Source organism: Kribbella sp. NPDC104740 (assembly GCF_055583505.1).
In genome coordinates this window covers 208,773-265,643 of sequence record NZ_JBVJNV010000001.1, presented here as the reverse complement: position 1 = coordinate 265,643, position 56,871 = coordinate 208,773, and the positions used below count along the sequence as shown (strand labels likewise).

The window sequence follows — 56,871 nt, the reverse complement described above, 5'->3', positions numbered from 1 at the left end:
CGACGTACCGAGACGTCCAGCTGTCACCGGACTTCTCCGAGCTGCGTCGCCGGTTCCGGCGTTTCGTGTTCCCGATGACCGGCCTGTTCCTGGCCTGGTACTTCCTCTACGTCCTGCTCGCCGACTACGCGCACGGCTTCATGTCCCAGAAGGTCGGCGGGAACATCACCGTCGGGCTGCTGTTCGGGCTGGGCCAGTTCGTCTCCACGTTCGCGATCACGCTGCTCTACGTCCGCTGGGCCGACAAGAAGTTCGACCCCGACGCCAAGCACCTGCGCGACCAGATCGAGGGAGACCACTCGTGACCGCACCGTTGATGTTGCCGATGGCAACCGTTGGCGACCCGAAGGTGAACATCGCGATCTTCGCGCTGTTCGTGGTGGCCACCCTGGCGATCGTGATCAAGGCCTCGCGCAACAACAAGAGCGCGGCCGACTTCTACGCCGGCGGCCGCTCCTTCACCGGCCCGCAGAACGGCGTCGCGATCGCGGGCGACTACCTGTCCGCCGCGTCGTTCCTCGGGATCGCCGGAGCGATCGCGCTGAACGGGTACGACGGCTTCCTGTACTCGATCGGCTTCCTGGTCGCCTGGCTGGTCGCGCTGCTGCTCGTCGCCGAGCTGCTCCGCAACACCGGGCGCTTCACCATGGCCGACGTACTGTCGTTCCGCCTCAAGCAGCGCCCGGTCCGGATGGCCGCGGCGATCTCGACCCTCGGCGTCTGCTTCTTCTACCTGCTCGCCCAGATGGCCGGCGCGGGCGGCCTGGTCGCACTGCTGCTCGGCATCGACGGCAAGGCCGGCCAGAACATCGTCATCGCCGTCGTCGGCGCGATCATGATCACCTACGTGCTCGTCGGTGGCATGAAGGGCACCACCTGGGTGCAGATCGTCAAGGCCGTGCTGCTGGTGATCGGCGCCGGGATCATGACACTGTGGGTGCTCGCGAAGTACACCTTCAACCTGTCCGGCCTGCTGGGCGCCGCAGTCGAGAACAGCCCGGCCGCCGGGGAGAAGCTGCTCAACCCCGGCCTGCAGTACGGCGCAACGGGGATCAGCAAGCTCGACTTCATCTCGCTCGGCCTGGCCCTGGTGCTCGGCACCGCGGGCCTGCCGCACGTGCTGATGCGCTTCTACACGGTGCCGAACTCGCGCGAGGCGCGCCGCAGCGTCAGCTGGGCGATCTGGATCATCGGCATCTTCTACCTGTTCACCCTGGTCCTCGGGTACGGCGCTGCCGCGCTGGTCGGACCGGACGCGATCCGGGCCGCTCCCGGCAAGGCGAACTCGGCCGCGCCGCTGCTGGCGTACGAACTGGGCGGGGAGATCCTGCTGGGCGTGATCTCGGCGGTCGCGTTCGCGACGATCCTCGCCGTGGTCGCGGGGCTGACGATCACCGCCAGCGCGTCGTTCGCGCACGACATCTACGGCCAGGTGATCAAGAAGGGCCAGGTCAGCGGTGACGGCGAGGTCCGGATCGCCCGGATCACCGTGCTGGTGATCGGTGCGGTCGCGATCGTCGGCGGTATCTTCGCCAACGGCCAGAACATCGCGTTCCTGGTCGCGCTGGCCTTCGCCATCGCCGCCTCGGCGAACCTGCCGACGATCCTGTACTCGCTGTTCTGGCGGCGCTTCAACACCCGCGGCGCCCTGTGGAGCATCTACGGCGGTCTCGGCTCGGCGATCATTCTGATCGTCTTCAGCCCGGTCGTCTCCGGCAAGGTCGACGCCAAGACCGGCGCCAGCCTGTCGATGATCACCGACCCGGGCATCGACTTCCACTGGTTCCCGCTGGACAACCCCGGCATCGTGTCGATCCCGCTGGCCTTCGTGCTCGGCATCATCGGCACCCTGACCAGCAAGGAAGCCACCGACGTCGACCGCTTCGCCGAGATGGAGGTCCGCTCCCTCACCGGCGCCGGCGCCGAGAAAGCCGTCCACCACTGACCGCGGGGGCGCCGGTCCCATCACGGGTGACAGCCCGGCGCCCCCCCACCCCAACCCTGTCAGGCAGGTCCTGCTGACCCGTCGCGAACCTGCCTGACAGCCCCACCCGCCCCGAGGGGCCCAGCACCCAGCTGGGCCCCTCGTTGTATGTCCAGGCGATGGTGCCCGCGCGACCAGCTTGTTGCTGGAGGCAATCACCGGCACACCCGTCCGCTCGTCAGCACGTTGTCCGAAGGCCTCGGGTCGGTGCCGACGGTGGTCTTTCCGCGGGTGAACGCGGGGCATGCTCGGCATCCCGCCTGGGAAGGGCATCTCGCCGCGTTGCGGCGGGCCGGCGTACGGCTGGTGTACGGCGAGGACGTCTGGCCGCTGGTCGAGCCGCGGGCGGAGTCGCGGTCGTTGCCTTGGGCAGCGATTCGGGAAGCGGTTGGTTAGTGGAACCAGCCGGGGAGGTCTGACAGGGGTGTGGGCCGGCTGCTGGGGGTGAGTTTGGGGAGGGCGTCTTCGAGGGCGGCCAGGCGGGTGGGGCCCAGGGCTGTTTTCCATTCCGTGTGGAGGGTTTCGAAGATCTGGGCGGAGCGCGTGAGGGCGTTGTGGCCGTGGGGGGTGAGGGTGAGGAGGACGGCTCGGGCGTCCGTTGGGGACGGGGTTCGGGTGACGTAGTTCAGGTCGGCGAGTTTGGTGGCGGTTTTGGTGGCGGCTTGTTTGGAGACGCCCAGGCGGCGGCCGAGGTCGGAGACCGTGCAGCCGTCGCTGCCTACTGCCTGGAGGGCGAAGCCGTACGCCGGGCGCAGGTTCGGGTGGCCTTCGGCGGCGAGGCGGTGGTGGAGCTCGTCGATGATGCGGCGGAAGGCTGCGGCGAGTTGGAGGGGGAGTACGTAGCCGGGGCGGTCCATGGAAAAGCATTGTTCCAGATCGACAACCCGGTGTACTGTTTTGGACAACCAGGTTGACGAAAATGGAGGAGTGGGGATGCGAGTTACCGAGACGCCGAACGCCGTGATGACGACGTACGCGTCGCCGACGCTCGGGAGTGAGCGGCTGAGTGTCTGGCGGGTGGAGATGAAGGCGACTGCGCAGGGGCCGGTGCACGTCGTCGACAGTGAGCAGGTGTGGACCGGGCTGAGCGGCCGGGCTTCGATCAGCATTGGTGGGGTGGAGCGGGAGTTGGTGGAGGGTACGGCGGTCGTCGTACCGGAGGGGGTTGAGCGTCAGGTGACGGCGACGGGGGATTTCACGGCGATCGTCAGCGGGTACGGGCACGCCAAGGTCAGCGTCCCTGGAGAGGACGCCGACCGCGGTACTCCGCCGTGGATGAGCTGACCAACCTCAGCTGAAGTCGATCGTCGGCCACAGCTCCAGGAACGCCTCGCGCGACCGCGCCCCGCGGTACTCCTCCGCGGCGTGCAGCCGGCCGAGGGTGAACGGGTTCCCGCCGTCCAGGTGCTGCTGTACGGCGAGCTGACGCAGGAGGTCTCGCGCGACGACGCTGTCCTGGTGGTCGCCGAGGACCTCCTGCACCTGCTCGGCGCGAGTCGCCAGGTCGGTCGCGGCCTGACCGAGCACCGGCACCGCAGACTCAGCGGCGTACCGGAGTCGCTTGGAGGCCTTGCGGGTCTCGTGCAGCTCGTGGTCCTGCTCGGCGAGCGTCTCGGCCTTCTCGGCGCGCTTGACGCACTTGCTCATCCGCTTCAGGTCGCTCTTCAGCAGGCTCGGCGCCTGCTTCTTCGCCTTCGTCTTCGCGTCGAGCAACGGCGGTGCGGCGACCAACCGGTCGAGGGTGTCGAGCAGCCGGAAGTACCGCTCGCTCTCCAGCGCCTCCAGCGCCTGCACGCGCGCCTGCTTGTAGACGCCGCGCAGGTGGTCGTCGATGTACCCCGCGACGCGGCCCATCACCAGCTCCTGCGGCTGCTCCGAGACGGCGACCAGGAAGTGCTCGCGCAGCACCTCCGCGTCCCGCGCGCCACCGAGCTCACCGGCGAACCACTTCAGCTCGTCCCGGATCGCGTCGCCGACCTCGCGGTCCACCACCGGCCGGTACGTCGCCAGCGCCGAGCGCAGCCGGCGGGTCGCCACCCGCATCTTGTGCACCGAGTCCGGCAGGTCGCGCCGGACCTCCGGGTCGCGCAGGTGAATCGCCTCGACCTGAGCCGAGGCGTACGCGCGGAACAGCTCCGCGGTCGTCGGCTTGGACGGCAGCTCCCAGGTCTCCTGCTCCGGCACCCGGTCGCCCAGCGCACGAGCAAGCTTGCTCGGCCCGGACGCCGGTTTGGCGCCTGCCTCGCGCAGTACGGGCTCAGCAGCCTCGAGCAGCTCGGGCGGCCCGTTGACGAGCTCGACCTCCCACTCGCGCCAGCTCAACGTCGAGACCCCGCTCGCTGCCTCGGAAGCGTCCGTCGCTGCAGCGCCATCGGGGGTCGCGACGGCCGCGCCGTCGGCGGCCGCGGGAGCGGCGGCGTCGGCGTTCGCGGGAGCAGCTTCGGCGGCGTTCGCGGGAGCGGCGTCGGCGTTCGCGGGAGCAGCGTCGGCGTTCGCGGGAGCAGCGTCGGCGTTCGCGGGAGCAGCGTCGGCGTTCGCGGGAGCAGCGTCGGCGTTCGCGGGAGCAGCGGCGGCCGAAGGCGCGTGAATGGTCGCGGTCACGTGGTCGTCGGCGACCTCGGCGAGGACCTCACCCTCGGCGTCGACCAGGCGGTGCACGATGCGGCGCGTCGCCAGCGTCACCACCGGGAGCAGCTCGTGGTCGCGGACGTGCACGCGCACGGCCCGGACGACCTGGATCGGGACCTTGCGGACGGCGCGGCCGAGCGGGTGCTGGATCTCCATCCGGCCGCGGGCGGCCGGGAGCTTGATGTGCCAGCCGTCGTCCTCACCGCCGGTACGACGGCGCAACGTCACCTTGTTGCGCGCCAGATGCAGCTCGGCGGTGTCGAAGTAGACCGCCTCGAGCGCCAGCTCGACCGGTTGCTCGACCCGGTCCACCCCGGGCAGCTCGTGCAACGCCGGCAGGATGGCGTGCTCGTCGACGTCGTACTTGGTCTCGATCTCGAGCTGCTCGGTCGGCGTCATCCCCAAGTTTTACCAGTCCGCGCAAGCCCTGGCAGCGGCTGCTCGGAGATCGTCCAGCAGGCGGTCAAGATCCCGATCCGGTACGCCGGAACGCCGGAACGCGACCGATGCCGGCGAGTCGGCGAAGCCGCCGGGACCAGCCTGCCGGCGGCGGTTCAGCTCCAGCCCGGCGAGCACCGCCGCGACCACGACGAGCAGCGCGATCATCGCACCCCGACCCCCTTGAAGAACGTGTAGTGGAACGTCCCGCCGGGCTCGGCGGTGCATTCCAGGTCGCGGATCCCGCGCGCCCACGCGTCCGGCGTACTCAGCCCGGCGGCGATCGAGCGGTCGCGGACCGAGCCGACCATCGCGATGAACGTGCGGCGGGTGAAACCGTCGACCAGGTGCGGCAGCGTCTGGTCGACGTACACGGTCCGCGGCTCGGTGCGGACGTCCAGGAACCCCGCGTTGGCGAGCAGCGGCTGCACGCGGCGGCCGATCAGCGCGTCGCCGCCGGCGTCGGCCTGGCTGCGGTTGAGGCACTCGATGACGGCCTGCGCGGCCGCGCTGCGCGGGTGGTAGACGGCGGTGCCGTGGTCGCCTTCGACGACCGTGATCGTGCCGCCGGGGCGGAGCTGGCCGCGCAGGGTCCGCAGGGCGTCGACCGGGTCCGGCAGGTGTTCGAGGACGAAGCAGACGAACAGGTGGTCGTACTCGCCCGCCGGGAGGTCGTGCAGGTCGCCGTGGTGCCAGCGCACTTCGGCGTACGGCGCTGTGGTGGCGACGCGCTGTTTGGCCTGGGCGAGCGAGGCTTCGGAGATGTCGATCGCGGTCAGGTCGATGCCGGGGCTGCGGGTGAGCAGCTGGACGGTCTGCGCGCCGACGCCGCAGCCGACCTCGAGGACGCGGCTGCCGGGCGCGTACTGCGTACCGCCGTGCAGGAGGTCGGCGAGCGTGCCCGCCTGGTCGCCGAGGCGGCGGGTCTCGGAGTCGGTGTAGCCGTGGACGTAGTCGGTTCCCATGAGTCCACGGTGCGGCGACAATGGTCCGGTGAGTAGATCCAATCCGGGCGAGATTGGCAGGTCCATAACTGCGGCGGGGTCCGACTTCCTGCAGCTCAGTACGGCGGAGGTGCCCGCGGGCCGGCTGTCGACGTGGCTGGCTGATCAGTTGCGCGGCGCGATCGCGGACGGGCTGCTGCCGGTCGGTACGCGGCTGCCGCCGACGCGAGTGCTGGCGGGTGAGCTGCAGGTGTCGCGGGGGGTGGTGACGGAGGCGTATCAGCGGCTGACCGAGGACGGGCACACCAAAGCTCGCGGCAGAGCAGGTACGACGGTCGTCGCAGCGCCGATCAGCACGCTGCCGCCGGCCACCACTGCCGGAACGGCGGTGGAAACGGGCGGGATGCAGGGCGAGCCCGGGGTCGACGTCTTCGACGTGTTGCGCGCAGCGCCTGCGCAGATCGATCTGACGCCCGGGGTGCCTGATCTGACGGCGTTTCCCCGCGCGGCGTGGTTGAAGGCCGAGCGCGCAGTCCTCGACCGGCTCTCCGCCTCCTCCTTCGGCTACGGCGACCCCGCCGGAACTCCCGAGCTCCGACTAGCAGTAGCGCGCTGGCTGGCGCGCTACCGCGGCGTGCAGGTCGACCCGAGCGAGGTCATCATCGTCGCCGGAGTAGCCCAAGCGCTCAGCCTGATCACCCAGCTCCTCCTCGCCGACGGCATCGACACCCTCGCCGTCGAGGACCCCGGGTCGCTCGGCTCCCGCCAGCACCTGGAGAGCCTCGGGCTGCGCACTCCCCCGATCCCCGTCGACGCGGACGGCGTACGGGTCGACGAGCTCCACCGCAGCGGCGCCCGCGCCGTACTGCTGACTCCGGCCCACCAGTTCCCGACCGGCGTCGTGCTGGACGGCGAGCGGCGGCGCGAGCTGATCCAGTGGGCGACCGAGACCGGCGGGCTGATCGTCGAGGACGACTACGACGCCGAGCACCGCTACGACCGTCCGCCCGTCCCCGCGCTGCGCGCGATGCTCGCCGACCACGTGATCTACGCCGGCAGCGTCTCCAAACTCCTCGCCCCCGCGCTGCGGATCGGCTGGATGGTCCCGCCCCCGGCGTACCGCGACCGCCTGATCGCCGCCAAACGCCTGGCCGACCTCGGCAACGCGGCGCTCCCCCAGCTCGTGCTCGCGCACCTGATGGAGTCCGGCGACCTCGAACGCCAGCTCCGCTACGCCCGCCGCCGGCACCGGCGCCGCCGGGACACCATGATCGATGCCATCAGCAACCACTTGCCGACCGCGACGGTCCACGGCGCCGCCGCCGGGCTGCACCTCACGATCACCTTCCCAGAGGGAGCCCTGGACGACGTGGAGCTGGCCACGAGAGCACTCGCCGAGGGCGTCAAGACCCACCCGCTGAGCTGGCACACCCAAACCCCGCACCCGCCCGGGTTGGTCCTCGGCTACGCGGCGCGCACTCCGACGGCGCTGACAGAAGCGGTGGAGATGCTGGGCAGCCTCGTCGCCGGCAGCTGACTCCCCTCCGCCTGTCAGGTGACTTGGGCGACTGGCCGCCGAGGGCGCGGGAGGACGAGCGGCGTACCGGTCAGCGGATCCGGGATGATCTCGCACGACAACCCGAAGACCTCCTCGACGGTCTCCGAGGTGATCACCTCGGCCGGCGTGCCCGTCGCGACGATCCGGCCGGACTTCAGCGCGATCAGGTGGTCGGCGTAGCGGCTGGCCAGGTTGAGGTCGTGCAGGACGAGGACGATCGTCTTGTGGTGCTGGTGGTTCAGGTCCTGGACGAGGTCGAGGATCTCCAGCTGGTGGGCGAGGTCGAGGAACGTCGTCGGCTCGTCGAGGAGCATCGTGTGGGCGTCCTGCGCGAGCGCCAGGGCGATCCAGACCCGTTGCCGCTGGCCACCGGACAGTTGGTCGAGGCAACGGTTCGCCAGGTCGGCGGTGCCGGTCGCGGCGAGGGCCTCGGTGACGACCTGCTCGTCCTCCGGGGTCCACTGGCGGAACCAGCGCTGGTGCGGGTGCCGCCCGCGGCCGACCAGGTCGGCGACGGTGATGCCTTCGGGGGCGACCGGCTGCTGCGGGAGCAGGCCGAGCTTCGTGGCGAGCTCGCCGCCGGGAACACGGCGTACGTCGACGTCGTCGAGGTAGACCGCACCCCCGCGCGGCACCAGCAACCGGGCGAGCCCGCGCAGCAGCGTCGACTTGCCGCAGGCGTTGGCACCGACGATCACGGTGATCTTCCCGGGCGGGATCTCGACCGAGAGGTCGTGCACGACCGGCGTCCCGTCGTACGCGAGGGTGAGGTTCTCCGAACGCAGCATGGTCATCCTCCTCGGCCGACGCGGTTGGCTCGGGCCATCAGCAGCAACAGGTACGGTGCGCCCAGGAACGCCGTGACGACGCCGACGGGCAGTGGGACGGGGGCGAACAGCTGGCGCGCGACGAGGTCGGCCGCGACGACCAGCAACGCGCCGATCGCACCGGAAGCGAGCAGGCCGGCGGCGCGTTCGGCGAGCAGGCGGCGGGTGATCTGCGGCGCGACCAGCGCGACGAAACCGATCGGTCCGGCGGCCGCGGTCGCCAGGGCGGCGAGGGCGACGCCGATCGCGATCAGCAGGCCGCGGGAGAGTTCGACCCGGCCGGCGAGCGTCCGGGCGAGGTCGTCGCCGAGCTCCAGGAGCCGGAGCTGCCGGGAGGCGATCACCGCGGCGGGGAGCAGGACGAGCAGCGTGAGCCCGATCAGCCACACCTCCGCCCAGGACCGCCCGGCGAGGCTGCCGGACAGCCACATCAGCGCGCTCTTCGCGGTGTAGATGTCGGCCAGCGTCAGCAGGTACGCCGTGAGCGAGCCGATGATCGCGGTGACGCCGATCCCGACGAGGACCAGCCGGTAGCCGGCGACGCCGCGCTTGAAGGCGAACAGGTAGATGGTGATTGCTGTCAGCAACGAACCGCCGAGGGCGCCGGCCGGGAGCCAGAACGGGCTGGCACCGATGATCGTGATCACCACGACGGCCGCGAGCGCGGCGCCGGCGTTGATGCCGATCAGGTCGGGGCTGACCAGCGGGTTGCGGGCCAGGCGCTGGAAGATCGCGCCGGAGACCGCGAAGGCGAAGCCGACGCCCAGGCCGACGAGGACGCGCGGCAGGCGGTTGTCGACGACGATGTCGGTGAGGATGAGGGAGCCGTTGCCCGCGAGGGTGTTCAGGACCTGGGCGAGCGGGATCTCGTAGTCGCCGATCGTCAACGAATAGGCGCCGACGGCAACGGCCACGCAGAGCGCGCTGAGCGTGACAAGCACGGCGCCCACGTCGATCCGGCCCGAGAAGGCGCCGACCCGCACGGGGTAGGACGCCGCGCGCTTCACAGCTCCGCCAAGCGCTGGCGGCGTACCAGAGCGATGAAGAGCGGCGCTCCGACCAGCGCGGTGATGATGCCGACCTGCAGCTCGTCCGGGCGGACGACGACCCGACCGAGCACGTCGGCGAGCAGCAGCAGCGTCGGGGCGAGGACCAGCGAGTACGGCAGGATCCAGCGATAATCAGCGCCGACGAGAGCCCGCGCGACATGCGGTACGGCGAGCCCGACGAACCCGATCGGACCGGCCATCGCGGTCGCCGTACCGGCCAGGAGCATGATCGCCAGACCCGCGAGGATGCGGACCACAGCGACCCGCGTGCCGAGCGTTGTCGCCAGCTCCTCGCCCAGCGCGAGCTGGTTGAGCGACCGGCCCAGAACCAGCGACAAGACGATGCCGACGGCAATGAATGGGAGCGCCTGCCCGACGATCGGGCCGGTCGCCATCGTGAGCGAACCGACCACCCAGAAGCGGAACTCGTTCAGCGTCGAGAGATCGAGCAACGTCGCCGCCGACGTGACGGACCCGAGCATCGCGGACAACGCGGCACCGGCCAGCGCGAGCTTCACCGGCGTCGCCCCACCGCGACCGAGCGTGCCGACGACGTACACCACGACGGTCGCCACCAGCGCGCCACCCATCGCGAACCACACGTACCCGGTCAGGCTCGTCACGCCGAAGACCCCGATCGCCCCGACGACCGCGACCGCGGCGCCTGCGTTCACGCCGAGGATCCCGGGGTCGGCGAGAGCGTTGCGCGTGACGCCCTGCATCAAGGCGCCGGCCATCCCGAGTGCGGCTCCCGCCATCAGGCCGGTCGCCGTACGGGGCAGCCGGAGGTACCGGATGACCCGATCGGTGTCCGAGCCGGTGAAGTCGGCGGCCGCGAGATACACGTCCCGCGGACCGAACCATTGGGTTCCGGCGAGCAGCGAGAGCAGCACAGCGGCCAGCAGTACGACGAAGGCGATCACGAGCCCCCCGGCCCGGGACACCCCGCTCCCCAACACCCCCCGCCCGGAGGCGGGTGGGGGCAGGGGTGGGGAGAGCGTGCGGCCGGCCTCGACCCGGGTGGTCACTTCACCAGGTCGGGATGGATGATCTTCGCGATCAGCTCGGTCGAGTTCGCGCCGCGGACGCCGGCCGAGTGGTGAGCGAACAACCACGGGATCACCCGCTTGTTCTTCACCGCCTTGAGGTTCGCGAACGCCGGGTTCTTCATCAGCTTGTCGACGTCCGGCTGCCCCTGCGCCTCGGTCAGCGTCGCGTCGCAGCAGGCGCTGATCAGCACGTAGTCCGGGTCGGCCTTGATGAACTCCTCGACGCTGATCTTCACGTTCCGCTTCGAGGTCAGCGCGGCGAACGCGTTCACGCCACCGGCCTGCTTGATCAGCACCGTGCCGAAGTCCGGCCCGCCGGAGACCGTCATCCCGCCGCCCTCGAGTCCGGGCCGCACGATCGCGACCGTCGGCCGGTCGGCGTCCTTCACCGCGGTCTCGACCGCCGCGATCCGCTTCTGCTGGTCGGCGATCACCTGCTCGGCCTTGTCGCTCGCGCCGAACAGCTTCCCGAGGTCGCGCAAATCGGCGTACACGTTGGTCATCGAGACCGTCGACGGGTCGATCGCCTCGTCGCCCTTGCCGTCGGCGGTCGGGCAGAGCGGGCTGAAGATCCAGGTCTGCACGCCGAGGTCGGACAGCGACTTGCGGCTGCCGAAGCTGCCGTCGCTGCCGGCGGCGTTGAAGATGTCGTTGAAGCCGGACAGCACGAAGTCCGGGTTCAGGCTGAGCACCTCCTCGCGGCTCGGCATGTTTTTGTAGTACTTGCGGTCGCGCTGCGCTTCGGCGTACTCCGGCAGTGGCTCGGAGTCCAGGAACGCGGTCCCGACCAGCCGGTCGGAGACACCCAGCGCGTGGGCCAGCTCGATGGCCGGCTGGTACGCCGCGAAGATCCGCTGCGGCGGGGTGTCGACGGTGACGTCGAGCCCGCAGTTCTTGACGGTCGTCGCGCTCGCGCTCGGACCTTCGCTCGCGCCGGCGCTTCCGCAGCCGGCGACCAGGGACAGGAAAACGGCAGCAAGCACTGCCTTGGGTACGACGGCCATGGCGACCGTTCCTCCAACACCTCGTGGACGGGACGCGTCGTGGCCGGTCTCCTGGCTGACGGGACGACCGCATCCGCCGCGCTGACCTTCCCAGCCCCTCCGGGCCAGTGGTCTCACACCAGGTGAACGCGCGACGGACAATCCCGATCACAGTGGCGAGGGCCGCGCCGGTACTCCACCGGCTTCCCGAACACCACGACGGCCACACGGTAACCCACGCTGCGACCCGGTCGCAGCTTCAGGTCCACCGTCAGCGCGTGTAGAGCGGCGAGATCGCCAGCGCGAACGCCACCATGTCGTCCGTCTTCACCTTGTTGCCGGGGACCGGCACCAGGTCCGCGATCTTGTCCGTGCCGACCCGGATGGTGCCCCGCCCGGTCGCGGTGTCGACGTACCCCTCGTCCCCGAGCGGCACCGACTGCGAGGTCGGTGCCTTGCGCACCGACGCCATCGCGGCCACCGCGTCCGGGACCCGGCGAGCGGTCGCGTAGACGGCGGCGCTCGGGTTGATCCAGCCGCAGACGATGTCGCCCGCCGCCGTCGTGCTGTCCCGGCGCGCCATCGCGGTGGCCCCCAGCACCTTCCCGGCCGCCTTCGTCCCCCGCTCGCACTCCTCGCGGGCGATCAGCAGCGCAGTCTCCGGCAACCCGGCCGCCTGCCGAGCCGCCTCCTGCGCCAGTACGACGTACTTGGTCGGCGTCGCCGCCGGTCCCTCGACCTTGAACAGCCGGTTCCCGAGCAGGAACACCGCGAGCTTGCTCGTCCCGAACCCACCCTGGCCGACCGCGATCGGCCGCGCCGGTTCGCCCTTGGTCGCCGCGTACGCCGCCTGCGCCGCGGTCAGGTCCGACTTCGTCGCCGTCAGCACCGACACCCCCAGCCGAAGCGCCGGACCGCTCGGGGCCGCGCTCAACGCGAGCTGACAGATGTCGTAGCTCGGCAGCCCGATCTCCGCCGGCACCGCCTTCGGCTCGATCGTCACCACCGGCACAGCCAGCGTGGCCTGCACCAGCGCCTGGTCCATCCGCACGCACAACGTGTCCGCGACCTTCGCCGTGGGCGGCACGCCCGGCGTCTCCGACGGGGTCTCGCTCGGTGTCTCGGTCGGCGTCGTACTGACCGAGACCAGCGGCGGCACGTCCGGCGCGGTCTCGTTGGACCCACCACCGCAGGCACTCAGCACGAGCAGGCCCACAACGGCGGCGAACGAAGTCACTGGGCGGGTACGCATGGTGACCCCGACTCTAGCCGAGCCCACCCTTTCGATCAGGGCGATATCGAGGTCGCTGGCTCGCGGTTGCTCCCGCGCCCGGGCGCGCGCCGACGCCAACCCGCGCCCTCCCGAGCCGCGCGCCTGACCCGCTAGCTCGCAGCCCCGCGCAACTCTCGTTCGCGAACAGCGTGCTCGTCCGTGCGGGCGTCGTACCGCCAGAAGTCCTTCAGCCACACGGCGGTGCCGATCACGCCGGCGACGCAGAGGAGGCCGCCGCTGACGATCGATGTGCGCACCGACGTCAGGTCGGCCACCAGGCCGGAGCGGGACTGGCCGCCGAGCGGGCCGAGGGAGTACGAGAGCATCTCGATGCCGGCCAGGCGGCCGCGCATCTCGTCGGGGATGGTCTGGTTCCAGATCACCGCGCGGAACAGGCCGGAGATCATGTCGGCGCCGCCCGCGACGGCGAAGAACGCGATCGCGAACCAGATGTTCGGCGCCAGCCCGGCGATGCCGACCGACGCGCCCCAGGTGATGGTCGCGAGCACGACCGCGCGGCCGTGGTGGTGGACGCGGCGGGCCCAGCCGCTGGTCAGCGTCGCGAGCATCGCGCCGACCGCCTCGGCGCTGTAGAGGAGACCGAGCAGTTTCGGCTCCTTCAGGACCTCGGTCGCGAAGGCCGGGAAGAGCACGATCGGCATCGCGAGGAACATCCCGACCATGTCGACGGCGTACGTCCCGAGCAGGTCGCGGCGGCGTACGGCGTACTTGATGCCGTCGCCGATCGCGCGCAGGCTCGGTGGCGTGCTGTGCTCGCTCGGCTTGTACGAGCCGAGCATCGCGAACAGCCCGGTCGCCACCACGAGCCCGGCCAGCTCCACCGCGAACGCCCAGGTCACACCGGCCGTGCCGACCAGTACGCCGCCGAGCGCGGGCCCGGCGAGCTGGCCGACCTGGAGGGTCAGCGAGTTGAGCGTGACCGCGGCCGGCATGTCCTCGTGCCGGACGACGCGCGGGAACAGCGCCTCGCGCGACGGGCGCTGCAGCGACGACGCGATCGCGTTCAGCGCGCCGGCGACGTAGATCACCCAGACCTGCGGGCTGGCCAGCAGCGTGTTCGCGAGCAGGACGGCGCAGATCACCACCTGCGCGATCCCGGTCAGGATCAGCATCTTGCGTCGGTCGACGTGGTCGGCCAGCGCGCCGCCGTACAGGCCGAAGATCACCAGCGGGGCGATCGTCACCAGGCCCATCGCACCGACCGCGAAGTTCGAGCCGGTCAGCTGGTAGAGCTGGAACGGCAGCGCGACGTACCCGACCATGCCGCCCAGGAAGAAGACCGAGCCCGAGATCACCAGGATCCGGAAGTCGCGGGACGCCCGCCACGGGGTCAGATCGACTCTCAGGCGGGCCAGGCGCTCGCGGAAACTAGGTGCCACTGGCACATAGTGGCACCCGGTCGCGCGCCTCGACGAACCCTTTACGGCCCTACCGTCGGCTCTGGACGCGGTCTGGACCGGAACCGATCCGCCGTGTCCGGCGTCAACCACGACGGCGCGGGGACGGCCCGGCGCCCGGAGCACACGACGGAGAACCAGATGATCTCGACCACGACGGTCCGCACCCGGGCCATCGCCCTCGTCGCCGCGGCCGCACTCGGTACGGCGCTGCTCGCGCCGGTCGCCGCGGACGCGAGCGTGACGACCGCCACCGCACCGGCGGCAGTGCAGAGCGGGGTGCCGTACACGCTGAAGCCCGGGGAGATCCTGCGACCGGGGCAGTACCGCCGCTCGTGGAACAACAAGTACCTGTTCATCATGCAGAAGGACGGCAACGCGGTCCTCTACCAGGGCAAGACCGCCCTGTGGTCCAGCGGCACCAACGTCAAGGGCGCCTCGATCTCGCTGCAGCGCGACGGCAACCTGGTCGTCTTCCTGAGCACCCGGGCGCTGTGGACGAGCAGCACGTACGGCAAGAAGCCGTCCGGCCTGCAGGTCCAGGACGACGGCAACCTGGTGATGTACGACACCGCCAAGCACGCCTACTGGTCGCGCTGGACGGTCATCGAGACCCTGAACCCCGGCCGCACCCTGAAGACCGGCCAGCTGCTCTACTCGCGCAACGGCATGTACCGCCTGCAGATGCAGTCCGACGGCAACCTGGTCCTGGTCAAGGCCGGCAAGACCCCGCTGTGGTCCAGCAAGACCAACAAGAAGGGCGCCTTCGCCATCATGCAGACCGACGGCAACCTGGTCGTCTACGTCGGCAAGACCGCCCTGTGGTCCAGCCGCACGAACAAGAAGGGCTCCATCCTCCAGATGCAGGGCGACGGCAACCTGGTCATCTACTCGGGCAAGACCCCGGTCTGGTCGACGGGCACCGGCGGCCGTTAGTCCTCGAGCAGCGGTAGGAGCGCGCTGAGGTCGGTGCGCTCCCCGCTGGCTCTGAGGCGGCCGCTGTCGCGCGCTTCGGGCCACTCGATGCGGCCGAGGGCGAGGTCGATCCAGAGGTCCGGCGGCATCTCTACGACGGCGCCCGGAGTACCGCGGGTGTGGCGGGGGCCCTCGATGCACTGCACTGCGCCGTACGGCGGGACGCGGACCTCGACCGCGTGGCCGGGGGCCTTGGCCACCAGGAGTTTCAGCAACTGTTTGACCAGAAGTTTCAGGTCGGACCGGTCCGCTTCACCGGCGAGGTAGCGGCGTACCGCGGCATCGAGCTCCACGACGGGCCAGCGTAGCCGCGGTTTCACTCGCGCCCCCTTCGTGGTCGATAATCGAGGGCGACGACAAAGGGATGCGGAGGTCCGGATGCTCACGCCCAGGCACCAGGCGCTGCTGGCGACGCTGGCCGGGATGACCGTCGGTGTCGCCGTGTTCGGCACCGTGCTGGCAGTCAACAGTGCGACGGGGGACGACGCCGCGCAGACCGTCGTCACCAGTCCCACGCCGACGCCGTCGCCGAGTGCGGGTGACGGGCTCCGGCCGGACTCGTTGCAGTTCGTCGCCGAGACGTTCGGCAGCGAGCGGTCGCCGGTGAGCGCCGAGGTTCCCGCGGGCTGGAAGAGCACCCAGAGCGGCACGAGGCCCCGGTACGTCGACCCGACCGGCGTCTGGCAGGTCCGGTTCGACGCGCGTGGCAGCAAGCAGACGCCGACGGCGTTGCTCTCCGCTCGGCAGGGCAGCATCGACGAGCCGGACTACAAGGTGCTGAGCACCGAGAACGCGACGCTCGTCTACACGTACACGGACAAGGCGCGTGGTCCGCGGATGGGGTTGTCGCGCTGGATCTCCGCGGGTGACAGCGGGCGGTCGGCGATGGAGATCACCGTCGGCGGACGCCCGCAGGACGAGGCCGGGCTGCGGGCCGTGCTGGAGCGTGCGACCGAGACCCTGCAGCTGCCGGAAGGCGGCGACGACCGCCCGAGCTAGCCGCGGGCGGCGGGCCTTCCCGACTCAGCGCGGGGCCGGCGGCTCGCCCGGCTCAGCGCCGTATGGTCAGCACTTCAGGTCCGCCGCAGGCGGTGAGCCCTGCAGGAGGTAGCTCTCCACCGCTGTGTCCACGCACTGGTTGCCGGCCTTGTACCCCGTGTGGCCGTCGCCGTCGCGCGTGATCAGCACGCCGCTGTCCAGCTCCCCGGCCAGGCCGACCGCCCACGCGTACGGCGTCGCCGGGTCGCGGGTGGTCCCGATCACGACGATCGGCTTCGCGCCGGTCGCCTTGATCGCGTGCGGTTTGCCGGTCGGCTTCACCGCCCAGTTCGCGCAGGCCAGCGAACCCCACAGCAGGTACGCCCCGAACCGCGGCGACTCGGCCAGGTACTTCGCCTGCAGCGTCTTCGCCTCCGCGACCGACTTGATGTCCTGCCGGTCCAGGCAGTTCACCGCGTAGATCGCCTCGTTGGCGTTGGTCGTGTAGCCGCGCGGCGTCCGGTCGGTGTTCTCGTCGACGATCGCCAGCAGCCGCGCGCCCTTGCCCTCGAGCCCGTCCGCGACGGCCTCCTCGAGCCGCGGCCACGCCTCCTGCGAGTACAGCGGGTAGATCACGCCGAGCACCGCCAGCGCCTGCGTCACCTCGCGGTCGCCGCCGGTCGGGATCGGCTTGGCGTCGGTCTCGGTGAGCAGCTTGTCGACCGCGGCCAGCACCTCCGCCTTCGTCGTACCGAGCTCGCAGTTGCGGCCGGCGCAGTCGGCGGCGAACGCGTCGAGCGCGGTGTCGAAGCCCTTGGCCTGGGCGATGTTGTTCTCCTCGGCCGTCTTGGCCGGGTCGACCGCCCCGTCCAGGACCAGCCGGCCGACGTTCTTCGGGAACAGCTCGGCGTACGTCGCCCCGAGGAAGGTCCCGTACGAGTAGCCGATGTAGTTCAGCTCGACGTCGCCGACCAGCCCGCGCAGCACGTCCATGTCGCGGGCCGCGTCCTCGGTCGAGACGTGCGGCAGCAGCTTGCCGGATCGCTCCTCGCAGGCGTCGGCGAACCCCTTCGACACCGTGTTCAGCTCGGTGATCTCGGCCTCGTCGTCCGGGCTGCCGTCGGTCGCGATGAACTTGTCCTGCTCCTCGGTGTCCAGGCAGCGCACCGGTGTCGAGTCACCGACACCGCGCGGGTCCCAGCCGACCACGTCGAACTTGCGCAGCAGCGCCGGGCCGAGCACGAACGACGCCGCGGCCGCGAACTGGACGCCGGAGGCGCCGGGGCCGCCCGGGTTGATGAACAGGGTGCCGATCTTGCCGGTCCGGTCGCGCGCCGGGATCTTGCGGGCGCGCAGCTCGATGGTGTCGCCGGCCGGTTTGGTGTAGTCGAGCGGGACGGTGATCGTCGCGCACTGGCTGCCGGAGCCGCAGCGCTGCCAGGACGGCGTCTGCTGGTAGAACTTCTCCAGCCCTGCGGGGATCGGCCCGGCCGGCCCGTTGGTCGGGTTCCCGCTCGTCGTCCCACCGTTGTCGGCGTCCTGCGCGCGGGTCGCGACCCCGCATCCTCCGACCAGCGCCAGCACCAGCAGCCCTGCAACCACCCTGCACGTCTTCACTACGAGCCGTCTCCCGAGTTGTCGTCCGGTTCAGCGCTGGTGGACCCGGTGTCCGTCGACGAGTCGCTCAAACGCCGCCGACGCCGGGGCTTGCGGCGACGAGCGGGCTCGGCGGCCGGCTGGCCGTCGGCCTGCGCCGGTACGCCGCCCGCGCGTGGCTCCGCCGCCGGAGGTTGCTGCCGAGCGGCCGGCTCGTCGGTGGCTCGCCGCCGGGCGGCCGGCTGGTCCGCGGCCGGCTCCCGGCGTACCGGGGTGGGTAGGTCAGCGGGCGCGTCCGGCGTGGTCGTGCTGCTCGCCTCGTACTGCTGCCGCGGCGAGCACACGTCCGCCCGGCTGCACGCGCAGCGACGACCGGAGGCAGCGAGCCGTACGACGACCGTGTCGCTCGGGACGTTGTGGCCGACCACGACGCCGTCGCCGGCGGGCGTCTCCACCGGCGTACCGACGCTTGGCGCCTTGGCGTTGAACTCCTGGTAGAGCGGGTGCTCGTACTTCAGGCAGCACATCAGCCGGCCGCACGCGCCGGAGATCTTGAGCGGGTTGAGCGGCAGGTCCTGGTCCTTGGCCATCCGGACGCTGACCGGCTCGAAGTCCTTCAGGAACGTCGCGCAGCACAGGTCGCGGCCGCACGGCCCGATCCCGCCCTGCAGGCGGGCCTCGTCGCGAGCGCCGACCTGACGCAGCTCGATCCTTGCCCTTAGTCCACGGGCGAGGTCGCGGACGAGCTCGCGGAAGTCGACGCGGTGCGGCGCGGAGAAGTACACGATCACCAACTGGTCGACGTCCGGCCGCCGGTCGACGAAGTCGATCCCGACCACCTTCATCGGCAGCCCGTGCTCGCGGATCAGCCGCTTCGCGGTCAGCCGGGCGTCGGCGCGGCGGTCACGGTTCTGCTCGTCCCGCTGCAGGTCGGCGTCGGTCGCGACGCCCTCGCACAGCGGCAGCCCACCGATCTCCTCGGTCACGTACTGCGGCGCCCACACACACTCGGCCACCTCGGGCCCGTCGTCGGTCGGGACCAGCACCTTCTCCCCGACCCGCGGCCGGTGCGGACCGGGGTCCAGGTAGTACAGCCGTCCGTACCGCTCGAACGACACCGCCATCACCATGCCCACGCGGCCAGAGTAGGGCATGAGGCCCAGTTCCCCGCCGTAGCGAGCGGTGCTCGGCGCGGTAGCTCGGTGCACGGGAGACGAGCGTGGCGATGCGAAGCATCGTGAGCTTGGCTCCCGTGCAGCGAGGTGCCGTGCCGAGTGCCGCGCAGTAGGCGGGGAGCTGGGCCTCATGCCCTCGGGCATTCACGGTTGAGGGCCGTTCAGATCAGGCGGCGCGGCCTCCGGCTGCGGCGGCGATGCGGGCGAGCAGCGGTGGGATGTCGTCGATGCCGGTGTGGACCTCGAGGAACACCAGGCGGTCCGGCGCCGCGTCCGCCTCGGCCAGCGCTTCGTCCAGCTCGGCGGCCGTGCGGGCGGTGAGGAGCAGCGCCTGGTCGGCGGTCATCGCGGCGGCGACCGTGTGCCAGTTCCAGGGCGCGATGTCGTTGTACGCCGCCCGTGGGCCGTTGATCGCGCGCTCGATCGTGTAGCCCTGGTTGTTGACCAGGACGACGATCGGGCTGACGCCGTACCGGACCATGCTGCCGAGCTCCTGGACGGTCATCTGCGCGGCGCCGTCGCCGGTGAGCAGGATGCCGCGGCGGCGGTCGTCGGCGAGCTGGGCGCCGAGCAGCGCGGGGAGCGCGTACCCGATCGAGCCCCAGAGCGGCTGGCCGATGAACCCGGCGCCGGCCGGCAGCGGCTGGCCGGACATCCCGAAGAACGCCGTTCCCTGGTCGGCGACGACGAAGTGGTCGCCGCGCAGGAACGTGGTCAGGTGGCTCCACAGCTCGTCCTGCGAGAGCAAATCATCAGCGGAGCCCGTCGTCGACAGCGTTGGCGCGTCCGCAGCGACCGGCGCTTCGAACACGAACGGAGGCAGATCGACGAACAACTTCGCCAGCCCCGCCAGCGCTGCCTTCAGCGGTACGCCGGCGTACAGCGCGCTCCCCACCTTCGCGGCCTCGGGCTGCAGATCGATCACCCGCGTCGGGTCGATCTGCTGGCTGAAGAACCCGCTCGTCGTGTCGGTGAACCGCACCCCGGCCTGGATCAGCACGTCCGCCGACTCGACGGCTTCCCGGGTCCCCGGCCGGCTGAACGCCCCGAAGTACGTGCCCGCGAACCGCGGGTCGGACTCGTCGACGAGGCCCTTGCCCATCGCCAGGTCGGCGTACGGGAGGTTGCTCTCGGCAAGCAACAGGTCGAGCTCGTGCTGCGCGCCGTACCGGTCTACCAGGTGGTCGGCGAGCACGACCGCCGTCCGGGCCCTCCCCAGCACGACCTGCGCATGCCGGAGGAACCCCTGCAGCGCGTCCTCGTCCACCTCCGGCTCGGCAACGACCAGCGCACCCTCAGCCGAGTCGATCGGAGCAGTCGCCACATCGGCCGGGATCCGCAAATACACCGGACGCCGCTCCCGCAGCGCCGCCAGCAGCACCCGGTCGATCTCACCGGCGGCGTTCTCCGGCGTCAGCGTCGCCAGCGCGCAGCTCACACTCTCCGCCGCCCGAGCGAACCGCTCGTAGTCCCCGTCCGCGGCCGTGTGGTGCACCCAAGCCCCGGTCCGCTCGAACGCGGACTTCGGGCTCCCAGTGATGTGTACGACGGGCAGCAGCTCGGCGTAGCTCCCGGCCAGCCCGTTGAGCGCGCTGAGCTCGCCCACCCCCGAGGTCGTGAGCAGCGCGCCGATCCCCCGCATCCGCGCGTACCCGTCGGCCGCGTACGCCGCCCCGAGCTCGTTCGCCGTCCCGACCCACTCGATCGCCGGGTGCGCGACGACCTCGTCGAGCAGCTGCAGGTTGTAGTCCCCCGGTACGCCGAACAGATGCCGCACCCCGAGCTCGGCCAGCCGGTCCAGCAGGTAGCCGGTCACCGTCGTCGTCGCCACAACCCACACTCCCCGTGAATCATTCGTTTGACTCATTCAAGAGTAGCTCTTGAATCGTCAACTACCCACGGAAGGTCGAGGCGGTGGCGAAGACTCGCCACCGGCGGTCACTCAGCGCTTGCTGTCCTTCACGGTCCGGTCGAGCTGATCCCCGTCCGGCCCGTACGCCGTGCAGTAGATGTTCCGGTCGCCGCTGTTCCAGCCGGCCCGCTCGGGGTACCAGCTGACCGGGTCCAGCTCCGAGTCGGAGACATCGATCCCGACGTACCCGCGGAACTTCTCGTTGCAGGCCTTCTCGCCGAGCTCGCCGACCTTCTCGTCACCGGGCCAGTCCTGGGCCGGCAGCGTCACCACGGCGTACAGCTCGCCGTCGTGGTCGACGCTGCAGGCCGCGCGGGTGACCTCATCCTCGTCGGAGGTGTCGTCGAAGCACTCGCCAACCACGAGCGCGTCGATGTAGACGCCAGGGGCGCTGGTCGAGCTGACCGGCGTCCCGCCGCTGGAGTACTCGTCGTCGGGCAGCGAGGCGCCGATCGCGATCAGCGCGATCACGATCGCGGCGGCCACCGTCACGACGGTGCCCGCGATCAGGCCGACCACCGCCTGCGCGGTGCCTTCCTCGTTGCGCTTCTTGATCTGGACCAGCGCGGCGATCCCGAGCCCGATCGCGACCGGCGCGGCGATCGTGAAGATGATGCTGCCCAGCCCGGTGGCGAGCGCGGCCGTGGCCAGGCTGTTGGTCCGGCGCACCTGCCCGGGGTAGCCGTAGCCGTACGGCACCGGCGGCTGCCCGTACGCCGGCGGGTACTGCGGCGCCGGGTACTGCTGGTACTGCTGCTGGAAGTGCGGCGGCTGAGGCGCCGAGTACGGCGGCACGAACGGCGCCGGCCCAGGCTGCTGCGGCGGATTCTGGGGCTGACCGTACGACGGGAAGCTCCGCGGCCGGTCCTGCGGCCGGTTCGGGTCGTGCGGGTACGGCGGTTGTGTCATGGTCTTCTCCCCCAGGCCTAGCGCTGCGCGCCCCGCATGGATCCCACCAGGCGCTCCCCGCCCACCATGCACAGCACGTTGCCATCAGCAACAGCTTGATCTTCCAGCACCACGTAGTACATGTCCAGGTCCGAGCGCTCGTACGGCGTCCCGACGAACTCCTGGAAGGCGGTCGCGCAGTGCTGGGTCGCCGAGGTCTCCTTCTGCTCGGTCGACAGGCCGGTCATCGCCGCGGTCACCTTCGCGTAGGCCTCGCCGGAGTGCGAGGCGCCGCAGTCGGCGATCGTCACCATCCGCAGCGTCTCGGCCGACAGGTCGGCGTGGAAGCACTGCATCACCCGGACCTCGGCGATCGGGACCGACCGGCCGATTCCGGCCTGGCGTTCGCCGTACAGGCCGAGCGCGGCGGCGACGCCGATCGCGATCACCCAGCAGCCCGAGATGGCCAGCGCCGCCTGGGCCAGCCGCCGGCCGCGGGTCCCGGCCCGGCGGGTCCGGCGCAGCGCCAGGATCGCGAGCGGGACCCCCACCGGGATCAGCCCGGGCAGGCTGAAGGCCAGCGCCGCGACGGCGAAGCGGTCCAGCCGTCGTTGCGTCGGCGTCGGCACACCGTCCAGCCACGACTCAGCCGACGGCAGCGACCGCGCAGGCTCGACAGGCCGAGGCGGTTGGGTCATCCAGTTCCTTTAGCGAGGGCCAACGGCTGAATTCCCCAGCCAGCCAGCACATCGCCCGCACCCCTACCTTCGTTACACCGAGTCCGCAACCCAGACCCGTGTCTCACGCCTCGAACACGGTGCTCGAAAGTCAGCCTTCGAACAGGCTGATGGTCATCGCTTCCAAGGCCAGCAGCGGGGCCACGTTCGTTTCGATGGCCTCGCGGCAGGCGGCCAGGGCACCGATCCGGCGGACCGTCTGCTCGGGCGTGGTCCGGTCGGCGAACTGGACGATCGACTTGTGCAGCTCGGCGTTGATCAGGTCGCTGCCGGCCCGGGTCTGGACCACCAGGACGTCGCGGTAGAGCGCCATCAGGTCGACCAGTGAGCGGTCGAGCACGTCGCGTTCCCAGCGCTTCGCCCGGGCCTTCTGCTGCTCCTCGAGATCCTTGACCGCGGCCGCGGCCTCGCGCGGCTTGGCGCCCTTGGTGCCGACGCCGAGCGCCTGCTCGAGCTCGGCGCGCTCCTTCTCGTCGACGGCCGCGGCGCTCGCCTTGGCCTCCTCCTTGGCGGCCTCGGCCAGCTGCTGGGCGGCCTTCAGGCAGGCCCCGAGGTCCCGCAGCGCGAACGGCACCTCGAGCACCTTCGTACGCCGCTCGCGCACCGACTCGTCCCGCGCCAGCGCCCGGGCCCGCCCGATGTGGCCCTGAGCGGCCCGCGCCGCGAACCCGGCAAGCTCGGCGTCCACCCCGAGCTTGCGGCTCAGCATCTCCGCGACGGCCGCGACCGGCGGCGTCCGCAGCACCAGCAGCCGGCAGCGCGACCGGATCGTCGGTACGACGTCCTCGACGGTCGGCGCGCACAGCACCCAGACCGTCCGCGGCGCCGGCTCCTCGATGCTCTTCAGCAGCGCGTCGGCCGCCTGCTCGGTGAGCCGGTCGGCGTCCTCGACGACCATCACCTGCCAGCGGCCCTGGGTCGGGCTCATCGCGGCCCGGCGGATCAGCTCGCGGATCTCTCCGACGCGGATCGAGAGCAGCTCGGTGCGGATCAGCGAGACGTCGGGGTGCGCGCCGCTGAGCGCCGTACGGCACTCGTTGCACTCGCCGCAGCCGTCGTTCGGGCACTGGAGTGCGGCGGCGAAGGCGCGGCCCGCGTTGGACCGGCCGGAGCCGGGCGGGCCGGTGATCAGCCAGGCGTGAGTCATCCCCGCCGTCGCGGAGCCGCTCTCACCGCGCAGGCGTGCCGCAGCTCCCGCGACCGCGCGCTGCAGCACGTCCACCGCAGGCTCCTGACCGACCAGGTCGTCCCACACCGTCATCTGTCAGCTCTCCTGATCGGCGGCCGGTACTTGCTCGGGCGCGGGGGTCGCTCCGACGTTCGGGAGCAGGGGCAGCAGCCTGGCCTGGATCTGCTGGGCGATCTGCTCGCGCTCCTGAGTGGCGTCGAGGACCAGGTAGTGCTGCGGCTCGGCGGCGGCCAGCTCCAGGAACGCCGACCGGACGCGCTCGTGGAAGTCCGCGGACTGGGCCTCGATCCGGTCGCGTTCCTCGAAGCGGCTCAGGCCGCTGCGCGGGGGCAGGTCGAGCAGGATGGTCAGGTTCGGCCGGAGGTCGTCGGTGGCCCAGCGGTTCACCCGCTCGACGTCCGACAGGTCCAGGTCGCGCCCGGAGCCCTGGTAGGCCAGCGCGGAGTCGACGTACCGGTCGGTGATCACGACCGAGCCCGCCTTGAGGGCCGGTTTGATCACCGAGTCGACGTGCTCGGCCTTGTCGGCGGCGTAGATCAGCGCCTCGGCCCGGTGCGAGATGTCACCGGTCGCCGGGTCGAGCACGATCTGCCGCAGCGTCTTGCCGAGATCCGTCGCACCCGGCTCGCGGGTCAGCAGCACATGCTGCCCGCGCTCCTCCAGCCACTTGACCAGCAGCGCGGACTGCGTCGACTTGCCCGCGCCCTCGCCGCCCTCGAGCGCCACGAACAGCCCGGTGGTCGGGTAGACGCCCGGCGTCTTCCCGAAGCTCTTCCGGACATCGCGCCAGAACGGTACGCCGGGCCGGTCGTCCATCTGCTTCCACGCGACCAGCCCGATCACGCCCGCGAGCACCGCCGCGATCAGCATCGTCAGCGCGGCGCCGTTGTAGCTCAGCGACCGGTCGCCGACGCTCCACGTCTGCCGCCCGATCGCCCCCGCGACGAACGGCGCCACCGCGAGCGTCAGCGCGAGCACGGTCCGGACCGCCGACTGCACGAACGCGAACGTCCGGCCGCGGACGTTGTCCGGGACCTCCAGGCCGAGCAGCGTGTACCCCGAGACCCAGGAGGCGCCGGCGCAGAAGCCGAGCACGATCGCGATCATGGTGGCGATCTCGAGCTGCTGGATCAGCGCCAGCCCGGCCAGCCCGATCCCGGACCCGACCAGCCCGGCCGCGAACAGCCGGCGCCGGGACAGCCCGGAGAAGATCCGCGGCGCGAAGCCCATCCCGAGCGCGAGACCGCCGAAGACGGCGCCGAACAGCACGCCGTACCCGGGGTCACCGGCGTCCAGGTCCTCGACGTACGTGCGGCCGAGGCCGATCACCACCGCACCGGCCGCGAAGGCGCCGGAGATGCCGACGACCAGGCCGCGGACCACCGGCGTACCGGTGACGTACGACCAGCCCTCGACCATCGTCCGCCACAGCGTCGGGTGCTCCTCGTGGTCGTGCCGCCCGGCCCGGCCGATCTCGGCGACCGAGATGATCGCGAACCCGGAGACCGCGAAGGTCAGCGCGTTCACGTAGACGGCCAGGTCGATCGCGACATCGCCCAGCCCCCGGCCGACCAGCGTGATCGCGGTGAAGATCACCGCGGCCGGCAGGGCCGTCCCGTACGTCGTGACCAGGCTCAGCTGGTTGGCCGCCTCGAGCCGGTGCCGGGGCACCAGGTTCGGCACGCTGGCATCCTTGGACGGACCCCAGATCAGGCTGACGATCTCGATCAGCACCGTCGCCACCAGCACCCAGGTCAGGGTGCCGACGATCGGGATGCTGACGAAGAACGCCGCCCGGATCATGTCGCCGAGGATCATCGTCCAGCGCCGGTCGAGCCGGTCGGCGACCCACCCGGCCACCGGACCCATCACCAGCGCGGGCAGCACCCGCAGGAACAGCACCCCACCGATCGCGAAGTTGGCCGCCTGGTAGTCGTCACCGGCGAAGTTCTTGGCCATCGCGGTCAGCGCGAGCAGCCCGATCCAGTCGCCCAGGCTGGACAGCCCGAAGGCGATCCAGAGCCGCCGGAACGCCCGGATCCGCAACACCGCCCGGACGTCGTGGGCCGGTGCAGGATCGGTCAGCGGGTCGTATACCTCCGGCACGACACAGAGCCTAGTCGGCCGCACCGACGAGATGTTCCCTGAGGGGAGCCTGCGGGACTACCGAGTGTAGAACACTGTGTTCTACACTCGGTTCATGGACAGCATCCCCGTGCGCGAGCTCAATCAGCACACCAGCGCCGTACTGGCCCGGGTCGCCAACGGTGAGTCCGTGGAGATCACGGTCAGCGGCCGGCCCGCGGCCCGCCTGGTCCCGATCGACCACGCCACCACCACCCGGGGCGAGCTGATCCGCCGTGGCCGGTTGATCCCGTCCACCATCTCGGCGCCGGTGGTCATGCCGCTCGGTGAGCCGGATCTGTCGACCGACTCCACCGACATCGTCTCGGACCTCCGCGAGGAGCGTCTGTGATCTACCTGGACTCCGCCGCGATCGTGAAACTGATCCGCCCGGAGGCGGAAAGTGCAGCCCTCGTCGCGTGGCTGACGGCCCAGTCCGACACTCAACTGGTCGCGTCGTCGCTGGTGCTGACCGAGGTCCCCCGGGCCCTCCGCCGCTCCGACCCCGGCCGGCTCGCCGCCGTTCCCACGGTGCTGGCCCGGCTCGACCGGGTGCCGATGGACGACACCGTGCTCGCCACCGCGGCCGCCTACGCGGACCCGATGCTGCGGACCCTCGACGCGATCCACCTCGCGAGCGCCCAGACCCTGGTCCTGGAGGGCCTGGCGCTGACAGCACTGGTCACGTACGACAAGCGCCTGCTGGCGGCGGCTGCTGAGGCCGGCCTGGAGACAGCCGCTCCTGGCGCCTCCTAACCGGAGTGATCACCGACACAGGTGTGGTTGCCGGGGCAGGGAGCTGAGGCAGACTGAGGCGTCCCGTTCAGTAGCTGGCCGCCCGGTTCGCCTGGCGGCCGACCGATGTGGAGGCTTCGTGACCACCGCCGTACCCCTGCCCGTTCAGCGCCCGCTCGTGCTCGCCGACGTCCTGGGCCGGTCCCGGGCCCGTGACGTGGCGCTGGTCGTCACCGCGGCGCTGTTCACCGCCGCGCTGGCGCAGATCGCGATCCCGGTCCCGGGGTCGCCGGTGCCGATCACCGGGCAGACGCTGGCCGTCGTGCTGACCGCCGCCGCGCTCGGCCCGCACCGCGGGCTGGCCGGTCAGGCGCTCTACCTGGTCCTCGGCGCGGTCGGCCTGCCGTTCTACAGCGAGGCGTCCGGCGGCTTCGAGGTGATCAGCGGCGCGACCGGCGGGTACATCGTCGGCTTCCTGCCGGCGGCGTACCTGATCGGCCTGGCCGCCAAGCACCAGCTCGACCGGGCGCTGTGGAAGGCGCTCCCGCTGTTCGTCGCCGGTCAGGCCATCATCTTCGCCGTCGGCGTCCCGTGGCTGGCCGTCACCGCGCACCTCGACGCGGGTCAGGCGATCGCCGCCGGCTTCACCCCGTTCATCGTGGGCGGCCTGATCAAGGCCGCCGTCGCCGGCGCGATCCTGCCCGGCCTGTGGAAGCTGACCAAGCAGAGCTAGGCGGAGACGGCGATCGGTTCCCGTTCGTCCTCGAAGAGACCTTCCGGTGGGTCGATCACCGGAAGGTCCGGCACCGGGAACTCGGTGTGCTCGCGCCGGCACGGCCCGAACGGGCCGTCCGGGTCGAGCAGCACCCGCATGTGCGGGTCGGCGTGGTCGCGCCACCAGACCGACATCCCGGTGTCGCCGTCCTGGCGCAGGTACTCCCAGGACCGCCACAGGGCGTCGAGGCGGCACATCGCCTCGAAGTGGCGGTACCACTCCGGGCACCAGACGTTGGCGTGGCCCAGCTTGCGAACGTAGGCCTTCACCAGGAACTCGGAGACGAAGGCCGCGAGGTGCGGAAAGTACGGGCGGTACGGCTCGGACATCGATCGCTCCAGGGGTTCCGCTCCCGCCGTCTCGCGACGGCGGGAGCGCTGCGGAAGAGTCAGCGGCCCTTTTCGAGCTTGTCGATCTTCTTGCTCAGCGAGCCGAGCTGCTTCGCGGAGTCCCGCATCTGCTTGTCCGACGCGGACATCCCCATCTGCCGCATCTCGGACTGCCACTCCTTGACGTTGTTGTACTGGTTCTTCAGGTCCTCGAGCTTGTCCGCCATGTTCGTCTTTCCCTTTCCCAGCAACGGTTCGTGCCGGTCGGCACGCTCACTCGGACGTGGGCACGACCGTTGCTGGTTCCAGGGCTCCGAACTATTCAGCCTCAGTCGAATAGCTGAACTTCAGCGACAGCGAAGCCGGTGCCGTCAGCAACTTGTACTTGTCCGCGAGCGCCGGGCCGCAGGAGTTCGAGCCGATGCCGGCCTGGGCCAGGTCCAGCGTCACGTACGTCGTACCGCCGGGCTTCACGTCGATCGTGTGCTTGGCGTCGGCCAGGTCCTGGGTCGTCCAGTCGCGGACGGTCAGGCCGAACAGCGTCGGCGCCGCCTCGACCCGAAGGGTGCCCTCGGCACCGTTCAGGACGGCCCAGCGGGTGTCGATCCGGTGCCCGTTCTCCTGCGGGCGCACGTACGGCGTCTGCAGCTCGGCCACGGTCGCCGAGTACCGGCCGACGGCGGCCGCGGAGCGGGTGTCGACGTACGCCTCGTTCGGGCCGGCGCCGAACCATTCGACGGACGCGACCGTCGGCAGCTCGAAGGTGATGCCGAGCCGCGGCAGTGTCGCCGGGAACTGGCCCTCGGGCGTGATGCTGAGATCCAGGTGCAGCCCGTCCTCGAGCTTGCTCCAGACCCAGGTCGAGACCAGGCCCCACTGCAGTGCGGGCGGCGCGGTCCGGGTGACGACCTTCCAGCCGGTCTGGTGCGTAGTCGCCGAGACGACCCGGTGCTGCACGCGGTGCAGGCCCTGCTCGCGCCACGCCTCGGCGACGCCGGGGATCGTGTCGTTGTCGGTCGGCGCCCGCCAGACGTCGAGCCGCGCGTTCGTCAGGCCGCCGACTGTGATCCCGTGCACCCCGGCGACCCCGTCGGCCGGCGCCGTGCAGGTTCCGCCGACGCCCTCGGTCCGCGCCGCGGCGTCCGAGCCGGTGGAGGCTGCCGGGCGCGCCGACGCGGCCGGCTCGTCGAGCCGGACCTGTCCCCAGGCGACCCGGTGCCCGGCCTCGGCCCACGCCGTACCGTCGGTCAGCGACGCGCTGACCGTCACCCAGGTCTCGGCCTGGTCACCCGCAGTCGGCAGCTCCACCGTCACCGTCTCGCCGGGCGCGATCGCCGGTACGGTCAGCGAGCCTTCGGCGACCTGCGTGCCCTCGACCTCGACGACGTACCGGAACGTCAGGTGGCTGGTGTCCAGCACCTCGTACCGGTTGGTGATCGCCACATTCTTGCCATCGGCAACGATTCGGAGCGGCTCGATCACCTTGACGTACTCGAGCATGCCCGGCGACGGCGTCCGGTCCGGGAACAGCAGCCCGTCGCAGACGAAGTTGCCGTCGTGGATGGTCTCGCCGAAGTCGCCGCCGTAGGCGTAGAACTCCTGCCCGTCCTCGGTCTTGCGCAGCCCGTGGTCGATGAACTCCCAGATGAAACCGCCCTGGCAGCGCGGGTACTTCTCGAACAGCTCCCGGTAGTCGAGCAGCCCGCCCGGCCCGTTGCCCATCGCGTGCCCGTACTCGCAGAGGATGAACGGCAGCTCCCGGTACGACGAGGTGTCCTCGCCGATCTTCGCGACGTCCTCGGGCGAGGTGTACATCTGCGAGTAGATGTCGACGAACTCGGCGTGCGTGTCGCGCTCGTAGTGCACCGGCCGCGACGGGTCGAGCTCCTTCGCCGCGTCGTACATGGCCTTGAGGTTGTCGCCCATCCCGCACTCGTTGCCGAGCGACCAGATCACGATGCTGGCGTGGTTCTTGTCGCGCTGGATCATCCGCTGCATCCGGGAGACCAGGTCGGGGCGGAAGCGCTCGTCCATCACCGGGTTCGGCAGGTTCGGCGGCTGCGGCTCGTAGCCGAAGCCGTGCGTCTCCAGGTCGCACTCGTCGACGACGTACAGGCCGTACTCGTCGCACAGCGACAGGAAGTGCGGGTGCGGCGGGTAGTGGCTGGTCCGGACGGCGTTGATGCCGGCCCGCTTCATGATCAGCACGTCGTCGAGCATGTCCTGCTCGGTCAGCGCGCGGCCGCGGTCGGGGTGCGTCTCGTGCCGGTTCACGCCGTTGAACAGGACCCGGTTGCCGTTCACGGTCAGGACGCCGTCGGCGATCGCGACGGTCCGGAAACCGATCCGGACCCGGACCTCGCCGCCGTCGGTGCGGACGACGCCGTCGTACAGCTTCGGGCTCTCGGCGCTCCACGGCTCGACCTGCGCGACCACGGTCTGCTCGCCGGTCGCCAGCTCCAGCCCGAGCTCCGGTACGACGACCGTCCCGGCGACGTCGGAGTCGACCTTCAGCGTCCCGCCCGGTCCCTCGTACGACGCGTGCACGAACACGTCGGTCGGCGCGGTCGGCTTCAGCGCCAGCAGGTTGACCTCACGGAAGATCCCGGACAGCCACCACATGTCCTGATCCTCGACGTAACTGCCGGCCGACCACTGGTGCACGCGGACGGCGATCCGCGCGTCCTCCCCGGGCGTGACCAGCTCGGTGACGTCGAACTCGCTGGGCAGCCGGGAGCCGGACGACCAGCCGACCAGCTCACCGTTGACGTGCAGCGCGAACCGCGAGTCGACTCCCTCGAAGCGCAGCACGATCCGCGTCCCGGCGAAGTCGGCCGGCACCGCGACGGTCCGCACGTAGTCGCCGGTCGGGTTGTCGGTCGGCACGTACGGCGGGTCCAGCGGGAACGGGTAGTCGATGTTCGTGTACGCCGGGGCGCCGTAGCCCTGCAGCTGCCAGTGGCCGGGGACGCTGATCGTGTCCCAGCCGCTGGTGTCGGGGTCCTTCAGGTCGTCGGGGGCCTCGGCCACGCTCGGCGAGAGCCGGAAGCTCCAGTCACCGGTCAGCGCGACCCGGGCGGAGTCGTCGTCCAGCCAGGCCCGCGGGGGCAGGACACCGGCGGCCGGGGCGAAGTCTTCGACATAACTGTGGTCGTAGGTCACGAACGACGAGCCTACGACCGATCTGTTCACGAATCCACACCGATGAACAGATATGGACAGGAAATCAGCCCGCGCAGTCCTGACAAACCCCGACCAGCGCGACCTGCTCGGGCGCGAGCTGGAAACCCAGGTCGCGCTGGAGCTTGCGGCGGGCCGGGTCGAGGGTGTCGCCGGGCGCGTCCAGCACCGTCCCGCACTCGGAGCAGCGCAGGTGCAGGTGCCGCGGGGCGAGCTCGCCGGACAGGTGGTACGTCGTACCGGCGCGGCCCAGGTGCACGTGCGTGACCAGGCCGAACTCGCCGAGCGCGTCCAGCGCCCGGTACACGGTCGCCCGGTGGATGCCCGGCCGGAGCTCCTCGGCCCGCTCGCCGATCTGCTCGGCGCTCAGGTGCTCGTCGGTCCCGGCGAGCACCTCGACGACCGCCAGCCGGGCCGGGGTCACCCGCTCACCGCGCTCGCGCAGCCGTCGCGCGGTGACCTCGGCCGGCCCCTGCGGGCCGCTGTCTTCTCGGGTTGGCGCCATGGTCCAGTCTCTCAGGACTTCTTGGCGGCGGCCTTCTTCGTGGTCTTCTTGGCCGCGGCCTTCTTGGTGGTGGTCTTCTTGGCGGCCGTCTTCTTGGCGGTGGTCTTCTTCGCCGCCTTCTTGGCCGTCTTCTTCACCGGGCCCCGGGCCCGCTTGTCGGCCAGCAGCTCGGCCGCCCGGAGCAGCGAGATGCTGTCCACCGAGTCGTCCTTGCGCAGCGTCGCGTTGGTCTCCCCGTCGGTGACGTAGGGACCGAAGCGGCCCTCCTTGACCACCACCGGCTTGCCCGACTCCGGGTCCTCGCCGAGCTCCTTGAGCGGCGGCGCGGCGGCCCGCCGGCCGCGCTGCTTGGGCTCGGCGTAGATCTTCAGCGCCTCCTCGAGGGTGATCTCGAAGATCTGGTCCTCGGTCTGCAGCGACCGCGAGTCGGTGCCCTTCTTCAGGTACGGCCCGTAGCGGCCGTTCTGCGCGGTGATCTCGTCACCGGACTCCGGGTCCTTGCCGACCACCCGCGGCAGCGAGAGCAGCTTGAGCGCGTCGTCGAGCGTGACCGTGTCCAGCGTCATCGACTTGAGCAGCGAGCCGGTCCGCGGCTTGGCACTCTTCGGCGCGTCGTCGGGCAGCACCTCGGTCACGTACGGGCCGAACCGGCCGGCCTTCGCGACCACCTGCAGCCCGCTGTCCGGGACCGCGCCCAGCTCGATCTCGACACCGGAGGGCTGGCTGAGCAGCTCCTTCGCCTTGTCGACGGTGAGCTCGTCCGGCGGCAGGTCCTCCGGCACGTTCGCGCGGGTCTCGTCCGGGCCCTCGACGTACGGGCCGTAGCGGCCGACCCGGACCACGATGCCGCTGTCCGGCGGTCCGACCGGGAAGGTGGACATCTCCCGGGCGTCGATGTCACCGAGGTCGCTGACCATCGACTGCAGGCCCTCGAGGTCGTCGTCGCCGAAGTAGAACCGGCCGAGCACGCCCTCGCGCTGCAGGTTCCCGGCGGCGACGTCGTCCAGCACGTCCTCCATCGAGGCGGTGAACGCGTAGTCGACCAGGCGGGTGAAGTGCTCCTCGAGCAGCCGGACCACGGCGAAGGCCAGCCAGGCCGGAACCAGCGCGTTGCCCTTCTTGTACACGTAGCCGCGGGCCTGGATGGTGCCCAGGATCGAGGCGTACGTCGACGGCCGGCCGATCTCGCGCTCTTCCAGCTGGGCGATCAGCGTCGCCTCGGTGAAGCGCGACGGTGGCTTGGTCTCGTGCCCGGAGGCGAGCACCTCGGTGGCCGGGAGCACGTCGCCCTCGGACACGTCGGGGATCTGGGTCTCCCGGTCGTCGGTCTCGTGCGACGGGTCGTCCGCGCCCTCGACGTAGGCCTTCAGGAACCCGTGGAACGTGATCACCCGGCCGGACGAGGTGAACTCGCACTTCTCCCCGGTCGAGGCGGTCGCGTCGATCTTGATCGAGACGCTGTTGCCGGCCGCGTCCTTCATCTGGGACGCGATCGTGCGCATCCAGATCAGCTCGTACAGCCGGTACTCCGCGCCGGACAGCCCGGTCTGGGCCGGGGTCTGGAACTGCTCACCGGCCGGCCGGATCGCCTCGTGCGCCTCCTGGGCGTTCTTCACCTTGGAGGTGTAGACGCGCGGCTTGTCCGGCAGGTACGTCGCGCCGTACAGCTCGCGGACCTGGGCCCGGGCGGCGGTGATCGCGGTGTCCGACAGCGTGACGCTGTCGGTACGCATATAGGTGATGTTGCCGTTCTCGTACAGCCGCTGGGCGATCTGCATCGTCTGCGAGGCGGACATGCCGAGCTTGCGGCCGGCCTCCTGCTGCAGCGTGGTGGTGCGGAACGGCGCGTAGGGCTTGCGGGTGTACGGCTTGGACTCGATCGAGCGCACGGTGAACTGCGACTCGCGCAGCGCCGCGGCCAGCGCGGTCGCGGTCGGCTCGTCGAGGTGGACGGTGTTCTGGCTCTTCAGCTCACCGGTCGACGCGAAGTCGCGGCCCTGCGCCACCCGCCGGCTGTCCACCGAGACGAGCCGGGAGGGGAACAGCCGGGGCGTCTTGCCCTCACCGGCGTCGAGCGTCGCGTCCAGGTCCCAGTACGACGCCGAGCGGAACGCGATCCGCTCCCGCTCGCGGTCGACCACCATCCGGATCGCGACCGACTGGACCCGGCCCGCCGACAGCTTCGGCATGACCTTCTTCCACAGCACCGGGGAGACCTCGTAGCCGTAGAGCCGGTCCAGGATCCGGCGCGCCTCCTGGGCGTCGACCAGGGCGTCGTTGATCTGCCGGGCGCTGCCGACCGCGTCCTGGATCGCCTTCGGCGTGATCTCGTGGAAGACCATCCGCTTGACCGGGACCTTCGGCTTCAGCTCGTCGAGCAGGTGCCACGCGATGGCCTCGCCCTCGCGGTCCTCATCTGTGGCCAGGTAGAGCTCGTCGGCCTCTTTGAGCAGGTCCTTGAGCTTGCGGATCTGCGCCTTCTTGTCGGCCGGTACGACGTACAGCGGGTCGAAGTGGTCGTCGATGTTCACGCCGAGCCGGGCCCACGGCAGCCCCTTGTACTTGGCGGGGATCTCGTCGGCCCCCTTCGGCAGGTCCCGGATGTGGCCGAAGCTGGACTCCACCACGTACCCGGACCCCAGGAAACCGGCGATCATCCGCGCCTTCTTCGGCGACTCGACGATCACCAGCCGGCGCCCGGTGCCCGCCGAAGCGGTTCCGGACGATGTCTTGGTTCCTGCTGCCCCTGCCACTGCGCTCCTTGCTGTCTACGTCCTCTAGGACCGACCAACGCCTGCGGCCGGACTGCTCATTCCCCGTGAGCACAACCCCGAGCACCGACCCTGCCCGAAGACAGAGTACGGCCGACAGCAACGCATTTCTCAACGCACGGTAACCGGTCGCGCCGCCACGCGCCGCATTCGGGTGACCGAAAGCACGGCCGGGAGCGGCTCAGCGGACGAATCCCACGGCGGGGAACCGACCCGATTCCTTCCGCAGCAGCGACTGCGGCCGGCCGCGCAGACTCTGGTCGAAAAAGGCCGCGAGGTAGTCCCGCTGAGCGGACACCGCCGCGGTCTCGTCGAGCTTGCCGACCAGCTTGCCGACGGCGATCGGGATCAGCTCGTCGTCGCCGTACACGTGGTGGAACAGCTGCGCGAAGACGAAGCGGAAGTCGCAGAACGCGAAGTGCTCCGACCCCTTCAGCTGCAGGTTCAGCTTCCAGCCCTGCTGCGCCTTCCAGAACGCCGCCCAGGAGGGGTCGTAGTTCGGCGCCTTCGGGTCGAGCCGCTGGCTGGTGTCGGAGCCGAAGAGCAGGAACGGCCGCTTCAGCCCCTTGCGCGCGACCTCGCCGACCAGCTGGTCCTCCTTGCTGTCCGACAGCGTGCCGTCCAGGTCCGCGCCGGCCTGCACCCGCCGGTCCTGCAGCATCGTGTTGGCGGTGGTGTAGCCGCCGAGTGAGTACCCGAACATCCCGGTACGCCGCAGGTCGAGGCTGTTCCGCAGCCCGTGCGGCAGCTTGCGCTGCTCGGCGTCCGGGTTCCGGCCGGCGGCCAGCTGCTCGAGCTGGTTCAGCACGAACCGCGTGTCGGCCGTCCGGGTGTCGACCACGTCGTGGATCAGCTCGGCGGTCGGCGCCTGGTCCGGGTCGTGACCCGGCACGAACCGGCCGTCGGGGAACTCGACCGGCGTCTCGCCGGTGTGGTCCAGGCTGACCACCACGTAGCCGCGGCTGGCCAGGTCCTCGGCCTGCGAGGTGTTGAGGAACCGGCTGAACGGGTAGCCCGGCGAGAAGACGACAACCGGGTGCTTGCCGGACCGGGCCGGTACGCCGACCTTCGCGTGCGTCTCGGTGTTGGCGAAATCGAGCACGGTGCCGGGCAGCCAGAACGCCTCGGACCACTGGCGGCCGACGTACTCGGCGGTCTTCTTCGGCATGTACTTCGCGAGCGGCGCGTCGCGGCCGATGCCGGCGGCCGGGTACCAGACGCTGACCATCAGTTCGCGCTTGCCGCTCGGCGCTGTCGAGTCGGCCCGGGCCCGGTCGACCAGATGCAGCTCGGTGGTGCCCAAGTCGTAGCGGCCGGTCGGCTCGGGCAGGTCGAAGGTCGTCGGCGTGTAGACGGGGTCCTGGGTGGTCCGGGCCTGCGCGGTCAGCGGGACGGCGAGCAGAGCGAGAGCCAGGACGCCGAGCACCGCGTGGTTGATCCTTCGACAGTTCGCCATGCGCAACATCGTCGCCGCACGCACTGTGACCGGGGATCCACCGTCCGATGGAGGACCCGTCTCACTTTGATGACGGCCGAGCTAGTGACAGCGCGGCGCCGATCAGTTATCAATAGCCGAAACTGTTCATAGATGCGTGAAGTGAGGCTTTCGTGAGCATCTTTCCAAACCTTAAACGTTCAGCTTTGCTGACCACGGCCCTCGCCGTCCTCGCCGGCGCCCTGGTCGGCACGGCCTCGGCGGAGTCCTTCGCCGAGCCCGCCGCCGGGACGTCGCTGGGCACGGTGACCGCCTTCGCCGCCGACAACGCGACGTACACGCTGACCGCGGGCACCGCGAAGGTGCGCGTGGTCTTCGTGAAGGACGACGTGTTCCGGCTCTGGCTCGCGCCGGACGGCGAGTTCACGGACCCGGCCAACACCCCGCCCACCGACCCGACGGCGCCCGCGTCGAACATCGTCGCGAAGACCGACTACGCCAAGCCGAAGACGAGCTGGCGCGACCGGGGCAGCTACTACTCGCTGACCACCGGCAAGATCGAGGTGCGCGCGAACAAGTCCCCGCTGCGCTTCTCCCTCTACCGGTCCAACGGTCAGCGAGTCTGGTCCGAGACCGCGCCGCTCTCGTGGACAGACACCGAGGCCAGTCAGTCGCTGAGCCGCGGCGCCACCGAACAGTTCTTCGGCGGCGGCATGCAGAACGGCCGCTTCTCGCACCGCGACCAGACCATCACCGTCTCCCGCGACTTCAACTGGGAGGACGGCGGCAACCCGAACGCCTCTCCCTACTACATGAGCACCGCCGGGTACGGCGTACTGCGCAACACCTTCTCCCCCGGCAGCTACTCGTTCACCGAACCAGTGGTCACCCGGCACGACGAGAAGCGTTTCGACGCCTACTACTTCGTCGGCGACCTCAAGACCTCGCTCGACCGCTACACCGAGCTGACCGGCCGGCCCTTCATGCCACCGGTCTACGGCCTCGAGTACGGCGACTCCGACTGCTACAACCGCGGCCACTACGCGACCGACCCGGACACCAGCAACGACTGGAAGGTGCACCCGGACAAGACCACCACGCTCGACGCGGTGAAGGTCGCCCAGAAGTTCCGCGACGAGGACATGCCCGGCGGCTGGATGCTGGTCAACGACGACTACGGCTGCGGCTACTCCGACGACACTGACTCCGAGCAGGTCGACGGCACCTGGTGGGGCAAACGGGAGATCGCTCCGCTGAAGCAGACCGGCGAGGAGCTGAACAAGCGCGGCATCCAGATGGGCCTGTGGACGCAGTCCTCGCTGGACCGCCAGCCGGCCGAGGTCGGCGAGGCAGGCGTCCGGGTGCGCAAGCTGGACGTCGCCTGGGTCGGACCGGGCTACCGGTACGCGCTGAGCGCCTGCGACACCGCGCACGACGGCATCGAGCAGTACAGCAACGCCCGCGGCTTCGCCTGGATGGTCGAGGGCTGGGCCGGCGCCCAGCGCTGCGCGGTGCAGTGGACCGGTGACCACAGCGGCTCGCTCGACGCGATCAAGTGGCAGATCCCCGCGATCACCGGTTCCGGCAACTCCGGGATCGCCTACAGCGCGGGCGACATCGACGGCATCTTCGGCGGCTCGCCGACCAGCTACACGCGCGACCTGCAGTGGAAGGCGTTCACGCCGGCGCTGATGACGATGTCCGGCTGGGCGACCCCGGCGTACAAGCAGCCGTGGACGTACGGCGAGCCGTACACGAGCATCAACCGCAAGTACCTGAAGCTGCGCGAGCGGCTGCTGCCCTACTTCTACTCGTACGCCGCGGAGGCGCACCGCACCGGCGCTCCGCTGAACCGCTCGCTGGTGCTGGAGTACCCGACCGACCCGAACACCTGGGGCGACGCGGCGAAGTACGAGTTCCTGGCGGGCAAGGAGTTCCTGGTCGCGCCGATGTGGAACGCCGACGAGGTGAAGAGCGGTATCTACCTGCCCAAGGGGCGCTGGATCGACTACTGGACGGGCAAGGTCTACCAAGGTCCGACCACGATCAACGGCTACCACGCGCCGCTCGACACGCTGCCGCTGTTCGTGAAGGCGGGCGCCGTCGTCCCGATGTGGAAGGCCGGGATCAACACCGCCACCGAGCAGGGCTTCGGCGACCGGCTCACGGTCGACGTCTACCCCGACGGCAAGTCGTCGTTCGACCTGTACGAGGACGACCGCGTCACCCGCAACTACAAGGAGAACAAGTCGGCCACCCAGAAGCTCGAGGTGACCGCACCGACCGCGGCCCGCGGCGACGTGACGGTGAAGATCGGCGAGAGCCGCGGCTCGTACGCCGGCAAGCCGAGCGCGCGGCCGTACGAGCTGACCGTGCACACCGGCACCGCGCCGCGTGACGTGACGCTCGACAACCGCAAGCTCACCAAGCTGGTCAGCAAGAACGCCTACCTCGCGGCCTCGTCGGGCTGGTACTACGAGAACGGCGTCGTGCTGGTGAAGACCACCTCGATCTCCACCGGCAAGTCCGCGACGGTCCGGCTCGCGCAGACCACCTCGGTCGGTGGCGGCAAGGTCGTCACCGACACCTTCGGTACGCCGGAGCTGAGCAGCCCGTCGCTGTGGAACGCCCCCGGCCAGGCCACCGAGGTCACCGCGTCCTTCACGAACGCCGGTACGACGACCATGCGCGACGTGCGACTGGTCCCGAACCTCCCGGCAGGCTGGACCGCCACCGGCACCAGCACGTTCGCCAAGGTGGACCCGGGCAAGACCGTCACCACCAAGCTCCGGGTGACTCCGGCCGCGTCGGTGCAACCGGCGAGCTTCACCCTGCGGCTCGACGCGACCTACCGAGTCCATGACGCGTCGTACCGCAACAGCACGGTGGCCACCGCGCAGTTGCCGTACGCATCGTTGTCGCAGGCTGCGAACGTCGTCGGCATCAGCGACGCCAACACCTACGCCCAGGGCAACTTCGACGGCTCCGGCAACAGCTTCAACGGTGAAGCACTCGCCGCGGCCGGCTTCACGCCGGGCACCAAGGTCACCGTCCAGGGCGCCGAGTTCACCTGGCCGACCGGAGCCCCCGGTACGGCGAACCTGGTGAAGGACCAGCCCGCGCCGATCCTGGTCAGCGGCACCGGTTCGCACCTGGCGCTGCTCGGCGCAGGCGCCAGCTTGAATGCCAAGGGCAACGTCACCGTCATCTACACCGACGGCACCGAGTCCCAGGCACCGCTCCAGCTGCCGAACTGGTGCTGTCAGGACCCGACCACCGGCGGCGCCAAGCAGGCAGTGTCGGTGAAGGGCCGCTACACGGCGAGTGGTCTGGCGAACACGACCACCGACTACCGGGTCTTCTACACCGCTGTACCGCTGACCGCGGGCAAGACCGTCAAGGCGATCAAGCTGCCCGGCGGTGGTCTCGGCTTCTTCGCGGCGACGCTCGCCGACAAGCCTTTGCCTCCGGCACCGACCGGGCAGCCGTGGATCAGCGACCTGGAGTGGACCGACTCGACCAACGGCTGGGGACCGGTCGAGCGCGACAAGAGCAACGGTGAGGACGGCGCCGGTGACGGCGGTCCGCTGACCCTGGCCGGGACGCAGTATGCAAAGGGCATCGGGACGCACGCGCCGTCGTCGGTCAGCGTCCGGCTCGGCGGCAACTGCAGCAGCTTCAGCGCGCAGCTCGGGATCGACGACGAGATGGAGGACCGGGGCAAGGTGAGCTTCAAGGTCGCCGTCGACGGTGTGGTGAAGTACACATCGGACCTGCTCACCGGGAACTCGCCGACGGTACCGGTCACCGTCGACGTGACCGGCGGCCAGAACCTGACCCTGCAGGTGACCGACGCGGGTGACGGTGTCACCAGCGACCACGCCGACTGGGCCGACGCCCGGCTGACCTGCAAGGACTCCTGACCGAAGGGGCAACCGCCCCGAGCGCAACCGACTTTCGGCTGGACTTTCCCTGAGACCACCCCCGGAACCCACCTGCCCGCCAGTAAGGGGGAACAACAGGTGGGTTCCGGTGGCAACAGGGCCCCCCGGCATGACACGCTTCGTGCTGGCACGGCCGTGGCCCCCTCCCATGGTGGTGCCAACGCCACCATCCGAGTGGTGCCAACACCATCAGTTCTGGTCCTCGTGACGGCTACTTTCGAGACAGACGAAAGCCGTTGCCGGGCAGCTGTTCCAGAGAGGGCGCGTGGGAGTCATGGTTGCGACATACCTGAAGAAGTGGGTCGGCAGCCGGCTGCTGAGCAGGACCAGCCGCAGAGGTGGTCTGGACCTGTCGAAGATGAAGATGTTCCCCCGCCAGGTGTCGTTGCCGCTGCGTCGCGAAGGTCTCGACCCGGCGCCCGAGATGGAACGGATCCGCGAGACCGAGCCGGTGCACAAGCTGGCCCACCTGTTCGGGATGAACGTCTGGATGGTCAGCGGGTACGCCGAGGCCAAGGCGGTGCTGGCCGACAGCACCAACTTCAGCAACGACATCCGGCCGCTGATCGCCTCGGACCCGAACAAGCCGTCCGAGGGCATCGGCGGGCTGGGCTTCACCGACCCGCCGGACCACACCCGGCTGCGCAAGCTGCTGACGCCGGAGTTCACCAAGCGCCGGCTGGCCCGGCTGGAACCGGCGATCGAGAAGATCGTCAACGACCAGCTCGACCTGATGGAGGCCAAGGGCCCGGTCGCCGACATCGTCGCCGACTTCGCCTTCAACGTGCCGTTCCTGCTGATCGCCGACCTGCTCGGCGTCGAGGAGAACGACCGCGACCGGTTCCGTGCCCTCGGCCCGGCCCGGTTCGACCTGTCCGGCGGCGGCATCGGCGTCTTCGGCTCGGCCAGCGAGTCGCGCGACTTCCTGTTCGAGATCGTCCGCAAGCAGCGCAAGGACCCCGGCGACGGGCTGATCGGCTCGATCATCCGCGAGCAGGGCGACACCATCGACGACATCGAGCTCGGCGGCCTCGCCGACGGCGTCTTCCTCGGCGGCTACGAGACCTCGGCCAGCATGCTCGCGCTCGGCACGCTGGTGCTGCTGCGCGACCCCGACAACTTCGCCCGGATCCGCAACGAGCCGGGCGCCGTCGACACGATCGTCGAGGAGCTGCTGCGCTACCTGACCGTCGTCCAGGTCGCCTTCCCGCGCTTCGCCCGGCACGACCAGGAGCTGTTCGGCCACCAGGTGAAGAAGGGCGACCTGGTCGCGGTGTCGCTGTCCGGTGCCGACCGGGACAAGGAGATCTTCGGCCCGAACGCCGAGAGTTTCTGGCCCGAGCGGGTCCCGGCCGCGCACCTCGCGTTCGGCCACGGCATGCACCGCTGCGTCGGCGCCGAGCTGGCCCGGATGGAGCTGCGGGCCGCGTTCACCGCGCTGGCGCACCGCTTTCCCGACCTGTCGCTGGCGGTCGCCGAGGAGCAGCTGCGGTTCCGCGACTTCTCGATCGTGTACGGCGTCGAGTCGCTGCCGGTGCAGCTGCACGCCACGGCCGGCGCCCAGCAGGCCGCCGGCTGAACGTTTCAGGCCGGCCGGTGACGCACCGGATGCACAAGACTGCGTCAAGTCAGCGCCGGTGAACGGTCCGAGCCCGTGACAGCGCGCTGACTCGGGACCACAATGGGCGGTCCGGCTCGACCCTGCGAGCTGGTCCAGACCAGGAGGGCCTGCAGCACGATGGGGATGGACGGGGGTCCACACACAGCCCGGATCGCGGCGGCGATGACGCTGGCGCAGTCCGGCGGCCACCACGCCGCGGCCGTCGAGATCGAGGCGATCCGGGCCGGTCTCGGGCCGGAGCCCAGTTACGCGCTGGCCGCCGCGGAGTACGTCCGCGGCGTCACCGCCCACCACGCCAGCGACGCCGACGAGGCGCTCGCTGCGGTCGAGGCCTGCCTGCAGGTCGCCCGCGCGATCGACGAGCCCGGCTGGGAGGCGAACGCCTTCCCGATCAGGATCATCAACCTGGCCCGCAGCGGCCGCGGCGGCGACACCGTCGCCGACCTGGTCGCGGCCGAAGCAGCTCTCAGCCGTACGACGGACGCCGGGCTCGCCGCGTGGGCGCACACCGGACTCGGGTACGCGTACGACGTCCTGCGGCTGTTCGAGCTGTGCATCCCGCACTTCGAGGCCGCCACGCAGACCGACGCCGACGTGTTCGAGCTGGCCGAGTCCGAGGCGATCGACCGGCTGAACCTCGCCGAGACCTACCTGCGCTGGGCGCACGAGCTGGAGCGGCTCGGCGATCCGTCGTACCAGCAGGAGATCCAGGAGCGGCTGGCCTCGGCGGCCTACTGGGCAAGGGATGCAGAGCGCGTCATCGTCGACGACGAGAACCAGGAGTACTGGCGGCTCAGCGCCCGGCTCTGGCTGGCGGCTGCGGTGACAGCGGACGACCCTGCGGCAGCAGCGGTGGAGCTGGCCGAGTGCCGCGACCAGATCTGCAAGCTGGGCGAGACAGAGCGGCTGGCGATCGCCGGGGCCTACCTGGCAAGGGCTTTCGAGCTTGCGGGCGAGCTGGAGAAGGCGCAGGCGGCTGCTGCTCGTGCTGTCGACGACCTGATCCCGCTGGCCGACCCGGCGACCCAGATGCTCGTGCTGCAGACCAGATCGGAGCTGGCAGCGGTCGCTGGTGACCCGGGAGCCCTTGCCGGGTTGGATTACGCGCACTCGGTCGCCCGGGCCTGGTGGAAGGAACGGCGCCGCGCGCTGAACGCCGTACGGCACGCACTCGACGCGCACGACCTGTCCGCGCGGCACGACGCCGAGTGGCACGCGGCCCGGCAGGACCCGCTGACCGGGATCGGCAACCGCCGGGCGATGGACGAGCGGCTCACCGCGGCCCGCGACTCGCAGCGCGCGGTCACCCTGCTGGCCATCGACGTGGACCGGCTGAAGATCGTCAACGACACCTTCGGGCACGCCTGCGGGGACGAATTGCTGCAGGTTGTGGCAAACCTGCTGGTAGAACAGGCCCGGTCGACCGACGCCGTGATTCGATCGGGCGGCGACGAGTTCTTCGTGGTGCTGGACCAGCCGGACGCGAAGGGCGGCTACCAGCTGGCCGAACGGATCCGGGCGGCGGTGGCCGGCATCGTGGCCGGGACCGGCAAGCCCTGGCTGGCCGAGCTCGGCCTGAGCATCGGGTACGCGGCGACCGCCGAAGGAGTACCCGTGGACCGGCTGGTCCCGCTGGCCGACAGCCGGCTGTACGAGGACAAACGCCGGCACCGGTGAGCGAGAGTGTGGTTGGAGGTAAGGGATGGCGGTGACCGCGCGGATCGCGGCGGCGATGGCGCGGGCCCAGTCGGGCAGCCCGGCCGAGGCGATGCAGGACATCCGCCGGCTGCTGACCGAGCTCGGACCGGAGCCGACGCCCGAGCGGGCCGCCGCGGAGTACGTCCGTGCGGTCGCCGCGCACCACGGCACCGACGCCGAGGAGGCGCTGGACGCGGTCGACGGCTGCATCCGGATCGCCCGCACCATCGACGAGCCCGGCTGGGAGGCGAACGCGCTGGGGCTGCGGATCGTCACCCTGATCCGCACCGGTGAGGGCGGCGACTCGGTCACCGACCTGGTCGCGGCCGAGAACGCCCTGTCCCGCACGCACGACGCCGGGCTCGCCAGCTGGGCGCACACCGGCCTCGGCTACGCCTACGACCTGCTCCGCCTGTTCGAGCTGTGCATCCCGCACTTCGAGGAGGCCGCGGCGACCATGAGCGACCCGCTCGGGCTGCCGGAGGCCCCGGTGATCGACCGGCTCAACCTGGCCGAGTCGAACCTGCGCTGGGCCCATGAGATGGAGCGACTCGGCGATCCGTCGTACGACGAGCAGATCGCGCTGCGGCACTCCGAGGCGCGCCGCTGGGCCGCCGACGCGAACCAGGCGATCGTCAGCGCCGACCTGCTCGGCTACTGGCCGATGGCCGGGCGGATGTGGCTGGCCGCGAGCAGCTGGGACGCCGAGCCGGCCGAGGCCGCGGTGATCCTCAAGGACTGCCGCGACCAGCTCGCCAAGCTCGGCGACCTGGAGCTGACCGCGATCGCCGGTGCCTACCTGGCCAAGGCGTACGCCGCGCTCGGCCGGCTCGACGACGCGATCGAGGCGGCCTCGCAGGCCGGAGTCGACCTGCCGCCGACGTCGGACCCACCGGTCGAGGCGCTGGTCCGGCACACCGCCGTACAGATCGTGGCGGACTCCGGTGACGCCGGTGCGGCCGCGGGTCTGCAGTACGCGCGGGCGATCACCAGAGGCTGGTGGGCCGAACGCCTCCGCGGCCTGTACGCCGTACGAAGTGCTCTCGCGACGCACGAGTTGTCGATCCGGCACGACGCCGAGTGGCGCGCGGCCCGCGAGGATCCCCTGACCGGTGTGGGAAACCGGCGCGCGCTCGACGAGCGGATGAGCGCCGCGCTCGACTCCGGCCGCTCGATCGCCGTGATCGCGATCGACGTGGACAACCTCAAGGTGGTCAACGACAGCCACGGCCACGCCTCCGGCGACGAGGTCCTGCGCCGCGTCGCGCAGCTGCTCACCGAGCAGTCCCGCGCCGAGGACGTGGTGGTCCGGGCGGGCGGCGACGAGTTCGTCGTCGTGCTCGACAACCCCGACGAGCGCGGCGCCCGCGAGCTGGTCGAACGCATCCGCACCGCCGCCGAACGGATCGCCGCGAGCGCCGCCGAGCCGTGGTTCGCGATGCTCCGCCTCAGCATCGGCCAGGCCTCCAGCACCGACGGCGTCGCGATCACCGACCTGCTCCCCGAGGCCGACCGCCGGATGTACGCCGAGAAGCGCAACCGCCGCCGCTGACCGTTAGCTGTCAGGCCCCGCTGGTTCGCTGACCGCGTCTGCTCGAACGTCTCCGGCCTGTACGAGTGGGCGGAGGTGAAGGACGCGCTGGAAGAGGTCACCCCGCTGACGGCGGCCGTGGAGGCGTTCCTCGACCGCGGTCCCGCTGCTCGACAAGCCCGCCGTCCCGCGCTGCGCCGGGAGCTGCGGCGGCTGCGGAAGCTCGAGCAGACCATCCGGCTGGACTGGGACCCGACGGCCGAGCGGCTGCGGACCCGGGCCGAGGTCGCCGCCGGGCTGCACCAACTGGCCACATCGCTGGCGCCGACCGGAGCGCACGGCAGCAGCTACGGGATGGGGTTCGCCGCCGGGTTCGGCCGGGCGCAGACGGTGGTGCTGGAGGTGGCCGAGGAGGTCCGCGGTGTCTGGTTGCCGGGGCTCACCGTGGAAGACGTGGCATTCCCCGGTCAGTAGTCCAGAAACCCTTCCACCACGAGGTTTCTGATCTGCGGCAGGTAGTCGGCGTGCAGGTCGTCGCGGTCGAGGATCGTCGCGAGCGCGTCGAGGATCTGGCCGGTGGACAGGTCGCCGTCGCAGGCGCCGACGAAGCCGGCCAGGACGGTGTCGGCCTGCTCGGCGCGGCGCATCCCGCGCTGACGGCGCAGCACGATCGTCGCCGGGTCCTCGGCGCCGGGCGGGCCGGCGGTCTCCTGGACGACGTCGTCGGCGACCTTCAGGTGCAGGCCGGTCAGGTCTTCGGGCAGCCCTTCGCGGCGCTCGAAGCGGTGCAGGACGTGCGGGCCGATCGGCTGCTCGATCTCGTACGGCCAGGGCTCGGCGTCCGTCGTACCGGGGACGTTGTGCAGGTTGATCCAGCCCATGCCGATCGCCTCGACCTGCTGGTCGTCCAGCCAGGCCAGCCACTCGTCGTACCGCTGTGTGTACTCCGGCCGGCCGTGCAGGCCCGCGTCGCGCAGCCACAGCTCGACGTACTCGGCCGGGTCGAGCTGCTCGCGCTGCACGGCCCAGCTGGAGCGGTCACCGGTCCAGCTCGCGATGCGGTCCTGCCAGTTCTGGCCACGGACACAGGTCCAGTTGGCCAGCAGCTGGCACCAGCCGCCGTCGGTGAGGTGCTGCGGCGCCTGCCGGACCAGCTGCTCGACGACAGCGTCACCGGCGAACCCGGTCTCCCGGTAGGTCAGCTTGCCGTCGCTCGGCGGTGCGATCACGTACGGCGGGTTGCTGACGATCAGGTCGAACCGCTGACCCGCCACCGGCTCGTACAGCGACCCGTCGCGCACGTCCAGCTCGACCCGGTTGAGCGCGGCCGTCCAGCGGGTCAGCTGCAACGCTCGTGGGTTCACGTCGGTGGCGACGATGTGGTTCGCCCGGTCGGACAGGTGCAGCGCCTGGATGCCGCAGCCGGTGCCCAGGTCGAGCGCGCTCTCCACCTTCAGCGGCACGGTCAGCTTCACCAGGCTGAGGCTGGCCGGTGCGATGCCCAGCACGTAGTCGGTGCGCATCGGCGCTCGCCGGCCGTCCAGCCCGGGGGTCGGGTCGGCGACGACCCACCAGGCGCGGTCGTCCTCGGCGTACGGGCGGATGTCGATCGCGGCGAGCACGTCCTCGCCCTGCGCGATCACGATGCCCAGGGCAAGCAGTTCGGGCAGGATCTCCTTGTCCAGCAGGGATTCTGGCACCGGGCGCTGCAGCAGGAACAGCCGGATCAGCGTGTCGAGCGAGTCGCCGCCACTGGTCTGCCGGTACGCCAGGGTGGTCTCGTTGCGCGCCAGCGCCTGGTTAGCCCGGGCACCGAGCCGCTCCGCGACTCCCTCGACGGTGTAGTCCGCCGCCTCGAACAGTCCACGCAGCCGGTCCACCAGACCACTCGACAGGTCACTCATGGACCCATCCTCGCTCAAGCGGCGCGGGCGGTGCTGAACAGGAGGGTGCCCGACTCGACGAAGTCCTCCGGCTCCAGCTCGGCCAAGGCGCGCTCGGCCGCCACCACGCACGCCGTACGACGCTCGGCCGGCAGCAGGTCGAGCCGCCGGGCCATCGACCCGATCACCAGCGAGTGGGCCAGGAACTGCTCGGCGGTGACCTCACGGCGGAAGCGCTCGACGGTGACGTCGACCTCGGCGAACCCGGAGGAGGTCAGCGCCGCGGCCAGCTGGTCCAGGTCCGACGTCACGCTGTTCGACGGCAGCTGCGGCGAGGGGTCCTCCGGAGCGTCGTGCTGGTTGATGACCCGCACCCACACGTCGTACGCCGGGTGCGGGTCGCGCGTCGACCAGGTGACCGCGCCGAACGAGCCGCTGGGCGCCAGCGCTCGCCGTACGGCGCCCAACGCGAGCGGCAGGTCAGGCAGGTGGAACAGCACGAACGGCATCACCACCGCGTCCAGCGAGCCGTCAGCAAACGGCAGCGCCTGGACGTCGGCCACCACACGCCCGTAACGGGCCGGCGCGCGCCGGATCATCGCCTCGGTGACGTCTGCGCCCAGCACCTGGGCCCGCGGCGCCAGCGTCGCCAAGTGGTCGAGCAGGCGGCCCGGACCGCAGCCCAGCTCGGCCACGCGGCGCGCACTGGTCAGCGGGAGCCGGTCGGCGAGCTCCCGCGCGTGGACGGCGAGCACGTCGGCCCAGCGGCCGTCGTACGCCTCCGCGATGCGGGCGTAGTTGCTCTGGACCGCGGTCACAGGAAGTACGGCGTCGCTGTGCGGAGGACCTCGGCGAGCTTGGCGCGGACCAGCTCCCGGTGCGGGACCTGGTGCACGGTGTCGCCGATCCGGACGCCCTGGTCGACCAGGACGTACAGGGCCCGGAGCGTGCGCATCGTGTTGGTGATCTCCGGGCGGACGCCGTCCGGCGGCGGGTTGCCCAGCGCGCGGGCCGCCGGGTCGAGCCAGGCCGTCACGTCCGTCTCGACCAGGTCGGGGCGGGTCAGGGTGGCAGCGAGTGCGTAGCCGAGGCGGTCGTCCTCGAGGTCGCGCAGCACGAAGTCGGTCGGCGTCAGCAGCCGGCCGATCCCGAGCCGGAGCATCTCCACCGGCTCGACCGCCGAGACCCGGCCGAGCGTGCCGAGCAGGTCGGCGCCGTGCGCGATGGCGTGCAGCCAGCCGAGCTTGGCGTCGTACCCGCGCAGGTCCTCCTCCGCGACGTACCAGCGCTCGAACGGCGGCACCCAGCTCGGCTCGAACACCCCGACCGACACGATCGAGTCCAGGATCAGCGGCGCGAACGTGCGCGCCTGGATCTCCGGGTCGCCGAACCGCCCGGCCATCTCGTCACCGAGCTCCCGGAGCAGCTCCGGCGCCAGCACGCCCTTCCCGATCCAGGTCGCCAGCACCGAGTACGCCTGGCCGTCGCGGACGGTCGCGTCCGGTGAGCGCAGCATCCCCGACAGCTCCGCGACCAGCTCGTCCACCGGCCGGTCGGCCGGCACCTCGAAACCCTCAGCACGCACCCGCGCCCAGTCGGTCATGACGCAGAACCTAACGGCTCAGCAACCGCACCGCCACCCGCGCCGCCCGCACCCTGGACCGTCTCGATCGCAAGGCTGCCGATGTTGCCGTCGGATCGCGAACGCGTTGCATCGATCTCGGTCTCTGCAGCTAGCTGCAGAGACCCTGGCGACCGCCCTGGGGGTGCTGCCTACCGTCCAGAGACCAGTCAACGAGACGAAGGAGCAGCTCATGAGGATCATCGCCCGGACCACGCTCGTCGCCGTTCTCGCCGCCGCGGTGGCGCTGTCGGCCACGCAGGCGTCCGCCGTACCGGCCAGTGACACCGGTGCCGTCGTGGAACGCGCCCTGGCCGCCCGCGGGCCCGACCAGACCGGCCCGGCCAGACCGGTCGTCGACGCGCGGTCCGGCGCCAAGAGCGTGACCGTCACCGGCGACGGCGCCAGCCACACCGTCACCGCGGTCGACCGGCGTAACTCGGAGGTACGCCGGCTGGCCGACGGCGGCCAGGTCATCACCGTCCTGCGGCACGGCACCACCGCCCGGTACGACGTCACACCGCAACCCGGCTGGACCCTCCGCCCCTCCGGCGCCGGCTTCCTGATCACCCACCCCGGCACCGACGAGACCGGCGTCATCGAGGCCCCCTGGGCGATCGATGCCAACGGCAAACAGATCCGGACCTGGTACACCGCCGAAGGCAACCAGCTGGTCCAGCACGTCGACGCCACCGGCGCCCGCTACCCGCTGACGCTGGACCCGAAGCTCACCTTCGGCCGCGGCATGTACCTGAACCTGACCGGCGCCGAGATCCAGCTCATCCTCGGCGCGATGATCGCGATCGGCGGCGGGGCGGCGGTCCTGACCTGCAAGGGCATCACCAAGCTGAAGGGCAAGATCAAGGAGGCCGCCGACCTGATCTGCAAGTTCGCCCCGACGATCTCGCTCGGCGGCGTCTTCAAGACGCTCAAGAGCCTCGGCGAGATCAACGCACTGGCCTGCTACCAGAAGCGGATCGTGCCGAACCAGGGCGACTGGAAGATCGTCGACGGCAAGAACTGCCGCTGACGTCGAAGCGGCCCGTGGGACGTCCGCCGAAACGGAAACCCCACGGGCCGCGGCGGCCAGGACCCCTCAGCCCGGCCGGGTGTCCGACCACCGGGTCCCCTGATCCGGTGGCCGTCTCTGGGTCAGGCGTCGCGCTTCTTCGCGACGACCAACGCGATCACCAGCAGGCCGAGGGCCCACGCGGCGAAGTACACGAAAGACCAGCCCGGCGACATCACCGAGGTCGACTCACCGCCGCCCGGCACCGCACCCTGCTCACCGTTCAGGAACCAGCTGACCCGGGAGAACGGACCCCAGTCGCCGATGAACTCGCCGACCTTCGGGATCGCCAGGCCGATGCCCTCGAGCAGCAGCGGCCAGCAGATCACGATCGCCAGCGCGCCGGCGCTCTGCCGGATCAGGATGCCGATCGCGACCGCGAAGATCGCGGCCAGGAAGTAGACCGGGGCGACGCCGAGCACACCGCGCCAGTCGGCACCGCTGTTCAGCGCCAGGTCGGCATCCGGGACGAGCAGCTTGCCGAGCAGCAGCGCACCGAACGCGCTGACCAGACCGACGACCCCGCTCAGCACCGCCGCGACCAGGGTCTTGGCCAGCAGCAAGGGCGTCCGCTTCGGCGCCGACAGGAAGCTGGTCCGGACGGTGCCGAACCGGTACTCGGTGGTGACGGCCAGCGTGGCCATCACCATCATCACGATCATCCCGAACAGGTAGGTGCCCTGGGTGTCGACCGGCCGGAAGTCCCGGCTGATGTCGTCGGGGGTGAAGATGAAGCCGAGCGTGATGAACCCGTCGGCCAGCACCAGCGCGAGCGCCAGGCACCACCACGGCGACCGGGTGCTGAAGAGCTTGATCCGCTCAACGGTGACCAGCGACATCAGTTCTTCTCCTCTTCCGCCACGACGATCTCCGAGGCCGGGACCGGCGGCGCGACCTGGGCCTCGAGCCCGTCGTGCGCGTGGTACTGGACCGAGTCGCCCGTCATCTGCATGAAGGCCTGCTCCAGCGAGCCGCGCTGCAGGGTCAGCTCGTGCAGCACGATGCCCTGGGCGGCCGCGGCCTCACCGATCTGGTCGGTGGTGACCTGGCCGTCGACGAACAGCACCTTGCCCTCGTCCTTGACGTCCTCGATCCGGGTCGCCAGGTTGCCCTGCTGGAGGACGTCCTGGAGCTGGTCGAGCTGCGGGCTGCGGACCTTGATGCTGTTGCCGCTGGCCTGGTCGACGAACTGCTTGGTGCTGGTCTGCGAGATCAGCCGGCCCTTGCCGATGACGACCAGTTCCTCGGCCGTCAGCGCCATCTCCGACAGCAGGTGGCTGGACACGAAGACGGTCCGGCCCTCCTCGGCCAGCCGGTGCATGAACTTGCGGATCCAGACGATGCCCTCGGGGTCGAGTCCGTTCACCGGCTCGTCGAAGAGCAGGATCTCGGGGTCACCGAGCAGGGCGCCGGCGATACCGAGCCGCTGGGACATGCCCAGCGAGTAGGCGCCGGCCCGCTTGCCGGCGACCTCGGTCAGGCCGACGATCTCGAGCACCTCGTCGACGCGCGCCTTCGGCAGCTTGTTCGACGCCGCCATCCAGGTCAGGTGCGCCCGCGCCGAGCGGTTCGGGTGCACCCACTTGGCGTCCAGCAGGGCGCCGACCTTGCGCAGCGGCTGCTTGAGGTCGACGTAGTGCTGGCCGTCGATCCGGACGTCGCCGGAGGTCGGGGTGTCCAGGCCGAGGATCATCCGCATGGTGGTGGACTTGCCGGCGCCGTTCGGGCCGAGGAAGCCGGTCACCGTGCCGGGTTTCACCTCGAAGGACAGGTTGTCAACGGCAACGGTCTCGCCGTATCGCTTGGTGAGGCTCTGTGCCTCGATCATCGCCGTACTCCTCGTTCGGTAGCGCGCCGGATGTCAGGGCGGGCGGTCGTCTCCAGTATCGAGTCGCGACCCCCTGGTCGCATCGGACCCGGGACGGATCCGGTGTGTCCACCTGGGGATGGAGTCTTCCGTCCCACCCGCCGGGCGGCCATCGGGCAAGTCCCTGACCGTCCCCCTGAGCATCCCGTACGACGGGGTCGCGGGGCATCAGCCGAAAGTCGACGCGCCGGAGACGAAAGACCGGCAGTCACTACCAGTTGACGGCGTACTCCGAGCAAGGACTGCCCTTTCGGGCAAAGCGAAACGGCCCGCCGGAGTGTCTCCGGCGGGCCGTTGCGGGTGCTGCGGGTGGATCAGGCGGCGACGTTCGCCTCGGCCGGGGTGTCGGAGATGACCGACTCCCGGCGCTTGGAGACGACCACCGCGACCGCGATCACGACGAGCGCCACGACAGCGATCACGACGCGCAGCACGGTGTTGGTGTCCTCGCCGATGCTGGACAGCCCGACGACGGCCGGGGCGATCAGCACCGAGACCAGGTTCATCACCTTGATCAGCGGGTTGATGGCCGGGCCGGCGGTGTCCTTGAACGGGTCGCCCACGGTGTCACCGATGATGGTGGCCTCGTGCGCCGGCGAGCCCTTGCCGCCGTGGTTGCCGTCCTCGACCAGCTTCTTCGCGTTGTCCCAGGCGCCACCGGAGTTGGCCAGGAACACCGCCATCAGCGTGCCGGACGCGATCGCACCGGCCAGGTAGCCGGCCAGCGCCGAGGCGCCGAGACCGAAGCCGACGGCGATCGGGGCCGCGATCGCGAGCAGACCCGGGGTGGCCAGCTCACGCAGCGAGTCGCGGGTGCAGATGTCGACGACCTTGCCGTACTCCGGCTTGCCGGTGCCCTCCATGATCCCGGGGATGTCGCGGAACTGGCGACGGACCTCGTAGACGACCGCACCGGCGGCGCGGCCGACGGCGTTGATCGCGAGCCCGGAGAACATGAACACGACCGCGGCACCGATGATCAGGCCGACCAGGGTGGACGGGTCGAAGACCAGCGCGTCGGCGTTGAACGCGGCGTCGCCGGCGTCGTTCAGGACCGAGTAGATCGAGTCCGTGTACGAACCGAACAGCGCGGTCGCGGCCAGGACCGCGGTCGCGATCGCGATGCCCTTGGTGATCGCCTTGGTGGTGTTGCCGACGGCGTCGAGCTCGGTCAGGATCTGGGCGGCCTCGCCGTCCACGTCACCGGACATCTCGGCGATGCCCTGGGCGTTGTCCGAGACCGGGCCGAAGGTGTCCATCGCGACGATGACGCCGACGGTGGTGAGCAGACCACAACCGGCCAGCGCGATCGCGAACAGCGCGACGACGCCGCCGCCACCGACCAGGAACGCGCCGTACACGGCGGCGGCGATCACCAGAGCGGTGTAGACGGCCGACTCGAAGCCGACCGAGATGCCGGACAGGATCACCGTGGCGGCACCGGTCAGCGACGTCTTGCCGACGTCCTTGACCGGCTTGTCCTCGGTGCCGGTGTAGTAGCCGGTGATGGCCAGGATGATCGCGGCCAGCACGATGCCGATGATCACCGCGACGGTGGCGATGACGCGGGGGTCGCCGTCGTTGGCGGCGATCGCCTCGGTCGCACCGGTCAGGTCGGCGAACGAGCTCGGCAGGTAGACGAACGCGGCGACCGCACAGAGCACGGCCGAGACCAGGGCCGAGATGTAGAAGGCCCGGTTGATCGTGCGCAGACCGTTCTCGCCGGCCCGCGGGCGGGTCAGGAACACACCCAGGACGGCGGTGACGGCACCGATGGCCGGCACGATCAGCGGGAAGATCAGGCCCTGCTCGCCGAAGGCGGCCTTGCCCAGGATCAGCGACGCGACCAGCATCACGGCGTACGACTCGAACAGGTCCGCGGCCATACCGGCGCAGTCACCGACGTTGTCGCCCACGTTGTCGGCGATGGTCGCCGCGTTGCGGGGGTCGTCCTCGGGGATGTTCTGCTCGACCTTGCCGACCAGGTCGGCGCCGACGTCGGCGGCCTTGGTGAAGATGCCGCCGCCGACCCGCATGAACATGGCCAGCATGGCGGCACCGAAGCCGAAGCCCTCGAGCACGGTCGGGGCGTCGCCCTTGAAGAACAGCACGACGGCGGCAGCGCCCAGCAGGCCGAGGCCCACCGTCGCCATGCCGACCGTGCCACCGGTCCGGAAGGCGACCCGCATCGCGGGCTCGCGGCCCTCGTCGCGGGCGGCCGCGGCGACCCGCACGTTGGCGCGGGTGGCCAGCCACATGCCCAGGTACCCGATGGTGGCCGAGAAGCCGGCTCCCACCAGGAAGAAGATGGAGCGCCACACCTTCAGCCAGGTCTCGTTGTCACCGTCGCTGTGCGCCGGCAGCAGGAACAGCAGCAGGAAGGCCGCCAGGGCGAACCCGCCCAGCGTCTTGAACTGGCGGTTCAGATAGGCTTGGGCTCCTTCCTGCACCGCCTGGGCGATCGTCTTCATGCTCTCGGTGCCGTCGTTCGCGGCAAGCACCTGGCTGCGGAACACCATCGCGATGATGACCGCAAGAACTGCGATCACTCCGACGACGACCACCAACATGGTGTTGCTCGACGACAGATCCACCGCTTGTACAGCAAGCTGCGCGGACATCCGTCCTCCTTGTAGGCAACCCCTCTGGGCAACCGAAGGGGTCGGGAAATACGAAAAAGACGCCAACTCTCCTGGCGCGGTGGGTCACTCTAACGGGTCAGGTACCAGACCTGACGGCGGGGTGGTCTGGCTCACACCACCGACCGTAGTGACAGGGACACCTTTTCAGATCGCCGATGCGACGTCCGGGTGGATCTCGAAGACCTTGGTCAGGCCGGTGATCCGGAAGATCTTCAGCAGTCGTTCCTGGGTGCAGACCAGCGACAGCGTGCCGTCGTGGGTGCGCACCCGTTTGAGTCCGCCGACCAGGACACCGAGTCCGGTCGAGTCCAGGAACTCCACTCTTTCCAGGTCGACGACGAGGTCGTACTGCCCCGCGTCGACCAGCGAGACGATCGTCTCGCGCAGCTTCGGCGCGGTGTAGACGTCGATCTCCCCACCCACCTCGACGACGGTGCGCCCGCCCTCCGGACGCGTCGTCAGCGACAGATCCACTTCGGCCTCCGATCCCGTGAACCGTTGCATTCAACCATGTACGGACCGTGAAGAGGACCGCCTTGCAAAACTCTTTCATCCCGGTACGGGCCACGTCGACCTACCTGGGCGAAATGCCGCGTGCAGGTGCAATTGCATCCGCCTGTGCAGCGCGAGCTAGTGTCTTGCTTCATGGGTGAGGCGGCACAGCGACTGCGTGACCTCACCTCTGGTCCAGACCGCTCCGAGCGGTTGACCCATGTCGAAGAGGTGCCGGCTCGCGCAGGCCGGACGGCCGAGTGGCCGCGCTGGGTCCCCTCCGAGGTGCTCGCGCAGCTGGCCGACGCCGGCGTCACCAGTCCGTGGATCCACCAGGTCGCAACAGCCGAAGCGGCGTACAGCGGGAAGCATGTGGTCGTTGCCACCGGTACGGCGTCCGGCAAGTCGCTCGGGTACCTGCTGCCATCGCTGGCGACGCTGAGCATCGCGCACGCCGCGTCACCGCACCGGCGGGCCGCGTCGGTGCTCTACCTGTCGCCGACGAAGGCACTGGCGCACGACCAGTTGCGCGCGCTGTCGCAGTACAAGGTGGACGGGCTGCGCGCAACGACACTCGACGGCGACTCCGAGCGGACCGAACGCGACTGGGCGCGCGACCACGCGACGTACGTGCTGAGCAACCCGGACATGCTGCACCGGTCGGTGCTGCCGAACCACCAGCGCTGGGCGAGGTTCCTGGGCTGCCTGCAGTACGTCGTGGTCGACGAGTGTCACCACTACCGCGGTGTCTTCGGCGCACACGTTGCCGGAGTGCTGCGGCGGTTGCGGCGGATCTGTGCGCAGTACGGCGCGCACCCGATCTTCGTCTGCGCTTCGGCCACCGTTGCCGAGCCGGCGGTGTCCGGCGAGCGACTGACCGGGCTGCCGATGGTGGAGGTGATCAACGACGGCTCACCGCGCGGCGGGATCTCCTTCGGCCTGTGGGAGCCGCCGCTGACCTCGCTGCGCGGCGAGAACGGAGCACCGGTACGACGATCCGCTCCGGCCGAGGTGGCGGAGCTGCTGACCGACCTGGTCGTGTCTGGCGTTCGCACTGTCGCCTTCGTTCGTTCACGGCGTGGAGCTGAGCAGGTCGCGATGACCGCTCGCGACAACCTGGCTGAAGTGGACCCGGCGCTGACCGAGCAGGTGTCGGCGTACCGGGCCGGGTACTTGCCGGAGGAGCGGCGGCGGTTGGAGAGCATGTTGCAGAGCGGCGAGCTCACCGGTGTCGCAGCGACCAACGCACTCGAGCTGGGGATCGACATCGCCGGGCTGGACGCCGTACTGCTGTCTGGTTGGCCGGGGACTCGCGCCTCGCTCTGGCAACAAGCAGGTCGAGCCGGTCGCGCCGGTGGGGATGCACTGGCGTTGCTGGTCGCTCGCGACGACCCACTGGATACCTATCTGGTCCGGCACCCGCAGGCGATCTTCGGGCGGCCGGTCGAAGCGACGGTGTTCAACCCGGAGAACCCGTACGTGCTCGGTCCGCAGCTGTGCGCCGCCGCGCAGGAGCTGCCGCTGACCGAGGCGGACTACGAGGTGTTCGGCACCACCACCCCGTCGGTGATCGCCCAGCTCGTCCGGCAGGGCCTGCTGCGCGAGCGGCCGCACGGCTGGTTCTGGACCCGACGGGAACGCGCCGTCGACGCCATCGACATCCGGTCGGCCGGCGGCAAGACGGTGCAGATCGTCGAGGACCGGACCGGCCGCCTGCTCGGTACGGTCGACGGCGGTTCGGCCCACGCGTCGGTGCACGAGGGCGCGGTCTACGTGCACGCCGGTGAGTCGTACCTGGTCCGCACGCTCGACCTGGAGAACCACGCCGCGATCGTCGAGCAGGCGTCACCGGACTACACGACGTTCGCGCGGGACGTGACCGAGATCAGCATCCTGGCGACGGAGTCGACCGAGCAGTGGGGGCAGGCCGAGCTGTCCCGCGGCTGGGTGCAGGTGACGAACCAGGTGGTGTCGTTCCAGCGCAAGCAGCTGGTCACCGGCGACGTGCTGGACGAGCAGCCGCTGGACCTGCCCGAGCGAACGCTGCGGACCAAGGCGGTCTGGTGGACGATGCCGGACACCGCCGTCGCCGCGCTCGGGCTGGACGACGTACCGGGGGCGGCGCACGCGGCCGAGCACGCCTCGATCGGGCTGCTCCCGCTGTTCGCGACCTGCGACCGCTGGGACATCGGCGGAGTGTCGACCGAGCGGCACGCGGACACCGGGCAGCTGACCGTCTTCGTGTACGACGGCCACCCGGGCGGCGCCGGGTTCGCCGAGCACGGGTACGCCGCGGCCCGCGAGTGGTTGACCGCGACACGGGAGGCGATTGCACACTGTGAGTGCACGGACGGGTGCCCGTCGTGCGTACAGTCGCCCAAATGTGGGAACGGGAACAACCCACTCGACAAGGGCGGCGCCGTGGCGCTGCTCACCGCATTACTCGGTAGTGAGGCCTGAAGGATCCAGCAGGTGGCTGCTGGAGGAGAGGCAGCGAACCATGGCCGTACTCGGAATCGTCCTGATCGTGCTCGCCGTCCTGCTCGGACTGGGCGTGGCGGTGTCCTCCGGTGCCTCGACCACGATGGAGGTGTTCGGCGTCGACTTCGGAGTGATGGTGACGACCGTGTTCTTCCTCGGGGCCGCCGCCGGGGCGGTGCTGATCCTCGGGCTGTGGCTGACGAAGAAGGGACTCGGGCGCGGGTACCGCCGGCACAAGGAGGTCCGGGAGCTGCGGCAGCAGGTCGCGACGACTCCTGACGGCGCAACGACCGCTGGAGAGCCCGCCGCCGTTCCGGCCTCCACTGACAGCGACGCCGAGCCGGTCGGGAAGCACGCGGCCGACGTACCGGTGGACGAGCCGCACACTGTTGCCGAGGGCCCCGAAACCCGGCAGCCGCGGTGAACGATCCTCAGCACTGAAGCAGCTTTGTCTCGATCCGCACGCGGGGGGGGGGGGGGGGGGGGGGGGGGGGGGGGGGGGGGGGGGGGGGGGGGGGGGGCGGAGGACACCGGCAGGGAGAGGGGGGTGGCTTTGGTCCGACAGCA

The 56,871-nt window shown here is 70.5% G+C and carries 49 protein-coding genes and 1 riboswitch (1 of these 50 cut by a window edge); of the genes, 18 read left to right on the top strand and 31 right to left on the bottom strand.

Annotation, left to right across the window (positions count from 1 at the left end):
• From ACZ6Z4_RS01240 to ACZ6Z4_RS01230, 3 genes are all read left to right on the top strand, one after another.
• On the top strand, positions 1-305 hold the 3' portion of the coding sequence (locus ACZ6Z4_RS01240; RefSeq protein ID WP_465556898.1) for a DUF485 domain-containing protein. It extends 37 nt beyond the left edge of the window; the window shows 305 of its 342 coding nt (coding positions 38-342); the start codon falls outside the window, past its left edge; its stop codon occupies positions 303-305.
• Between the two features lie 11 nt (positions 306-316).
• Entirely contained in the window at positions 317-1,945 is a 1,629-nt protein-coding gene (locus tag ACZ6Z4_RS01235; protein ID WP_465560564.1) for a solute symporter family protein, read from the top strand.
• 147 nt (positions 1,946-2,092) lie between these two features.
• The gene (locus ACZ6Z4_RS01230; protein WP_465556896.1) at positions 2,093-2,380 is read left to right on the top strand and encodes a hypothetical protein; all 288 of its coding nucleotides are present in this window, start codon (positions 2,093-2,095) and stop codon (positions 2,378-2,380) included.
• Here the strand turns inward: ACZ6Z4_RS01230 and ACZ6Z4_RS01225 are convergent.
• Positions 2,377-2,841 (bottom strand): MarR family winged helix-turn-helix transcriptional regulator, encoded by a 465-nt coding sequence (locus ACZ6Z4_RS01225; RefSeq protein WP_465556894.1) that lies wholly within the window; start codon positions 2,839-2,841, stop codon positions 2,377-2,379. The two genes, ACZ6Z4_RS01230 and ACZ6Z4_RS01225, sit on opposite strands and share 4 nt — an antisense overlap.
• A 76-nt stretch (positions 2,842-2,917) precedes the next feature.
• On the opposite strand from ACZ6Z4_RS01225, the gene ACZ6Z4_RS01220 reads away from it, so the two are divergent.
• The gene (locus ACZ6Z4_RS01220) at positions 2,918-3,268 is read left to right on the top strand and encodes a cupin domain-containing protein (protein ID WP_465556892.1); all 351 of its coding nucleotides are present in this window, start codon (positions 2,918-2,920) and stop codon (positions 3,266-3,268) included.
• Positions 3,269-3,274: 6 nt separating this feature from the next.
• Here ACZ6Z4_RS01220 and ACZ6Z4_RS01215 read toward each other — a convergent pair whose 3' ends face one another.
• The 3 genes from ACZ6Z4_RS01215 to ACZ6Z4_RS01205 are packed head-to-tail and all read right to left on the bottom strand — an operon-like array spanning position 3,275 to position 6,015.
• Positions 3,275-5,011, bottom strand: coding sequence for a CYTH and CHAD domain-containing protein (locus ACZ6Z4_RS01215; protein ID WP_465556890.1), 1,737 nt, complete (start codon positions 5,009-5,011; stop codon positions 3,275-3,277).
• A 9-nt stretch (positions 5,012-5,020) separates the two neighbouring features.
• A complete protein-coding gene (locus tag ACZ6Z4_RS01210) occupies positions 5,021-5,218 on the bottom strand; it encodes a hypothetical protein (RefSeq protein WP_465556888.1) in 198 nt (65 codons plus the stop codon).
• Positions 5,215-6,015, bottom strand: coding sequence for a methyltransferase (locus ACZ6Z4_RS01205; RefSeq protein ID WP_465556886.1), 801 nt, complete (start codon positions 6,013-6,015; stop codon positions 5,215-5,217). The genes ACZ6Z4_RS01210 and ACZ6Z4_RS01205 overlap by 4 nt, the downstream gene beginning before the upstream one ends.
• A 28-nt stretch (positions 6,016-6,043) precedes the next feature.
• On the opposite strand from ACZ6Z4_RS01205, the gene pdxR reads away from it, so the two are divergent.
• Positions 6,044-7,531 carry a MocR-like pyridoxine biosynthesis transcription factor PdxR gene (pdxR, locus tag ACZ6Z4_RS01200; RefSeq protein ID WP_465556884.1) on the top strand — a complete coding sequence of 496 codons (1,488 nt, stop codon included), beginning with the start codon at positions 6,044-6,046 and terminating at the stop codon, positions 7,529-7,531.
• A 14-nt stretch (positions 7,532-7,545) separates the two neighbouring features.
• Here the strand turns inward: pdxR and ACZ6Z4_RS01195 are convergent, their stop codons facing one another.
• From ACZ6Z4_RS01195 to ACZ6Z4_RS01170, 6 genes are all read right to left on the bottom strand, one after another.
• A complete protein-coding gene (locus ACZ6Z4_RS01195; RefSeq protein WP_465556882.1) occupies positions 7,546-8,340 on the bottom strand; it encodes an ABC transporter ATP-binding protein in 795 nt (264 codons plus the stop codon).
• A gap of 2 nt (positions 8,341-8,342) precedes the next feature.
• Positions 8,343-9,386, bottom strand: coding sequence for a FecCD family ABC transporter permease (locus ACZ6Z4_RS01190; RefSeq protein WP_465556880.1), 1,044 nt, complete (start codon positions 9,384-9,386; stop codon positions 8,343-8,345).
• Positions 9,383-10,372 carry a FecCD family ABC transporter permease gene (locus ACZ6Z4_RS01185; RefSeq protein ID WP_465556878.1) on the bottom strand — a complete coding sequence of 330 codons (990 nt, stop codon included), beginning with the start codon at positions 10,370-10,372 and terminating at the stop codon, positions 9,383-9,385. The genes ACZ6Z4_RS01190 and ACZ6Z4_RS01185 overlap by 4 nt, the downstream gene beginning before the upstream one ends.
• An 80-nt stretch (positions 10,373-10,452) precedes the next feature.
• Positions 10,453-11,481, bottom strand: a complete 1,029-nt coding sequence (locus ACZ6Z4_RS01180) for an ABC transporter substrate-binding protein (RefSeq protein ID WP_465556876.1) — start codon at positions 11,479-11,481, stop codon at positions 10,453-10,455.
• A gap of 24 nt (positions 11,482-11,505) precedes the next feature.
• Positions 11,506-11,694: riboswitch (cobalamin riboswitch) on the bottom strand.
• A 37-nt stretch (positions 11,695-11,731) separates the two neighbouring features.
• Complete coding sequence (locus ACZ6Z4_RS01175) at positions 11,732-12,712, bottom strand: hypothetical protein (protein ID WP_465556874.1); 981 nt, start codon at positions 12,710-12,712, stop codon at positions 11,732-11,734.
• A gap of 131 nt (positions 12,713-12,843) precedes the next feature.
• Positions 12,844-14,133 carry an MFS transporter gene (locus ACZ6Z4_RS01170; protein ID WP_465556872.1) on the bottom strand — a complete coding sequence of 430 codons (1,290 nt, stop codon included), beginning with the start codon at positions 14,131-14,133 and terminating at the stop codon, positions 12,844-12,846.
• A gap of 159 nt (positions 14,134-14,292) precedes the next feature.
• Between ACZ6Z4_RS01170 and ACZ6Z4_RS01165 the strand changes: the two genes are divergently transcribed.
• Positions 14,293-15,087, top strand: coding sequence for a hypothetical protein (locus ACZ6Z4_RS01165; protein WP_465556870.1), 795 nt, complete (start codon positions 14,293-14,295; stop codon positions 15,085-15,087).
• Here ACZ6Z4_RS01165 and ACZ6Z4_RS01160 read toward each other — a convergent pair.
• On the bottom strand, positions 15,084-15,419 hold the full coding sequence (locus ACZ6Z4_RS01160; RefSeq protein WP_465556868.1) for a sterol carrier family protein: 336 nt from the start codon (positions 15,417-15,419) through the stop codon (positions 15,084-15,086). The two genes, ACZ6Z4_RS01165 and ACZ6Z4_RS01160, sit on opposite strands and share 4 nt — an antisense overlap.
• Positions 15,420-15,504: 85 nt before the next feature.
• Here ACZ6Z4_RS01160 and ACZ6Z4_RS01155 point away from each other — a divergent pair, with 85 nt between their 5' ends.
• Positions 15,505-16,125 carry a hypothetical protein gene (locus ACZ6Z4_RS01155; RefSeq protein WP_465556866.1) on the top strand — a complete coding sequence of 207 codons (621 nt, stop codon included), beginning with the start codon at positions 15,505-15,507 and terminating at the stop codon, positions 16,123-16,125.
• Between the two features lie 66 nt (positions 16,126-16,191).
• Here ACZ6Z4_RS01155 and ACZ6Z4_RS01150 read toward each other — a convergent pair whose 3' ends face one another.
• The 7 genes from ACZ6Z4_RS01150 to tmk form a co-directional block, all read right to left on the bottom strand.
• Positions 16,192-17,706, bottom strand: a complete 1,515-nt coding sequence (locus tag ACZ6Z4_RS01150) for an alpha/beta hydrolase (RefSeq protein ID WP_465556864.1) — start codon at positions 17,704-17,706, stop codon at positions 16,192-16,194.
• A gap of 14 nt (positions 17,707-17,720) precedes the next feature.
• A complete protein-coding gene (locus ACZ6Z4_RS01145) occupies positions 17,721-18,830 on the bottom strand; it encodes a PSP1 domain-containing protein (protein ID WP_465560560.1) in 1,110 nt (369 codons plus the stop codon).
• A gap of 211 nt (positions 18,831-19,041) precedes the next feature.
• Positions 19,042-20,706 (bottom strand): alpha-keto acid decarboxylase family protein, encoded by a 1,665-nt coding sequence (locus ACZ6Z4_RS01140; RefSeq protein ID WP_465556862.1) that lies wholly within the window; start codon positions 20,704-20,706, stop codon positions 19,042-19,044.
• Between the two features lie 111 nt (positions 20,707-20,817).
• Entirely contained in the window at positions 20,818-21,696 is an 879-nt protein-coding gene (locus ACZ6Z4_RS01135; protein ID WP_465556860.1) for a DUF4190 domain-containing protein, read from the bottom strand.
• A 17-nt stretch (positions 21,697-21,713) separates the two neighbouring features.
• Entirely contained in the window at positions 21,714-22,373 is a 660-nt protein-coding gene (locus tag ACZ6Z4_RS01130) for a DUF4190 domain-containing protein (protein ID WP_465556858.1), read from the bottom strand.
• Positions 22,374-22,503: 130 nt separating this feature from the next.
• Positions 22,504-23,673 carry a DNA polymerase III subunit delta' gene (locus tag ACZ6Z4_RS01125; RefSeq protein ID WP_465556856.1) on the bottom strand — a complete coding sequence of 390 codons (1,170 nt, stop codon included), beginning with the start codon at positions 23,671-23,673 and terminating at the stop codon, positions 22,504-22,506.
• 3 nt (positions 23,674-23,676) lie between these two features.
• A complete protein-coding gene (gene tmk / locus ACZ6Z4_RS01120; RefSeq protein ID WP_465556854.1) occupies positions 23,677-25,707 on the bottom strand; it encodes a dTMP kinase in 2,031 nt (676 codons plus the stop codon).
• A gap of 94 nt (positions 25,708-25,801) precedes the next feature.
• Between tmk and ACZ6Z4_RS01115 the strand changes: the two genes are divergently transcribed.
• The 3 genes from ACZ6Z4_RS01115 to ACZ6Z4_RS01105 all read left to right on the top strand — a co-directional run bounded on the left by ACZ6Z4_RS01115 (position 25,802) and on the right by ACZ6Z4_RS01105 (position 27,193).
• Positions 25,802-26,077: a type II toxin-antitoxin system Phd/YefM family antitoxin gene (locus ACZ6Z4_RS01115; RefSeq protein WP_465556852.1), complete on the top strand. Its 276-nt coding sequence runs from the start codon at positions 25,802-25,804 to the stop codon at positions 26,075-26,077.
• Positions 26,074-26,481, top strand: coding sequence for a type II toxin-antitoxin system VapC family toxin (locus ACZ6Z4_RS01110; protein WP_465556850.1), 408 nt, complete (start codon positions 26,074-26,076; stop codon positions 26,479-26,481). Before ACZ6Z4_RS01115 ends, ACZ6Z4_RS01110 begins: the two co-directional genes overlap by 4 nt.
• Before the next feature lie 118 nt (positions 26,482-26,599).
• The gene (locus ACZ6Z4_RS01105) at positions 26,600-27,193 is read left to right on the top strand and encodes a biotin transporter BioY (RefSeq protein ID WP_465556848.1); all 594 of its coding nucleotides are present in this window, start codon (positions 26,600-26,602) and stop codon (positions 27,191-27,193) included.
• Here the strand turns inward: ACZ6Z4_RS01105 and ACZ6Z4_RS01100 are convergent.
• From ACZ6Z4_RS01100 to ACZ6Z4_RS01075, 6 genes are all read right to left on the bottom strand, one after another.
• A complete protein-coding gene (locus ACZ6Z4_RS01100; protein ID WP_465556846.1) occupies positions 27,190-27,564 on the bottom strand; it encodes a DUF4913 domain-containing protein in 375 nt (124 codons plus the stop codon). The genes ACZ6Z4_RS01105 and ACZ6Z4_RS01100 overlap by 4 nt on opposite strands.
• A gap of 59 nt (positions 27,565-27,623) precedes the next feature.
• Positions 27,624-27,791, bottom strand: coding sequence for a hypothetical protein (locus ACZ6Z4_RS01095; RefSeq protein ID WP_465556844.1), 168 nt, complete (start codon positions 27,789-27,791; stop codon positions 27,624-27,626).
• A 91-nt stretch (positions 27,792-27,882) separates the two neighbouring features.
• Positions 27,883-30,726: a glycoside hydrolase family 2 TIM barrel-domain containing protein gene (locus ACZ6Z4_RS01090; RefSeq protein WP_465556842.1), complete on the bottom strand. Its 2,844-nt coding sequence runs from the start codon at positions 30,724-30,726 to the stop codon at positions 27,883-27,885.
• Positions 30,727-30,790: 64 nt separating this feature from the next.
• Positions 30,791-31,249 carry a Fur family transcriptional regulator gene (locus ACZ6Z4_RS01085; protein WP_363675961.1) on the bottom strand — a complete coding sequence of 153 codons (459 nt, stop codon included), beginning with the start codon at positions 31,247-31,249 and terminating at the stop codon, positions 30,791-30,793.
• Between the two features lie 11 nt (positions 31,250-31,260).
• Complete coding sequence (topA, locus tag ACZ6Z4_RS01080) at positions 31,261-34,002, bottom strand: type I DNA topoisomerase (RefSeq protein ID WP_465556840.1); 2,742 nt, start codon at positions 34,000-34,002, stop codon at positions 31,261-31,263.
• 199 nt (positions 34,003-34,201) lie between these two features.
• The gene (locus ACZ6Z4_RS01075; protein ID WP_465556837.1) at positions 34,202-35,476 is read right to left on the bottom strand and encodes an alpha/beta hydrolase family protein; all 1,275 of its coding nucleotides are present in this window, start codon (positions 35,474-35,476) and stop codon (positions 34,202-34,204) included.
• Positions 35,477-35,661: 185 nt separating this feature from the next.
• On the opposite strand from ACZ6Z4_RS01075, the gene ACZ6Z4_RS01070 reads away from it, so the two are divergent.
• The 5 genes from ACZ6Z4_RS01070 (at position 35,662) to ACZ6Z4_RS01050 (ending at position 44,723) form a co-directional block, all read left to right on the top strand.
• Positions 35,662-39,378 (top strand): NPCBM/NEW2 domain-containing protein, encoded by a 3,717-nt coding sequence (locus tag ACZ6Z4_RS01070; RefSeq protein WP_465556835.1) that lies wholly within the window; start codon positions 35,662-35,664, stop codon positions 39,376-39,378.
• Positions 39,379-39,673: 295 nt separating this feature from the next.
• Positions 39,674-40,978, top strand: coding sequence for a cytochrome P450 (locus ACZ6Z4_RS01065; protein ID WP_465560558.1), 1,305 nt, complete (start codon positions 39,674-39,676; stop codon positions 40,976-40,978).
• A 165-nt stretch (positions 40,979-41,143) separates the two neighbouring features.
• Entirely contained in the window at positions 41,144-42,697 is a 1,554-nt protein-coding gene (locus ACZ6Z4_RS01060; protein ID WP_465556833.1) for a GGDEF domain-containing protein, read from the top strand.
• Positions 42,698-42,722: 25 nt separating this feature from the next.
• Positions 42,723-44,270: a GGDEF domain-containing protein gene (locus tag ACZ6Z4_RS01055; RefSeq protein WP_465556831.1), complete on the top strand. Its 1,548-nt coding sequence runs from the start codon at positions 42,723-42,725 to the stop codon at positions 44,268-44,270.
• Positions 44,271-44,345: 75 nt separating this feature from the next.
• Positions 44,346-44,723, top strand: coding sequence for a hypothetical protein (locus ACZ6Z4_RS01050; RefSeq protein ID WP_465556829.1), 378 nt, complete (start codon positions 44,346-44,348; stop codon positions 44,721-44,723).
• Here the strand turns inward: ACZ6Z4_RS01050 and ACZ6Z4_RS01045 are convergent.
• The 3 genes from ACZ6Z4_RS01045 to ACZ6Z4_RS01035 are packed head-to-tail and all read right to left on the bottom strand — an operon-like array spanning position 44,717 to position 47,735.
• Positions 44,717-46,153: a DUF7059 domain-containing protein gene (locus ACZ6Z4_RS01045; protein WP_465556827.1), complete on the bottom strand. Its 1,437-nt coding sequence runs from the start codon at positions 46,151-46,153 to the stop codon at positions 44,717-44,719. The genes ACZ6Z4_RS01050 and ACZ6Z4_RS01045 overlap by 7 nt on opposite strands.
• Positions 46,154-46,167: 14 nt before the next feature.
• A complete protein-coding gene (locus ACZ6Z4_RS01040) occupies positions 46,168-46,950 on the bottom strand; it encodes a class I SAM-dependent methyltransferase (RefSeq protein ID WP_465556825.1) in 783 nt (260 codons plus the stop codon).
• On the bottom strand, positions 46,947-47,735 hold the full coding sequence (locus ACZ6Z4_RS01035; RefSeq protein WP_465556823.1) for a DUF2785 domain-containing protein: 789 nt from the start codon (positions 47,733-47,735) through the stop codon (positions 46,947-46,949). Before ACZ6Z4_RS01035 ends, ACZ6Z4_RS01040 begins: the two co-directional genes overlap by 4 nt.
• Before the next feature lie 211 nt (positions 47,736-47,946).
• On the opposite strand from ACZ6Z4_RS01035, the gene ACZ6Z4_RS01030 reads away from it, so the two are divergent.
• The gene (locus ACZ6Z4_RS01030) at positions 47,947-48,783 is read left to right on the top strand and encodes a hypothetical protein (protein ID WP_465556821.1); all 837 of its coding nucleotides are present in this window, start codon (positions 47,947-47,949) and stop codon (positions 48,781-48,783) included.
• A 122-nt stretch (positions 48,784-48,905) separates the two neighbouring features.
• Here ACZ6Z4_RS01030 and ACZ6Z4_RS01025 read toward each other — a convergent pair whose 3' ends face one another.
• The 4 genes from ACZ6Z4_RS01025 to ACZ6Z4_RS01010 all read right to left on the bottom strand — a co-directional run bounded on the left by ACZ6Z4_RS01025 (position 48,906) and on the right by ACZ6Z4_RS01010 (position 53,805).
• The gene (locus ACZ6Z4_RS01025) at positions 48,906-49,661 is read right to left on the bottom strand and encodes an ABC transporter permease (RefSeq protein WP_465556819.1); all 756 of its coding nucleotides are present in this window, start codon (positions 49,659-49,661) and stop codon (positions 48,906-48,908) included.
• A complete protein-coding gene (locus ACZ6Z4_RS01020) occupies positions 49,661-50,650 on the bottom strand; it encodes an ABC transporter ATP-binding protein (protein WP_465556817.1) in 990 nt (329 codons plus the stop codon). The genes ACZ6Z4_RS01025 and ACZ6Z4_RS01020 overlap by 1 nt, the downstream gene beginning before the upstream one ends.
• Positions 50,651-51,003: 353 nt before the next feature.
• On the bottom strand, positions 51,004-53,310 hold the full coding sequence (locus ACZ6Z4_RS01015) for a sodium-translocating pyrophosphatase (protein WP_465556815.1): 2,307 nt from the start codon (positions 53,308-53,310) through the stop codon (positions 51,004-51,006).
• Positions 53,311-53,475: 165 nt separating this feature from the next.
• Positions 53,476-53,805, bottom strand: coding sequence for an STAS domain-containing protein (locus tag ACZ6Z4_RS01010; RefSeq protein WP_465556812.1), 330 nt, complete (start codon positions 53,803-53,805; stop codon positions 53,476-53,478).
• 171 nt (positions 53,806-53,976) lie between these two features.
• Between ACZ6Z4_RS01010 and ACZ6Z4_RS01005 the strand changes: the two genes are divergently transcribed.
• On the top strand, positions 53,977-56,283 hold the full coding sequence (locus tag ACZ6Z4_RS01005) for a DEAD/DEAH box helicase (RefSeq protein WP_465556810.1): 2,307 nt from the start codon (positions 53,977-53,979) through the stop codon (positions 56,281-56,283).
• A gap of 40 nt (positions 56,284-56,323) precedes the next feature.
• Positions 56,324-56,728: a hypothetical protein gene (locus ACZ6Z4_RS01000; RefSeq protein ID WP_465556808.1), complete on the top strand. Its 405-nt coding sequence runs from the start codon at positions 56,324-56,326 to the stop codon at positions 56,726-56,728.
• Positions 56,729-56,871: the final 143 nt, after the last annotated feature.

Excerpts from the sequence above, each read along its gene's own strand:
- ACZ6Z4_RS01060 (WP_465556833.1), top strand. The coding sequence starts at position 41,144 with ATGGACGGGGGTCCACACACAGCCCGGATCGCGGCGGCGATGACGCTG.
- ACZ6Z4_RS01055 (WP_465556831.1), top strand. The coding sequence starts at position 42,723 with ATGGCGGTGACCGCGCGGATCGCGGCGGCGATGGCGCGGGCCCAGTCG.
- ACZ6Z4_RS01020 (WP_465556817.1), bottom strand. The coding sequence starts at position 50,650 with ATGATCGAGGCACAGAGCCTCACCAAGCGATACGGCGAGACCGTTGCC.
- ACZ6Z4_RS01125 (WP_465556856.1), bottom strand. The coding sequence starts at position 23,673 with ATGACGGTGTGGGACGACCTGGTCGGTCAGGAGCCTGCGGTGGACGTG.
- ACZ6Z4_RS01155 (WP_465556866.1), top strand. The coding sequence starts at position 15,505 with ATGCTCACGCCCAGGCACCAGGCGCTGCTGGCGACGCTGGCCGGGATG.
- ACZ6Z4_RS01035 (WP_465556823.1), bottom strand. The coding sequence starts at position 47,735 with ATGACCGACTGGGCGCGGGTGCGTGCTGAGGGTTTCGAGGTGCCGGCC.
- ACZ6Z4_RS01045 (WP_465556827.1), bottom strand. The coding sequence starts at position 46,153 with ATGAGTGACCTGTCGAGTGGTCTGGTGGACCGGCTGCGTGGACTGTTC.
- ACZ6Z4_RS01095 (WP_465556844.1), bottom strand. The coding sequence starts at position 27,791 with ATGGCGGACAAGCTCGAGGACCTGAAGAACCAGTACAACAACGTCAAG.
- ACZ6Z4_RS01165 (WP_465556870.1), top strand. The coding sequence starts at position 14,293 with ATGATCTCGACCACGACGGTCCGCACCCGGGCCATCGCCCTCGTCGCC.
- ACZ6Z4_RS01100 (WP_465556846.1), bottom strand. The coding sequence starts at position 27,564 with ATGTCCGAGCCGTACCGCCCGTACTTTCCGCACCTCGCGGCCTTCGTC.
- ACZ6Z4_RS01065 (WP_465560558.1), top strand. The coding sequence starts at position 39,674 with ATGGTTGCGACATACCTGAAGAAGTGGGTCGGCAGCCGGCTGCTGAGC.
- ACZ6Z4_RS01115 (WP_465556852.1), top strand. The coding sequence starts at position 25,802 with ATGGACAGCATCCCCGTGCGCGAGCTCAATCAGCACACCAGCGCCGTA.
- ACZ6Z4_RS01145 (WP_465560560.1), bottom strand. The coding sequence starts at position 18,830 with ATGGTGATGGCGGTGTCGTTCGAGCGGTACGGACGGCTGTACTACCTG.
- ACZ6Z4_RS01015 (WP_465556815.1), bottom strand. The coding sequence starts at position 53,310 with ATGTCCGCGCAGCTTGCTGTACAAGCGGTGGATCTGTCGTCGAGCAAC.
- ACZ6Z4_RS01135 (WP_465556860.1), bottom strand. The coding sequence starts at position 21,696 with ATGACACAACCGCCGTACCCGCACGACCCGAACCGGCCGCAGGACCGG.
- ACZ6Z4_RS01235 (WP_465560564.1), top strand. The coding sequence starts at position 317 with ATGTTGCCGATGGCAACCGTTGGCGACCCGAAGGTGAACATCGCGATC.
- ACZ6Z4_RS01175 (WP_465556874.1), bottom strand. The coding sequence starts at position 12,712 with ATGCGTACCCGCCCAGTGACTTCGTTCGCCGCCGTTGTGGGCCTGCTC.
- ACZ6Z4_RS01005 (WP_465556810.1), top strand. The coding sequence starts at position 53,977 with ATGGGTGAGGCGGCACAGCGACTGCGTGACCTCACCTCTGGTCCAGAC.
- ACZ6Z4_RS01205 (WP_465556886.1), bottom strand. The coding sequence starts at position 6,015 with ATGGGAACCGACTACGTCCACGGCTACACCGACTCCGAGACCCGCCGC.
- ACZ6Z4_RS01000 (WP_465556808.1), top strand. The coding sequence starts at position 56,324 with ATGGCCGTACTCGGAATCGTCCTGATCGTGCTCGCCGTCCTGCTCGGA.
- ACZ6Z4_RS01085 (WP_363675961.1), bottom strand. The coding sequence starts at position 31,249 with ATGGCGCCAACCCGAGAAGACAGCGGCCCGCAGGGGCCGGCCGAGGTC.
- ACZ6Z4_RS01215 (WP_465556890.1), bottom strand. The coding sequence starts at position 5,011 with ATGACGCCGACCGAGCAGCTCGAGATCGAGACCAAGTACGACGTCGAC.
- ACZ6Z4_RS01075 (WP_465556837.1), bottom strand. The coding sequence starts at position 35,476 with ATGGCGAACTGTCGAAGGATCAACCACGCGGTGCTCGGCGTCCTGGCT.
- ACZ6Z4_RS01130 (WP_465556858.1), bottom strand. The coding sequence starts at position 22,373 with ATGACCCAACCGCCTCGGCCTGTCGAGCCTGCGCGGTCGCTGCCGTCG.
- ACZ6Z4_RS01225 (WP_465556894.1), bottom strand. The coding sequence starts at position 2,841 with ATGGACCGCCCCGGCTACGTACTCCCCCTCCAACTCGCCGCAGCCTTC.
- ACZ6Z4_RS01025 (WP_465556819.1), bottom strand. The coding sequence starts at position 49,661 with ATGTCGCTGGTCACCGTTGAGCGGATCAAGCTCTTCAGCACCCGGTCG.
- ACZ6Z4_RS01195 (WP_465556882.1), bottom strand. The coding sequence starts at position 8,340 with ATGCTGCGTTCGGAGAACCTCACCCTCGCGTACGACGGGACGCCGGTC.
- ACZ6Z4_RS01230 (WP_465556896.1), top strand. The coding sequence starts at position 2,093 with ATGTCCAGGCGATGGTGCCCGCGCGACCAGCTTGTTGCTGGAGGCAAT.
- ACZ6Z4_RS01030 (WP_465556821.1), top strand. The coding sequence starts at position 47,947 with ATGAGGATCATCGCCCGGACCACGCTCGTCGCCGTTCTCGCCGCCGCG.
- ACZ6Z4_RS01220 (WP_465556892.1), top strand. The coding sequence starts at position 2,918 with ATGCGAGTTACCGAGACGCCGAACGCCGTGATGACGACGTACGCGTCG.
- ACZ6Z4_RS01180 (WP_465556876.1), bottom strand. The coding sequence starts at position 11,481 with ATGGCCGTCGTACCCAAGGCAGTGCTTGCTGCCGTTTTCCTGTCCCTG.
- ACZ6Z4_RS01210 (WP_465556888.1), bottom strand. The coding sequence starts at position 5,218 with ATGATCGCGCTGCTCGTCGTGGTCGCGGCGGTGCTCGCCGGGCTGGAG.